This window comes from Cupriavidus campinensis, from assembly GCF_905397395.1.
Lineage (GTDB): Bacteria > Pseudomonadota > Gammaproteobacteria > Burkholderiales > Burkholderiaceae > Cupriavidus > Cupriavidus campinensis.
The window spans coordinates 1-57671 of the sequence record NZ_CAJPVH010000013.1 but is presented as its reverse complement, the minus strand read 5'-3'; the positions used below and the strand labels follow the sequence as shown (position 1 = coordinate 57671).

Genomic DNA, 57671 nt, shown 5'->3' with positions numbered 1-57671 from the left:
GGAGGACAAGTATCAGCAGGTGGTCTACGACCTGGATGTCCACGGGGGCACGCCCGTGGCCCAGGCGATTTCCACCTTTTCGTTGCAGAAGGGCTATACGGTCACGGTGTTCCACAACGATCCGGCCCGTTCCCAACTGGTCAATACGGAAACTGGGGTACGGACGGTGGTCGGCGAGACCGCGCGCTATCAGACCATGGCCCGTGGCCTGAAGGCTCTGCCGACATGAAAAACGCCCCGCCGGCTCAGGCCGGCGGGGCGTCTTCCTGCCCGCGCGGGTCAGTGGTGCTTGTCCTCGCCGATCATCGCCAGCGAGTTGTGCATCTTCACATTGTGCTTGTGCAGACGCATGACCAGCAGCATGGTGGCCGAGATGAACAGGCCCAGCGCCACGATCACGAAGCCGATTGGCACGTTCAGCTTGATCAGCAGCGCGTAGAGGCACAGCATCAGCAGAACTGAAACATTTTCGTTGAAGTTCTGCACGGCGATCGAGTGCCCGGCGGACAGCAGCACGTGCCCGCGATGCTGGAGCAGCGCATTCATCGGCACCACGAAGTAGCCCGACATGGCCCCGACGATCATCAGGAACACATAGGCGATGGCCATGTAGAGCGGCATGGGATAACCCAGCACGTTCAGCATCACGTCCGGCATGGCGTCCTTGGTGTAGAAGGCCATGATCATGACGGTGATGCCCATCGCCACGCCGAACGGCAGCACCGACAGCGAGCGGCGCAGCGGGATCCGGGCGGCGGCCATGATCGCGCCCACCGCCACACCCACCGCCACCACGGCCTGGAGCAGGGCGCCCTGGGACAGGTTCAGCCCCAGTGACTTCTCCGCCCACTTGAGCACGATGAACTGCAATGTGGCGCCTACGCCCCAGAACAGCGTGGTCACGGCGAGCGAGATCTGGCCCAGCTTGTCGCGCCACAGCGCAATGAAGCAGTCGCCGAACTCGGCAATCAGCTTCACCGGGTTCTTTTCCTGTTGCGGGTAGCGCGCGCCGGTTTCCGGGATGAACACGTTGAACACCGACGCCACGACGTAGAAGAACATGATCACCACCATGGCCGCCTCGGCCGGGGTGTTGATGCCGGTGTCCACGTAGGGGATGTCGAAGCGGAGCAGAATGTCCGAGATATGGACCGAGATCAGCGCGCCGCCCACCACGGTGCCGAGGATGATCGAACTCACCGTGAGCCCCTCGATCCAGCCGTTGGCCATCACCAGCTTCTCGGGCGGCAGCAGTTCGGTCAGGATGCCGTACTTGGCCGGCGAGTAGGCGGCGGCGCCGAAGCCCACCACGCCGTAGGCCAGCAGCGGGTGCAGGCCGAACATCATGATCGCGCAGCCAACTATCTTGATGGCATTGGTGATCAGCATGACCTTGCCCTTGGGCATGGAGTCCGCGAAGGCCCCCACAAAGGCCGCCAGCACCACATAGGACAGCACGAAGAACAGCTTCAGCAGCGGGGTCATCCACTGCGGGGAATGCAATTCGGTGAGAAGGGCGATGGCGGCGATGAGTAGCGCATTGTCGGCCAGCGACGAAAAGAACTGCGCGGCCATGATCGTGTAGAAACCCTTCTTCATACCTTCGACTTTGTCTCCATCGCGGACGCCCGGTGCGGCGGGCAGGGGCACGCCGACCGGCAACATCGCGGCTTGCAGGGAACCTGGCGCGACGGCCTTGTCAAAGTGGGGCGGTTGCGCAACTTTCGCGCGCCTTTCGGCTTGCCTGACCGTCATTGACATATTGCTTCTCTTTTAAAACATGGCCGGAGCGTCCGGCTTTATATCACGAAACCACGACATTTCAGCACTCCGGCGGACCCGCGTTTTGACAGGAACCCGCCCTGCGGATTCCCTGAACCGGGCGCCGGTTGTGTTCAAATATCGCCTGCGCGATGTTGCCCCGCATGTGCCGGCCACTCCGTATTCCAGCGCACTTTCGCGCCACGCGCGTGACGGTGCCGGCACAGTGTATGCAACATCAACGCCCGATTGCAGCGGGTTGCCGTCCGGGTCTTCCCTGATCCGGTGCATGCCGGGACGCAACCTGCACCCATAGCCAGACCATGCCAAGACCCATACACGCAGTCATCCACCAGCCCGCGCTGGCCAACAACCTCGACGTGGTGCGCCGCTACGCGCCCCAGTCCCGCATCTGGGCGGTGGTCAAGGCCAACGCCTACGGCCACGGCATCCGGCGCGCCTTTGCAGGCATGCGCGGCACTGACGGCTTCGGCCTGCTCGACCTCAACGAGGCCGTGCTGCTGCGCGACCTCGGCTGGCAGGGCCCGATCCTGTTGCTAGAGGGATTCTTCCAACCGCAGGATGTTCCCCTGCTGGAGCAATATCGCCTCACCACGGCCATTCATTGCGACGAGCAGTTGCGCATGCTCGAGGTGGCCCGGCCCCGGGGGCCGCTGGCGATTCAGCTCAAGCTCAATACCGGCATGAACCGCCTCGGCTTCCGGCCGGAGGCCTATCGCGCCGCCTGGGAGCGCGCGCGGGGGCTGTCCTGCGTGGGCAGTATCGTGCACATGACGCACTTCTCGGATGCCGACAGCGCGCGCGGCATCGCGCACCAGATCGAGGCTTTCGACACCGCCACGGCCAACCTGCCGGGCGAAGCCAGCCTGTCCAACTCGGCCGCTGTGCTCTGGCACCCGCAGGCGCACCGCGCCTGGGTGCGGCCGGGGGTGATCCTGTACGGCGCCTCGCCCACGGGCATAGCGGCGGATATCGCCGATACCGGCCTCCAGCCGGCCATGTCGCTGCACAGCGAGCTGATCGCCGTCCAGGACCTGCAGCCGGGCGATACGGTGGGCTATGGGTCGATGTTCACGGCAGACCGCCCGATGCGCATCGGCATCGTGGCCTGCGGCTATGCCGACGGCTACCCGCGCCACGCGGCGGGCTGGGGCGAGCGCCCCGCGCCGGTGCTGGTGGATGGCACGCGCACCACGCTGGTCGGCCGGGTGTCGATGGATATGGTCTGCGTGGACCTTACCCCCTGCCCGAAGGCCCGCGTCGGCTCGCCGGTCACGCTGTGGGGCCAGGGCCTGCCGATCGACGAGGTGGCGGCGGCCAGCGGCACGGTCGGCTACGAGTTGATGTGCGCGCTGGCGATGCGCGTGCCCTGCACGGTGGCCACGCTGACCACGGCCGACGCCACGGCCTGACCTTTCGCCTGACCCCAGCCTGACCCCAGCCCTGACCTTTTCCCGAACCAAGGACGCCGTTTGGCCAAGACCAAGACTGTCTATTCCTGCACCGAGTGCGGCGGTACCACGCCGCGCTGGGCCGGCCAGTGCCCGCAGTGCAACGCCTGGAACACGCTCGTGGAATCCGTGGCGGATTCCGGTTCCAGCGCCGCGCGGCGCTTCCAGCCGCTGGCCAACTCGGCCGTGGTGCGCAAGCTGTCCGAGATCGATGCGGCCGATGTGCCGCGCTTCACCACCGGCATCGACGAGTTCGACCGCGTGCTCGGCGGCGGGCTGGTCTCGGGCGGCGTGGTGCTGATCGGCGGCGACCCCGGCATCGGCAAGTCCACGCTGCTGCTCCAGACGCTGGCCAATCTGGCCGGCCAGCGGCGCGTGCTCTATGTGAGCGGCGAGGAATCCGGCGCCCAGATCGCGCTGCGTGCCCAGCGGCTGGGCGTGGATGCCCCAGCGCTGGGCCTGCTGCCGGAGATCCAGCTCGAGAAAATCCAGGCCACGCTCGAGGCGGAGCAGCCCGAAGTGGCCGTGATCGACTCGATCCAGACCCTGTATTCGGAGGCGCTGACCTCGGCGCCCGGCTCGGTGGCGCAGGTGCGCGAGTGCGCGGCGCAACTGACGCGCATCGCCAAAAGCACCGGCATCACCATCATCCTGGTCGGCCATGTGACCAAGGAAGGCAGCCTGGCCGGGCCGCGCGTGCTGGAACATATCGTCGATACGGTGCTGTACTTCGAAGGGGACACCCATTCGTCGCACCGGCTGATCCGCGCGTTCAAGAACCGCTTCGGCGCGGTCAATGAGCTGGGTGTTTTCGCGATGACCGAGCGCGGCTTGCGCGGCATCAGCAACCCGTCGGCGCTGTTCCTCTCGCAGCACGAGGAATCGGTGGCGGGTTCGTGCGTGCTGGTTACGCAGGAGGGCACCCGGCCGCTGCTGGTGGAGGTGCAGGCGCTGGTCGATACCGCCAACGTGCCCAATCCGCGCCGGCTGGCGGTGGGGCTGGAGCAGAACCGGCTGGCGATGCTGCTGGCAGTGCTGCACCGGCACGCGGGCATTGCGTGCTTCGATCAGGACGTGTTCCTGAACGCCGTGGGCGGGGTCAAGATCACCGAACCGGCCGCCGATCTGGCGGTATTGCTGTCGATCCATTCGTCGATGCGCAACAAGCCGCTGCCGCGCGGGCTGGTGGTGTTCGGCGAAGTGGGGCTGGCGGGCGAGATCCGCCCGAGCCCGCGCGGGCAGGAGCGGCTCAAGGAGGCCGCCAAGCTCGGCTTCACGATGGCGGTGATCCCCAAGGCCAACGCGCCGAAGCAGAAGATCGAGGGCATCGAGGTGATCGCCGTGGACCGCCTCGAACAAGCCATTGACCGCGTGCGGCACCTGGACTGACGGATAACGGGGGGAGCATGGCGGACGCAACGGACACGCTCGACGGCAGCGCCAGCCTGGCCAAGGCCAAGCGCTCCCAGGCCGCCTATCAGGCGCTGCGCGACGACATCTTCGCTTTCCGCCTGCTGCCGGGAGACCGCTTTACCGAGAACGACGTGGCGGAGCGGCTGGGCATTTCCCGCACGCCAGTGCGCGAGGCGCTGCACCGCCTGCAGGGCGATGGCCTCGTGCGCGGCTACTACCGCAATGGCTGGGAAGTGGTGCCGCTGGACCTGGCCCGTTTCGAGGCGCTCTACGAACTGCGTACCCTGCTGGAGACCCACGCGGTCACGCGGCTGTGCCGGCCCGAGGCTCCGCACCGGGCGGCCCTGGCGGCGCTGGTGCGGCAGCTTGGTGCGATCTGGCGCGTGCCGGTCGCCCGGCGCCTTGCCGATGGCAACGCCGTGGCGCAGCTGGACGAGGCCTTCCACCTTGCCATCGTCGAGGCGGCCGGCAACCCCGAGTCGGCGGCGGTCCATCAGCAGGTGACTGACCGCATCCGCATCATCCGCCGGCTCGACTTCGCCTTCGGCACGCGGATTTCGCTGACTTACGATGAACATTCGGCCATTCTCGACGCCCTGGAAGCCGCCGATGGCGGCCGCGCCGTGGCGCTGCTCTCCAACCATATCGAAGATGGCCGCGCCGAAGTGAGCCGGCTGACCACCGAGCGGCTCGAGCAAGCACGCACCAGCCTTGTGCGCCCCGCGCCCGCCCGGACCCCGAACGCACCCGTCCGGCGCAGGCGCTTCGGCTGATTCCCGCCTTTCCTATTCCGCTTTCCACGTGAGCATTTTCCCGCCAGCCCCGTGCTGACGCGGGCTTGAGACGTTTCTTATTAGGCGAGCGTGCCCGGGCGCACGTGGTGGCACGCCTATTGCGATCCTTCTGCGCAGGAAATTTATGTATACATAAATCGCAGGAGTCGCGGAGCGTGGCATTTCATCTCAATCCGATCCGGGGAAGCCGGGGCATGGCCGTGGCGCCGCACGCGCTGGCGTCGCAGAGCGCGCTGGCCGTGCTGCGCGAGGGCGGCAACGCCGTCGAGGCGATGGTCGCGGCCGCCGCCACCATCGCCGTGGTCTATCCCCATATGAATAGCATCGGCGGCGACAGCTTCTGGCTGGTCTCCCGGCCCGGCGAGGCGCCGCGCGCGCTCGACGCCTGCGGCGCGGCGGCGGGCGATGCCACCATCGCGCGCTATCGGGAGGCCGGCTTCCAGGCCATTCCCACGCGTGGCGGCATGGCGGCCAACACCGTGGCTGGCACGGTGTCCGGCTGGCAGGCGGCGCTGGCCTGGTCGCGCGACGCGCTGGGCGGGTGCCTGCCGCTCTCGCGGCTGCTGGCGGATGCCATCGACTATGCCCGCGTGGGCGTGCCGGTCACGCAGAGCCAGTCCGCCTGCGTGGCCGCCAAGGCCGCCGAGCTGGCCGATGTGCCGGGCTTCGCCGAGACTTTTCTGATCGACGGACGCGCCCCGGCGGCGGGCACGCGCTTCCGCCATCCGCGCCTGGCCGCCACGCTGGAGCAGCTGGCGCGGGCCGGGCTCGATGACTTCTATCAGGGCGACCTGGCCCGGATGCTGGCCCGCGAACTCGGCAACGCGGGCAGCCCGCTGACCCTGGCCGATCTGCGCGCGCACCGCGCCACGTGGAAGGCGCCGCTGGCGCTGGCCCATTCGCGCGGCACGGTCTACAACATGCCGCCGCCCACGCAGGGGCTGGTGTCGCTGCTGATCCTCGGCCAGCTGGACCGCCTGCTGGAGGCGGGCATGGACCCGCTCGGCCCGGACTTCGTCCATGCCTGCGTGGAGGCCACCAAGCAGGCGTTCCACGTGCGCGACCGCCATATCACCGATCCCGCCTATATGGAGATCGATCCGCAGGACCTGCTGGCGCCGCCGTGGCTCGACGCCGCCGCCGCGCGCATCCGCCCGGACGCGGTGCTGCCGTGGGGGCAGGGCATGGGGCCGGCGGACACGGTCTGGATGGGCGTGGTCGATGGCAGCGGCGTGGCCGTGAGCTTTATCCAGAGCATCTATCACGAGTTCGGCAGCGGCATCGTGCTGCCCGGCACCGGCGTGAACTGGCAGAACCGGGGATGCAGCTTTTCGCTCGATCCGGCCGCCCGCAACCCGCTGATGCCGGGGCGCAAGCCGTTCCACACGCTCAACCCGGCCATGGCGCGCCTGAACGATGGGCGCACGCTGGTCTACGGGAATATGGGCGGCGACGGCCAGCCGCAGTCGCAGAGTGCGGTGTTCTCGCGGATCGTCCATTTCGGCATGAACCCGCAGGCCGCCATCGACGCGCCGCGCTGGCTGCTCGGCCGCACCTGGGGCCAGACCAGCGACACCCTCAAGCTCGAATCGCGCTTCCCCGACGCCACGCAGCAGGCGCTGCACCGCCTGGGCCACGACGTGGAGGTGCTGGGGCCGTACGACGAAACCATGGGCCACGCCGGCGCCATCGTGCTGCAGGCCGATGGCCTCTACCAGGGCGGCAGCGATCCGCGCAGCGATGGCGGGGTGGCGGCCTGGTAGGGCCGGCATCGAATTTTCCTGAGTTCCAACCTGCGCGAGCCCGCCATGACGACGATGACGAAAGCGTGGCCGCGTGTCTTCCTCGAAGTTCCTGTCTCAAGGAGTGGTGCAAATGCGTACCGTTGCTGATAACGCGGCCCTCGGCGTGCCGCAGGCCATGCCGCTGGCGCGCACGCGCTGGCTGCAACTGTTGCTGGGTCTCGTCTGCATGATGGCGATTTCCAGTCCGCAGTATGTCTGGACCCTGTTTACCAAGCCGCTGGCGGCCAAGCTGGGGGTGCCGCTCTCGGAGTTGCAGGTCACGTTCTCGCTGCTGATTGTGCTGCAGACGTTCTTCTCGCCGTTCCAGGGCGCGATGATCGAGCGCTTCGGGCCGCGCCGGCTGATCGCGGCCGGCACGGTGCTGGCCGGGCTGTCGTGGGTGCTGGCCGCCTCGGCCCAGAGCGTGGGCATGCTGTACCTGACCTATGGCGTGGTCGGCGGCCTGGGCACGGGCATCGTCTATATCGGCGTGGTGGGGCAGATGGTGCGCTGGTTCCCGGACCGGCGCGGGTTTGCCGTCGGCATGGTCGCGGCCGGCTACGGCATGGGCGCCATCGTCACCACGTTCCCCATCGCGTCGGCGCTGGCAGGCAAGGGGCTGGAGACCACGCTGTGGCAGTTCGGCCTGATCTTCGCGGTGATCGGCTTCCTGGCCTCGCAGGGGCTGCGCGCCCCGGCGCCGGGCGAGCAGCTGCCGGTGCGCGCGTCGTACACGCCCTCCAACGTGGCGGATGTGCCGACCCGTCAGATGCTCAAGATGCCTTTGTTCTGGCTGCTGTTCCTGATGATGACGATGATGTCCACGTCGGGGCTGATGGTCACCTCGCAGATGGCCGCCTTCGCCAAGGACTTCGGGGTGTCCAACGCGGTGGTCTTCGGCATGGCCGCGCTGCCGCTGGCGCTGACCATCGACCGGCTCACCAACGGGCTGACGCGACCGATGTTCGGCTGGATTTCCGACCGCTGGGGTCGTGAAAATACGATGTGCTTCGCCTTCGCGCTGGAGGCCGTGGCGATGACGCTGTGGCTGCTCACGCGCGAGAACGCGGTGCTGTTCGTGCTGCTCTCGGGCGTGGTGTTCCTGGGCTGGGGCGAGATCTTCTCGCTGTTCCCGTCCACGCTGACCGATACCTTCGGTACCAAATTCGCCACCACCAACTACGGCTGGCTCTATATCTCGCAGGGAATCGGCTCGATCTTCGGCGGCCCGCTGGCGGCGCTGATGCACGAGCGCATGGGCAGCTGGATGCCGGTATTCGGCGTAGCCATCACGCTGGATATCATCACGGCGGCGCTCGCCATCGCGGTGCTCAAGCCGTGGCGCCGGCGGTATCTGGCGGGGGCTTCGGCAGCCTAGGCGGCGTGACTGCGGGCGCTGCGGCAATCCGCCGCGGCGGATTGACGTGGGATTGACGTGGGATTGACGGGGCACTGGCAACGGCGGACGGAAAATGGGTAATAATTCGGCTCGAAGCCTCTTCCGTCCCGGACCCCCCATGCAAGCCAATTCCCGTGCCTATTTCCTGCTGATCGCCGTGCTCTCGTTCGCGATGCTCGGCGCCGCGCTCTACTTCCAGTATGTGGAGGGCTACCAGCCGTGCCCGCTCTGCATCATGCAGCGCTTCGCCTTTGTCGGCATCGGCTTGTTCTCCCTGCTGGCGGCGCTGGCCCAGAACACGCGCACGCTGTGGCAGGGGCTGGGCATGCTGTCGGGCGTAGCCGGGATCGCGGTGGCGGGGTATCACGTCTCGCTGCTGCTGAACCCGAAGTCCTCGTGCGGCATCGATCCGCTGGAAAACTGGGTCAACCAACTGCCCACCGCGCGCCTGCTGCCCCAGGTGTTCTTCTCGGACGGCCTGTGCACCGCGCCGCTGCCCCCGCTGTTCGGCATCTCGATCCCCGGCTGGTCACTGATCTGGCTGGTGATCCTGACGCTGACGCTGGCGGTGGGGCTGATCCGGCGGGAGAAGAATTACCGGTGAGACGCCGGTGAGAGCAACGAAACACGCCACCCGGGAGGGTGGCGTTTTTATTGGCAGATCTCAGGCCAGGGGCCAGAACCATATTGTCTTGGCATCCCAGAAACAAGTTGAGCCACATGCCTGATAGGCGCCGGTAACGATATCGATGTGGCCGCCCCGACCGCTCATGTAATCCGGAATATTCCAGAACGCTATAACGCCTCGCCGGTTTCCTATTGAACGCAAGGCGTCATCGCGCGGGAAGATTTCTGGTGGCCCCAGGTATTGGCGTTCGGCAAGCATTCTTGCCAGTTTTGCCTGGCCAGGCTCAATGAGCTTCCCCTTGTACTTGCCTTTCTTGATGGCGATCCTGCCGTTAAGGGTGAATCCACATTTGATGAGTGCCAGACTTACGCGGATGGCGCAGGTATTGTTGTATTCGGGTTTGGGGATAAGGTCTTCCCAGCCGATTTCTGCGAAAAGCTGCTCCTTTATGACGGTCTTTCTGCTTTGATAGTGGGATTGCACGGCCATGAACGTTGGTTTCATCGCGCCTTCCCGCTAGAAGGGCAGGGGAATTTTCGCTGGAGCGCGCTAGTGACAAGCGGCGCAGCGTTGCCCCGCCGGTGCTCGGGGCGAACATCCCTGATTTCGCCAACAACGTAAGAGTCGATTTCGCCGCGCTGCACCTTGCCAGTGTTACACCACGCTTGTCCCTCCCCTGCATCGGCGGCGCCGGCGAGATAGCCGTCAAGATACGATTGATCGCGTAGCGTGAATAACTCAGTTCCGGTTTTGCCGTAGCGCTCCACCAACTGTTCGCCGGTCAGGCGTGGTGGAATCGGGCCGGCTGCCAAACAGGTGCTGGCAGACCAGGACAGTATGGCGAAGAGAGGGATCTTCCGCATGAGCTTCCTTTCGATGTTCCGAATCCAGGATGGAAACGGTCGTCGAAGGGTGTAGCGATGGGGAAGACCGGAGGCTGACAGGGATCAAGTGGGGAGCAATATCGCCAATTTCCGAGCCGTCACGCGATCTGTTCGATCTGCTCCTGCAGTTCCAGCCAGCGCTCCTCCAGCTGTTCCAGTTCGCTGGTGACTTCGCCCTGGCGCTTCAGCATTTCCATCAGCCTGGCCTTGTTGGCTTCGGCGTAGCTGGTCTCGTCGGCCATGAAGGCGTCGATGGCGGTCTTGTCGGTCTGGAGCGCGGCCATGCGCTTTTCGACTTTTTCCAGTTCCTTGGTCAGCGGCTTGCGCAGGACGGAGAGGCGCTGGCGCTCGTCGGCTTCGGCGCGGCGCTGGTCCTTGCGGTTGACGTTGGCGCCGGCGTCCGCCGCGGCTTCGGAGGCATGCACCGCCGTGGCGGCGTTGCGCTTGGCGGCGGCCTGCTGGAGCAGCCAGTCGCGGTAGTCGTCCAGGTCGCCGTCGAACGGGCGGATGGTGCCGTCCGCCACCAGCATGAACTGGTCGGAGGTGGCGCGCAGCAGGTGCCGGTCGTGGGAGACCAGGATCAGCGTGCCTTCGAACTGGGCCAGCGCCATGGTCAGGGCCTCGCGGGTGTCGAGGTCCAGGTGGTTGGTCGGCTCGTCCAGCAGCAGGAAGTTGGGCTTCTGCCAGACGATCAGCGACAGCGCCAGCCGGGCCTTTTCCCCGCCCGAGAAGGGTTCGATCGGCGCGGTGGCCATGTCGCCCCGGAAGTTGAAGCTGCCCAGGAAGTCGCGCAATTCCTGCTCGCGCACGTCCGGCGCCAGCCGCGCCAGATGCTGGAGCGGGGAATCATGGTCGCGCAGGGTTTCCAACTGGTGCTGGGCGAAATAGCCGATCACCAGCCCCTTGCCCAGCCGCAGCGTGCCGTTCATCGGCGCCTGCGTGCCGGCCAGCGTCTTGACCAGCGTGGACTTGCCCTGGCCGTTGGCGCCAAGCAGGCCGATGCGCTGGCCGTTCTGGATCGACATCGCCAGGTTGTGCAGGATGGTCACGGGCGGCTCGGCCTCGGCGTAGCCGCAATCCACCCCTTCGAGCACCATCATCGGGTTCGGCGCCGAATCGGGCTCGCGGAACTCGAAGGCGAAGCCGGCCGCCACGTGCACCGGCGCCAGCCGCTCCATCTTCTCGAGCGCCTTGACGCGGCTCTGCGCCTGGCGCGCCTTGGTGGCCTTGGCCTTGAAGCGGTTGATGAACGATTCCAGATGCGCGATTTCCTTCTGCTGGCGCGCGTAGGCCGACTGCTGCAGGGCCATCTGCTGGAGTCGCAGGGTCTCGAACTGCGTGTAATTGCCGCCGTAACGGCGCAACTGCTGGTTCTCGATATGGACGGTGACGTTGCAGATCGCGTCGAGGAACTCGCGATCGTGGGAAATCATCACCAGCGTGCCCGGGTAGCGCGCCAGCCAGTCTTCCAGCCAGACGATGGCGTCCAGATCCAGGTGGTTGGTCGGTTCGTCGAGCAGCAGCAGGTCGGACGGGCACATCAGCGCCTGGGCCAGGTTCAGGCGCATGCGCCAGCCGCCCGAGAACGACGCCACGGGCTGCGACACCTGTGGCAGCGTGAAGCCCAGCCCCAGCAGCAGGGCCTCGGCACGGGCCGGCGCGGTGTAGCCGTCGGCATCGGCGAAGGCGGCGTGGGCCTCGCCCTCGGCGCTCCCGTCGCCACTGGCCTGGGCGGCGGCGATGCGTGCTTCGATCTCGCGCAGCCGGGTGTCGCCATCGATCACATAGTCCACAGCCGAGCGGTCTACCGCCGGGGTTTCCTGCGCCACGTGCGCGATACGCCACTGCGCGGGCACGAAGACATCGCCGCCATCCGGGTGCAGCTCGCCCCGCAGCATGCCGAACAGCGTGGACTTGCCGCTGCCGTTGGCGCCGACAAGGCCGACGCGCTCGCCCGGGTTGAGCGTCACGCTGGTGTGGTCGAACAGCACCTTGGTGCCGCGCTGGAGGACTAGCTGGTCGATTCGGATCACGAGGACTGGGAGATAAGGCGAAGGACGCGCCCGGAGGCGGGCAGGCCGGCATTGTAGCGCGCCCGGTGGCCGGTCTCGCTGGCGCCGGCCGGCCCCGCGGCCCATGTCCGTATCCATGTATTCAGGGATTTCCCCTAATTCGTCACTTCCCAGTTCTCCTGGTACGGGGTTTGCGTGTAAATTTATTTACATAGACCGCCGCACCGGGAAAGTGCCTTTTCATCAAAGGACTTTCCGGGATGGTGCGCGCGGCGCCCTGAACCGGTTCTTTCCCCCAGACATGTCCGAAGGCCAGTCGATTTCCGAACGCATCGCCCGCAGCTTGCCCACGCTGACGCCCGCGCATCAGCGCATGGCGCAGTACGTGCTGGACAACCTGTTCCGCGCGGCGACCATGCGCATCGACGAATTCGCGACGGCTGTGAATGTGTCCGTGGCCACGGCCAACCGCTTTGCCCGGGCGCTCGGCTTCGAAGGTTATCCGCAGTTCCGCGCCGAACTCGTGCGCGGCTTCGAGGCCACGCTGGCCCCGGTGGAGCGCCTGCGCGACGAACTGGCCCGCCCGACGACGGTGGCCGAGGTCTTCGCCGCCGCGCTGGACGACGGCGCGCGCAACCTCGAAGCCACGCGCCGCGCGCTCGATGCCGAGGCCTGCGAGCGGGCCGTCGATGCCATCCTCGCCGCCGAGCGCGTGTATGTGATGGGCTTTGGCGCAAGCGGCTTCCTGGCCGGGCTGCTCCAGCACGGGCTGGAGATGCACTGCCGCATGGTGACGTCGGTGTCGACGGTGGGCGGCGCGTCGCACGCGGCGCGGCAACTGTTCAAGCTCCAGCCGCAAGACCTGGTCATCGCCATCGCCTTTCCCCGATATGTGACGGACAGCATGGTGCTGGCCAAGCGCGTGAAGGCCCATCGCGGCAGGCTGCTGGCGCTGACGGATGGCCCGACCTCGCCGCTGGCGCCGCTGGCCGATATCGCGCTGTATGCCAACGCCGGCAATCGTCTTTCCGCTAATTCCGACGCCACGGTGCTCGCGCTGATCGAGGCGCTGTGCGGTGCCGTGGCCTATCGTTCGGCGCGCTCCGTCAAGGCGGCCGCCGAGATGACCGAATTCCTGCTGCCCTGGCTCTATGACGCACCCGGTGCGGGCCAGCGCGAGCGGGGCGCCTCGAAATCTTCCGAATCTACTGAGTGAAAGCTGTCATGACCCAGGCTGTCATTGCCATCCACGGTGGCGCCGGCACGATTACCCGTGCCGCCATGGATGCCAACCGTGAACGCGAATACACCGCCGCGCTGGAGCAGGTGCTGCTGGCCGGCCAACGTGTGCTGGCCGAGGGCGGCAGCGCGCTCGACGCCGTGACCGAAGCGGTGCGCCTGCTCGAGGACTGCCCGCTGTTCAATGCCGGCAAGGGCGCCGTGCTGACCCACGCCGGGACGTTCGAGCTGGACGCCGCCGTGATGGACGGCGCCACGCGCAACGCCGGCGCCGTGGCCTGCGTGACGCGCGTGCGCAACCCGGTGCTGGCCGCGCGGGCCGTGCTGGAGCACAGCGAACACGTGCTGTTCGCCGCCGACGGTGCCGAGGCGTTTGCCGAGGCGCAGGGGCTCGAACTGGTCGCCCCGGACTATTACTTCACGCAGGCCCGCCACGACCAGTGGCAGCGCGCCCAGGCGAGCACCGGCATGGCCTTGCTCGACCATGATGCGGCCGCGCTGGCAGCGAAGGCGGCCCAGGCCGGTACGGACCCGATCGACCCGGACAAGAAATTCGGCACGGTGGGCGCGGTGGCCTGCGACGCCCAGGGCAACCTGGCTGCCGCCACCTCCACCGGCGGCGTGACCAACAAGCAGGTGGGCCGCGTGGGCGATACGCCCGTGTTCGGCGCCGGCTGCTATGCCGATGACGTGGCGGCCGTGTCCGCCACCGGCACTGGCGAGATGTTCATCCGCACCGTGGCCGCGCACGATGTGTCCGCGCAGATGCGCTACGCCGGGCTGTCGCTGGAAGAATCGGCGCGCCGCGTGGTGATGGAGAAGCTGGTCGCCATCGAGGGCCGGGGCGGCCTGATTGCCGTGGATCGGCAGGGCAACGTCACGCTCCCGTTCAACACCGAGGGCATGTACCGCGGCGTGGCGCGCGTGGGCGAGCCCGTCAGCGTGTTGATCTACGGTTGACCGTCGTCATGCCGCAGCATCGCAAAGTCGAAGACATTCGCAGCAATTCGTAGTCACTACACAGTAGATCGCAGCAATCGCAGCACACCGGACAAGTCGCATGGCCAACACCTCTACGCATCGAAACCTCGTACTTCCGCCTGAACGCGTCGTCGCGGTGGACAACCTTTCCGTCCGCTTCGCCACCTCGGAGCGGACCGTCGAGGCCGTGCGCAACCTCTCTTTCCACGTCGATCGCGGCGAGACGCTGGCCGTGGTGGGCGAGTCCGGCTCGGGCAAGTCGGTCACGTCGCTGGCGCTGATGCGGCTGGTGGAGCATGGCGGCGGCAAGATCGCCAACGGCAGCATGCTGCTGCGGCGGCGCGGCGGCGAGGTGCTCGACCTGGCCCGCGCGCCAGATGCCGCCCTGCGTTCCGTGCGCGGCGCAGACGTGGCGATGATCTTCCAGGAGCCGATGACCTCGCTGAACCCGGTATTCCCGGTGGGCGAGCAGATCGCCGAATCGATCCGGCTGCATCAGGGCAAGAACAAGGCTGCCGCGCGTGCCGAGGCGCTGCGCATGCTCGAACTCGTACGCATCCCTGAAGCGCGCCGCGTGCTGGACCGCTTCCCGCACCAGCTTTCCGGCGGCATGCGCCAGCGCGTGATGATCGCCATGGCGCTGTCGTGCAAGCCGGCGCTGCTGATTGCCGATGAGCCGACCACGGCGCTGGACGTGACCATCCAGGCCGAAATCCTGCAACTGATCCGCAACCTCCAGGCCGAGATGGACATGGGCGTGGTCTTCATCACCCATGACATGGGCGTGGTGGCCGAGGTGGCCGACCGCGTGCTGGTGATGTATCGGGGCGAGAAGGTCGAGGAGGGCACCTCCGACGAGGTTTTCCACGCGCCGGCCCACCCGTACACGCGCGCGCTGCTTTCCGCCGTGCCGAAGCTCGGGGCGATGACTGGCAAGGACCTGCCGGCCAAGTTCCCGCTGGTGCAGGTGAACGACGTGGCCGCGCCCGAGGCCGAGGTGCCGCAGGACACCGTCCATGCCGGCGCCGAGCCGATCCTGCGCGTGCGCGACCTGGTCACCCGCTTCGACGTGCCAGGCGGCCTGTTTGGCCGGGTCACGCGCCGGGTGCACGCGGTGGAGCAGGTCAGCTTCGACCTGTACCCTGGCGAGACGCTGGCGCTGGTGGGCGAATCGGGCTGCGGCAAGTCCACGACGGGCCGCTCGCTGCTGCGTCTGGTGGATGCCCAGAGCGGCACGATCGAGTTCGCTGGCCAGAACATCAGCCAGATGCAGGGCCCGGCGCTGCAGGCGCTGCGCCGCAATATCCAGTTCATCTTCCAGGACCCGTTCGCCTCGCTCGATCCGCGCGTGCCGGTGGGTTACTCGATCATGGAGCCGCTGCTGGTGCACAAGGTGGCCAGCGGCCGCGAAGCCGAAGCCCGCGTGGCCTGGCTGCTCGAAAAGGTGGGCCTGACGCCCGCCCACGCCTCGCGTTATCCGCACGAGTTCTCGGGCGGCCAACGCCAGCGCATCTGTATTGCACGGGCGCTGGCGCTGAACCCCAAGGTGGTGGTGGCCGATGAATCGGTGTCCGCCCTCGATGTGTCGATTCAGGCACAAATCGTCAACCTGATGCTCGACCTCCAGCGCGAGCTGGGCGTCGCCTTCCTGTTCATCTCCCACGACATGGCCGTGGTGGAGCGGGTGAGCCATCGCGTGGCCGTGATGTATCTGGGCCAGATCGTCGAGATCGGCCCGCGCCGCGCGATTTTCGAGAATCCGCAGCACCCCTATACGAAGAAGCTGATGTCGGCGGTGCCGATTGCCGATCCGGCGCGCCGTCATGTGAAGCGCGAGCCGCTTTCCGATGAAATCCCCAGCCCGATCCGTGCAGTGGGCGACGAGCCGGTGGTGCAGCCACTGGTGGCGGTGGCCGGCAGCGGCGCGCACGGGCACTACGTGGCCCGGCACCCGGTTGGCGGCGCGTATTGAGTCTTGATTATTGAGTCTTGAGTCTTGTCATCACGCAGTACCGATGATTTTTTCCAACAGGAGAAGAGAAATATGTCTACCCGTATGGTTTCGCCGCGCCTGATCGCCGGCGCCGTGGCGATGAGCGCGATTGGCGCGATGGGCATGCTGGGCGCGACCCCGGCGTTCGCGGCCAAGGACGCCGTGATGGCCGTGTACTCGACGTTCACCACGCTCGATCCGTACGATGCCAACGACACGCTGTCGCAGGCAGCCGTGAAGTCGTTCTACCAGGGCCTGTTCGGCTTCGACAAGGACCTGAAGCTGGTCAACGTGCTGGCTGACAGCTACGACGTGACCAAGGACGGTCTGGTCTACACGATCAAGCTCAAGAAGGGCATCAAGTTCCACGACGGCACCACCTTCGACGCCACCGCCGTCAAGGCCAACCTGGACCGCGTGACCGATCCGGCCAACAAGCTCAAGCGCTACACGCTGTTCAACCGCGTGGCCAAGACCGAGGTGGTGGACCCGGCCACGGTCAAGATCACGCTGAAGGAGCAGTTCTCGCCGTTCATCAACGTGCTGGCCCACCCGTCGGCCGTGATGATCAGCCCGACCGCGCTGAAGAAGTACGGCAAGGAAATCGCCTTCCACCCGGTTGGCACGGGCCCGTTCGAGTTCGTCGAATGGAAGCAGACCGACTACCTGAAGGGCAAGAAGTTTGCCGGCTACTGGAAGACGGGCTACCCGAAGATCGACACCATCACCTGGAAGCCGGTGGTGGACAACAACACCCGCTCGGCCGTGATGCAGACCGGCGAGGCGGACTTCGCGTTCAGCATTCCGTTCGAGCAGGCCGCCGTGCTGAAGGCCAGCCCGAAGGTGGACCTGATCGACGGTCCGTCGATCATCCAGCGCTACGTGTCGTTCAACACCCAGGTCAAGCCGTTCAACGACCCGAAGGTGCGCCAGGCCATCAACTACGCCATCAACAAGGACGCGCTGGCCAAGGTGGCCTTCGCCGGCTACGCCGTGCCGGCCCAGGGTGTGGTGCCGCCGGGCGTGGACTTCGCCGAGAAGCTGGGCCCGTGGCCGTATGACCCGGCCAAGGCCCGCGAGCTGCTGAAGGAAGCCGGCTACCCGAACGGCTTCGAGACCACGCTGTGGTCGGCCTACAACCACACCACCGCCCAGAAGGTGATCCAGTTCGTGCAGCAGCAGCTGCAACAGGTGGGCATCAAGGCGCAGGTGCAGGCCCTGGAAGCCGGCCAGCGCGTGGAGCGCGTGGAGTCGGTGCAGAAGCCCGAGGACGCCGGCGTGCGCCTGTACTACGTGGGCTGGTCGTCGTCGACGGGCGAGTCGGACTGGGCGCTGCGCCCGCTGCTGGCCTCGGAATCGATGCCGCCGAAGCTGCTGAACACGGCGTACTACAAGAACGACCAGGTCGATGCGGACATCGCCGGCGCGCTGCGCACGACGGACCGCGCCGAGAAGGCCAGGCTGTACAAGGACGCCCAGGAACGGATCTGGAAGGATGCCCCGTGGGCGTTCCTGATCACGGAGAAGGTGCTGTTCGCGCGTTCCAAGCGCCTGAGCGGCGCCTACGTGATGCCTGACGGCTCGTTCAACTTCGACGAGATCGACATCAAGCAGTAAGCGTTTTGCGCCCCTCTCCCGCTTGCGGGGGAGGGGCGCAAATATAAAGACGGCGCCACCAAGCGCCGCCGAAGTGGTAGCTGTAGTCGCGGTAAGCAGTCCTTACAGTCGTACGCAGTAAGCCGTGTTGGCCGCCCGCCCGAGATGCGGGGGCATGGGCGGGTGGCCCGCGGTCTCAATTCCTGGTAGCCAGATGCTGAATTACTTCCTCAAACGATTCCTGGGCGTGATCCCGACACTGCTGCTCGTGGCAGTGCTGGTGTTCCTGTTCGTCCACATGCTGCCCGGTGACCCGGCGCGGCTGGCCGCCGGCCCGGAGGCCGACATGGCCACCGTCGAGCTGGTGCGCAAGGACCTGGGGCTGGATCGCCCGATGCCCGAGCAGTTCGTGCGCTTCTTCACCAACGCGCTGCAGGGGGAATTCGGCACCTCGCTGCGCACCAAGCGCCCGGTCTCCGAGGAGATTGGCGAGCGCTTCCTGCCCACCCTGTACCTGACGCTCTCGTCGATGGTCTGGGCAGTCATCTTCGGCATGGCCATCGGCATCGGCTCGGCCGTATGGCGCAACAAATGGCCGGACCGGCTCGGCATGACGCTGGCGGTGTCGGGCATCTCGTTCCCGGCCTTCGCGCTCGGCATGCTGCTGATGGAGGTCTTCTCGGTGCAACTGGGCTGGCTGCCGTCGATTGGCGCCGATAGCTGGAAGCACTACATCCTGCCTTCCCTGACGCTGGGCGCCGCCGTGGCCGCCGTGATGGCGCGCTTCACGCGGGCCTCGTTCATCGAGGTGCTGCAGGAGGATTTCGTGCGTACCGCCCGCGCCAAGGGCGTGCGCGAGACCGTGGTGGTCATCAAGCACACGCTGCGCAACGCGATGATCCCGGTCGTGACGATGATGGGCCTGCAGTTCGGCTTCCTGCTGGGCGGCTCCATCCTGGTCGAGAAGGTGTTCAACTGGCCCGGCCTGGGCCGCCTGCTGGTGGACGCCGTGGAAATGCGCGACTACCCGGTCATCCAGGCCGAGGTGCTGCTGTTCTCGCTCGAATTCATCCTGATCAACCTGGTGGTGGACATGCTCTACACCGTGATCAATCCCACCATCCGCTACAAGTAAGAGGCCGGCATGACTGAGCTTTCCACGCCCGCCGCGGCAGCATCCCCGATTACCGCCCCGGAGGCCGTCCGCACGCCCTGGACCGAGTTCTGGCGCAAGTTCCGCAAGCAGCACCTGGCCCTGGTGGCCGGCGCCTTCGTGCTGATGCTGGTGGTGATTGCGGTGCTGGCGCCGTACATCGTCCCCTACGACCCCGAGAACTTCTTCGACTATGACGCGCTGAACGCCGGCCCGTCCGCCGCCCACTGGATGGGGGTGGACTCGCTGGGCCGCGACATCTTCAGCCGCATCCTCGCCGGCACGCGCATCTCGCTGGCGGCCGGCTTCTTCTCGGTCATCATCGGCGCCATCATCGGCACCGTGCTGGGCCTGCTGGCGGGCTACTACGAGGGCTGGTGGGACCGCATCGTGACCCGGCTGTCGGACGTGCTGTTTGCGTTCCCCGGCATCCTGCTGGCCATCGGCATTGTGGCCATCCTCGGCAACGGCATGACCAACGTGATCTTCGCCGTGGCCGTGTTCAGCGTGCCGGCGTTCGCGCGGCTGGTGCGCGGCAACACGCTGATGCTCAAGGGGCTGACCTATGTGGAGGCGGCCAGGAGTATCGGGGCGTCCGACTGGACCATCCTGATGCGGCACATCCTGCCGGGTACGGTGTCGTCCATCGTGGTGTATTTCTCGATGCGGATCGGCACGTCGATCATCACGGCCGCCGGGCTGTCCTTCCTGGGCCTCGGCGCCCAGCCGCCCACCCCGGAATGGGGCGCGATGCTCAACGAGGCGCGCGCCGACATGGTCACCGCGCCGCACGTGGCCATCTTCCCGAGCCTGGCCATCTTCCTGACCGTGCTGGCGTTCAACCTGCTCGGCGACGGGCTGCGCGACGCGCTCGATCCGAAGATCGACCGCCGGTGACACCCGCATGACCGCCAACGCGCCCCCCGTGGTCGGCAACCTGCCGGCCGGCTCCCGCAACGCGATCACCGATGTGCCGGGCGTGAGCGTCGGTCATCGCACGCTGGCGGATGGCGCCTGCCAGACCGGCGTGACGGTGATCCGCCCGCACGCCGGCAACGTCTACACCCACAAGGTGCCGGCGGCGGCCGTGGTGCTCAATGGCTTCGGCAAGAGCATCGGGCTGGTGCAGGTGGAGGAGCTGGGCGTACTGGAGACGCCCATCGCACTGACCAACACGTTCGGTGTGGGGACCGTGGCGCAGGCGCAGATCCGCGCGGCGATTGCGGAGAACCCCGAGATCGGGCGCGGCTGGCCCACGGTCAATCCGCTCGTTTTCGAATGCAATGACGGCTACCTGAACGATATCCAGGCGATGGCGGTGCAGGAAGCCGACTACGCCGAGGCGCTGGCGGCTGCCGGGGCCGAGGTGGCGCAGGGCGCCGTGGGCGCCGGGCGCGGGATGTCGTCCTTTGGCGTGAAGGGCGGCATCGGCACGGCGTCACGCATGGCCGGCGGTTACACCGTCGGCGCGCTGGTGCTATCGAACTTCGGCACGGCCGAGTCGCTGATCTATGCGGGCGAAGCCGTGGGCGGCAGGCTGGCGGAGCGTCTGGCCCAAGAGAAAGGCCCGGAGAAGGGCTCGATCATCATGGTCGTGGCCACCGATGCGCCGCTCGACGCCCGGCAGCTGCGGCGCCTGGCGCTGCGCGCCGGCACGGGCCTCGCGCGTACCGGGTCGGTCTTCGGCCATGGCTCCGGCGACATCGCGCTGGCCTTTTCCACAGCCTACACCGTGCCCCATCTGGCCGATATGCCGATGCCTGCCGTGCCGATGGTCCACGAAGCGCGGCTCGACCCGCTGTTCCGGGCCGCCGCCGACAGCGTGGAGCAGGCCATCGTCCATGCCCTCTGGCACGCCCAGCCGGTGACGGGCCGCGACGGCCACCATCGCGCGGCGTTGCGCGAGTTGCTGCCGGACCTCTCCGAGACCTGATATGAAGATCCTGATTTCCGCCGACATCGAAGGCGTGGCGGGCGTATTCCACGCCGAGCAGACGCGCGCCGGCAACGGCGAATACGAGCGCGCGCGCGCCTGGATGACGGCCGAGGCCAACGCGGCCGTGCAGGGCGCATTCGCGGGCGGCGCCACCGAAGTGCTGGTCAATGACTCGCACGGCGGCTTCCGCAACCTGCTGCCGGACCAGATCGACCCGCGCGCGCAACTGGTGCTCGGCAAGCCGCGCTACCTGAGCATGATGGCCGGCGTGGAGCACGACTGCGACGGCGTGTTCATGATCGGCTATCACAGCCGCGCGCAGGGCCGGGGCGTGCTGGCGCACACCATCAACAGCAGCGCCTTCGCGCGGGTCTGGTTCAACGGGCTGGAACTGGGCGAGGCAGGCATCTATGCCGCGCTGGCTGGCGAGTTCGACGTGCCCGTGCTGCTGGCCAGCGGTGACGATGTGTTCATCGCCGAAACCCAGCCGCTGATGCCCTGGGTGCGCTACGTGCAGACCAAGACGGCCGGCGGGCAGGGCAGCGGCACCACGCTGTCACCGGCGGCCGCGCGCGATGCCATCGCCCACGCGGCGGAGGCCGTGACGCGCAATGCCATCGCCCATCCCGAGGCCCGCTGCCTGGAACTGGCCGGCCCGGTCAACTGCCGGCTGCAAACCATGTCCTCCGCCTACGCCGACCTGTTCTGCCAGTGGCCGGCCTTCGAGCGCGTGGACGGCGTGACGCTGGCCTTCACGGCGCCCACCGTGCAGGCCGCCGTGCGCATGCTGAACTGCTGCTCGGCCATGGCCTTCATGCTGAAGTAGCGATAAATGGTGGCGGCGGGGCGCGCGGTGCGACAATAGCGCCCGTTCCCCGGATTTACCCCTCGTCACCATGAAGCAGGCCCCGCCCGGCGGCTGGATTCCCGTTCGCAAGGATTTTGTCGATCCCGCCGCCACACGCTGCCACGCGCGTGGCGCCAAGGGCGGCCGCCACCACGGCTTTCCCGAGGGCCACGCCTATATCCTGCGTGGGCCGGATGGCCACGAATACCCCTTCGGCGCCGACTGCGCCCGCGCCGCGCTAGCCGAGCCGGCATGGCTCGACCAGGTGCCCGACTACACCGAGCGCGACGCCGTGCCGCGCCTCCCCGATTTCACCGACGTGCCCCCGCCGCGCCGCAGCCGCAAGGCCACCGCCGCCGAGCTGGAACTGGCCCGCCGCAACGCCGCCACGCGCTACGTGGTGCTGCGCATGGAGAAGGTGGCCGCCGTGCCGCGCGTACAGCCAACGGTACGCTTCCCGGCGCTGGAAGACCTCTACCAGCAGATCGCACAGGGCGGGGCGCTCTCCAGCGCGCAGGTGACCCGCGTGCTGGCCATCGAACGCAGCGCCGCCACGCCAGCCAAGCTCCGCATGCTGAACCTGCTCGACGTCTACACCGCGCACGTGAAGCTGGAACGCCTGATCGCCGCCTCGAACAACCTCGACAACATCCGCTTCCTGCGCAGCCTCCACGACTGGCTGGCGCGCCACCTTGTGCTCTCCACGGCGCAACTCGACGCCGCCGGCATTGTCATGCATCCCCACGCGTTCCGGTCCGCCTGGCCGAACGCGGGTGGGGAGGGGGAGTTGTTCTAGGGCGCGCAGGCGTGGTCCTGCAAATCCCACGATTGAGGGGGGGACCTCCCTCGTCAGTGGGGGAGGCTTGGGGCGTCGGCTCGGACACCTTGCGACGGGCTGCAATACCCCGCATCGACAGTTAACGGCATGCTGCGCAGTATCTTTAACCTCATGTCCTGATGTAACTGGCTTGGGGTGTGGGATACCGGGTATACGCGCATCGCCGTGCGCAGCGCGGCCTGAATTTAATCTCGCTTATTTCTCCCTTAAAAATTCCGAAACTGCATCAAATTGCAACGTTGCAGCCCGCCCACGCAGCGGGCATTTTTGGCCGATCGGCTATTTGAGGCAGATCCTGCCTTTGTTATCTTCCGGCCCCGAAAGCCGCTGTGCTCGTCAAACGTGCGGCGCAGGATAAGAAAGAAGGGAGTAGGTCGTTGTATCGAGTACGGGGGGTTCTTGCCCGGCTGCCGCGTGGGGCCGCCGGATGGGTCACGGGGCTGAGCCAGTTCGCGCTGGCCGCGCATTGCCTGGCCGCCGGCGTTGTGCCGGACGGTGGCACTGCCACCACAGCCGTCACGGGCGCCGATGGCCGTATCACGGTTGGCGTGGCTGGCGCCGTGGGCGGCGTCTCCACGAATACCTATCGCGAATTCAACGTGCCGCGTGCCGGGGTCGATCTCGACAACTCGGCCGCGCGCGCACGCACCATCCTCAACCAGGTCACCGGCACCAATCCGTCCCTGCTGGAGGGCCAGCTCAGCGTGCTGGGCCCCCGCGCCAACGTGGTGATCGCCAATCCCAACGGCATCAGCGTCAACGGCATGGTGGTGCGGAACATGGGCAACCTGGCGCTGACCACGGGACAGGTCACGTTCAACGATTTCACGGTCAATGGGCAGTTGCAGCGCAACCTTGTGCTGAACACGCGTCAGGGCGCCATCGACATTGGCCCCGGCGGGCTGTCCGGCACGCTGCTGAACCTGGAGTTGATCGCCAAGCAGCTGCGTATCGCCGGCAAGGTGGAGAACCTGTATGCCGATGCGAACGCACGCGTCCGCGCGGTGGTGGGTGACAGCCATGCCGAGATCGACGCCAGCGTTTCCCCCACTGACAACCTCTCGCCCTGGATTGCCTACAGCGCACCGTCCGCCACGCCGGCCAATGGCATCGCGCTCGACATCACGGCTGCCGGCAGCCTGATGGCGGGCCGCATCGAACTGATGGTGACGGACCAGGGCGCTGGCGTACGGCACGCCGGTGCGGCTTACGCAACCGCCGGCGACTTCGTGGTGTCGGGCAGCGGCGACCTGCGGCTGGCATCGGGCCGCATCGAGGCCCATCGCGATGTGGTGGTGGCCAGCGGCGGCTTGCGGGGTACGGGAACCGTGGCGGCGGGGCGGCACGTGTCGGTGGCCTCGGATCGTGTGGAGTTGGCCAACGCTGCGATCCAGGCCGGCACCAAGGGCGCCGGGGACATCGTGATTGGCGCCAGCGGCCAGGTCCATACCGAACCGGTACGGCTGGCCGATACGACGCTCGATGCCAGCGGCGGCATCGGCCTTTTTGACGCGGGCACGGCCATGCAATTGACCGGCACGCGCGCCTCGGCAGGCGGGCACCTGATCGTCGGCGCCCATGACGTGGCACTCGATGGAACGGTGCTGACGTCCGTGGGCGGCGCCGCCAACATCGACGCCGCCGGGCGTTTTGCCCTGCGTGACAGCGACATCCTGGCCGCCACCGACATCAGGCTGCACGCCGGATCGATCGGACTCGAGTCGGCAGCAGGCCAGTCCACCGTCGTCGCCCGCAGCGGTGGCGTGCTCGTGCAGGCCGATGGCGACATGGTCAACCTGGGCGCGCTGGTGCAGGGCCAGACGCGCATTCAGGATACGGCGGCGTCCCTCGGCGCGGTCACGGTGCAAACCGGAGGCTCGCTCCGCAACGAATCGACGCCAGATTCCCTCGGCATCCTGTTCGGCGTCAACGACGACGTCGTGGTGCGCGCTGGCGGCGACGTCATCAACCGCCGTGCGCGGATGCTGTCCAACGCCCGGCTTGAAGTGACCGCTGCCGGCGACCTCGTCAACGAAATCACCAAGACCGATGGCGCCAGCGCCGAGCAGCCCGTCATCGGCGCATCCTCCGGGCGGCGCTGGCTGGTGCTGTCGAAGCGCAGCAATACCTTCGATATCGACTACGGGGCGGTAGAGCGCCCGAGCCAGGCCGCCTACCTGCTTTCCGAGACCGGCACCACGCTGAGTGGGCGCAATGTGATCAATACCGGGGGCAACATCTACGCCAACAACGGTTCGATCGTCGTCAAGGCGGCCGATACGTTCCGGACCGAAGGCGTCACCAGCGGCGCCGCGCACCTCTCGCGCACGTGCATGATCGTGTGCCGGACTTCGGCCTCCTCGACGACAACCGTCAGCGGCGGCCTGCTGTCCGCCGGCGGCGATATCGACATCACGGCGGGCCGCGTGGCCGAGAATATTGGCGGGCGCGTGCTAGCGGTGGGCAACCTCTCGGTCAACGCGCCGGTAACTTATGCCACGGGCGTTACCGGCTACACGGCGATCGCCCGGGACCGCGGTTTCAAGGTGTTCTTCGGCGACACCTGGGCGCGGCTGTATGCCATGGACGTGGGCGGGAGCTGGATGGCCACGGGCCGCACGCGCCTGAGCGGCGACGCCGTGATCGATGGCGGCAGCCTGGACGGCGAGGTGACGGTGGCCGGGACCACCACGGTGGTGCGGCCCAGGCAGCAGGACCCGGTCAGCATCGAAAGCCATGTGGGGTTGACGTCATGGGCATGGCGATGAGCACCCGGCACGTAGTGGCATGGGCGGCTGCCTGGACGGCCGGCACGGCAGCCTGGGCGCAGGCGCTGCCGCCGGGCCCCATCGTTCCGGAAGACCCCGCCCAGCGCCTGCTGCGGGAGCAGCGCCAGCGCGACCTGGAGCGCGAGGCCACGCAGCCGCCGGCCCGCATCGACAGTGGCGCCGTGGTGGCGCCCGACGCGCGCGTGGAAGACGTGGCGGAGACCTCCGCCACCTTCGACATTGCACGGATCGACGTGGTGGGCAACACGGTGCTGTCCGATGCCGAAGTCGCAGCCATTACGGCGCCATTCGTCGGCCGGGCACTTGGTACCAATCGGATCAACCTGCTGCTGCGCCGCTTTACCGAGGCGTTCGTGGCACGCGGTTTCATCACCACGCGCGCCTACCTTGGCGAGCAGAACCTCGCCAGCGGCGTGCTGGTGGTGACCGTCGTGACGGGGAAGGTGGAAGCCCTCCAGCTCAACGGCCGCACGCTCCGGCCCGGCAGCGCGCCGCTGTTCGATGCGGTGGGTGGCGGCTGGGTGACGGATGCCGGCACGGCCTGGCAGTTTCCGGGGCCGGGCGACACCCTGCGCCTGCCCGATCTGGAGCAGGGCGTAGACCAGCTCAACCGCCTGCGCCGCAATCGCGCGGAAATGCAGATCCTGCCGGGCCAGACCCCGGGCGGGTCGGTCGTGGCGCTGACGAATCCGCCCGGCGACCGCTTCCGCTTCAACGCCGGCGTGGACAACTATGGCAGCCGCAGCACGGGCATCGCCCGCACGCGGCTTGGCATGGATGCGGACAACGCGCTGGGGCTGCAGGAATCGTTCTCGGCCAGCTATGTCGGCACCACCGACACCAATGCCGCCGTGGCTTCGGCGGCGCTGCCATTCGGCTACAACACGTTCAGCTACACGGCATCGCTGTCGGAGTACCAGAACACCATCGGCGATACGGCGCTGCTCTACGGCCGCAGTATCGGCCATACCTTTGGCTGGAACCGCGTGATCACGCGCGGGCAGACCGGCCGGCAGGCGCTCGACTTGACCCTGACGTGGCGCAAGAGCGAGCGCGATATCAACAACCTGCAACTCGATCCGCAGCGGCTGACCGTGCTGCGCGCCGGCTGGAACGGCCTGTGGCGCTTTGCCGCCAATGGCATGCAGGGCTACGTGACCGCCGACGCTGGGTACTCGCGTGGCCTGACATCGCTGCACGCCACGCGCGATCCGTCCGATATCCGCCAAGACGAGGCGCACGCCCAGTTCAACAAGCTCGACGCCAGCTCCACGCTGCAATTGCCGCTCCCGCCGGTAGCCGGCGGCGCGGTGCTGGCGTGGCGCGCCCAGCTCACGGGCCAATGGACCAACGTCGCGCTGTTCGGCTCGGAGCAAATCTACGCCGGGGGCATGAGCACCGTGCGCGGCTTCCGGGAAGGCGTGATTGCCGGGGATCGCGGCGCCTATCTGCGCAACGAGCTGGCCTGGGCCAATGCGCCCGTCGTGGCCGGCATCCGCATCGAACCCTATCTCTTTCTCGACGGCGGCGAGGCCCAGTACGTGGCCACCCGCCAGTGGCAGGCCGTGGCTGGCGCCGGGGCAGGCGTCCGCCTGTCGGCCCAGTGGGCCGGCCAGACGCTGAGCGGCGAACTGCTGGCCGGCGCGCCACTGGCCCAACCCGCGAACCTCGGCCCCAAGCGGACCGTCTTGCTGGCCACGCTGAACTGGATCTACTAGGAACCCAAACCATGCAACCGATTCTCTCCCGCCTCGCTGCCGGCGTCGTTCTGGCGCTCGGCCTCCATGTTGGCCACGCCGCAACGGTCAATGGCGTGACGATCTCCGGCGCCGCCATCGTCGAGGCAGCAAAGGCGGCTGGCCTGCCAGACACGCCTCAGTCGCGCGAGGTGATCAAGCAGCAATTGATCGCGCGCGAGCTGTTCCGGCAGGAAGCCAGCAAGGACAAGGCGCTGGAAGGCCGCCCCGAGGTGCAGACGCAACTGCGGGAGGCCCGCAACCAGATCTTGACGCAGGCATGGTTGAAGGACCGGATCAAGCCTGAGCCGGTGACGGACGCGCAGGTACGCGGGCGGTACGACGCCATCGTGGCGTCGCTGGGCGCCATGGAGTACAAGGCGCGCGTGATCGAGCTTGCCGATGACGCGGCGGCCGACAAGGCGCTGGCCCGGATCAAGGCCGGCGAGGACTTCGCCAAGGTCGCCCAGGACATGAGCCTGGCGCCCACCCGCGCCAGCGGCGGGGCGCTGGACTGGGTCAGCTTCAAGGTGCCCGCGCAGGAAGGCCGTACGCAAAGCCTGCCGCTGCCGCTTGCCGAAGCCATTTCCACGCTCCCGGCGGGCGGGGTGAGCCCGAGCCCGGTCACCTGGAACGCCCGCCGCTACCTCGTCAAGGTGGACGCCTTGCGTCCGACGCAGGTGCCGTCGTATGACGCGGCGGCACCGGGCATCCGGCAGGCCCTGCAGGCGCAGGCGCTCGAACGCGCCACGGTGGCCCTGGTCACCAGCCTGCTGACCAAGGCAAAGATCACCCAGTGACCTGCCGCCATCGTCAGTAATCCCCGTCCTTGCCGCCCCCTGGAAGAACTCGTAGGAACGCCATGCAACGCGACCGCTCGGCCACGCCGTCCGTCCACGCCCTGAACATTCACGCCCCGACCGCCGCGACCTTCCCGACGGATACGCGGGAGCCAGCTTCGCTGGCCGAGCGGGGCCGGCGCAGCCTGCTTGCACGGGCGGTGGCGGCGACGGTGGCCGTCACGTTGTGGCTCGGGCCGGTGCAGATCACCCTGCAGCAAGCGCGGCAGGCGGCGGGCGCGCTGGCTGCGGGGGCGACGGACGTCGATGCGCTGGCCGTGCACGGCGGCGCCGTGCGGCAGGGGTTGTTGCGCTGGGCGGTGTCGAAGCTGCCGGTGTTGCTGCGCTTCGGGCCAGCAGAGGCGCTGGCCGCGCCGATTACCGATCCGAACGCGCCGGTACGCTTCACGCCGTCGATTTCGGTGACCACGGGGCCGGGGGCGCCCGATGGCGGTGTGCCGGTCGTCGGCATCACCACGCCGAACGCGCAGGGCATCTCGCTGAACCAGTATCGGACGTTCGTGGTCGATCCCATCGGCCTGATCCTGAACAACAGCGCAACCGGCGGCGGCGCTTTCCTGGGCGGGCAGGTCGCCGGCAATGCCAACCTGGCTGCGTCAGGGCCGGCGCGGCTGATCGTCAACCAGGTCACCAGCAGCGCGCCGGCGCAAATCAACGGCACCGTGGAGATCTTCGGCGCAGCGGCGGGCCTCGTGATTGCCGCGCCCGGAGGCGTCTACACCAATGGCGCGGGGTTCACCAACACCAGCCAGGTGACGCTGACCACCGGCACGCCGCAATGGCTGTCGGCCGCCGGCACCGCCACGAGCTTCGACACCGCCGCCACGGCGGGCTTCCTGGTGGAAGGCGGCAGGATCCAGATCGGCAATCCCACGCCGGGCAGCGCTGCCACGGGCATCGAGGGCACGGTCGGCAATATCAGCCTGATTGGCGAGTCGATTGGCATTGACGCCGCGCTGAACGCGGGCAAGCAAATCAACGTGGTGGCCGGCCGCCAGCTGGTGACGCCGCTGGGCGATGGCTTTGCCACTGCCGCAGCCGGGGCAAACAACGCCGCCGCCAATGCCAGCGCGAGCAACGGGCTGGCGATCGATGCCACGGCGTTCGGCGCGATGAACGCCGGCCAGATCCACATCATCAGCACGGCGGCGGGCGTGGGCGTGCGCGCCGATGGCAACCTGGCGGCATCGGCCGGCAATCTGACCATCGATTCGGCTGGCAACCTCAAGGTAGGCAGCACCTATGCCAAGCAGGCGGCGGCGCTCAATGCGGGCGGCGCGATGGTGGCGTCCGGCAATGGCCAGGCAGAGGCAGGCTACACAGCTCAGGCGGGTGGGGATGTCACGCTGGGCGGCACGCTGGAGTCGGGCCGGGCGCTGACCGTGACGGCTGGCGGCGCGATCAACGGAGCCGGCGGCGTGAAGGCCGCGGAGGCGGTGACGCTGGATGCCGCTGCCAGCGTGGACGTAGGCGGCGCCGTCAGTGGCGCCACCGTGCTCGTCAAGGCGGCAGGGCAGGATGGGCGCGGCGATATCCGGCTCGGCGGCGACGTGACGTCGCCGGGCGCGATCCGGTTGCAGGCGGCACGCGACACCCTGATCGACGGCAACGCGGTGTCGGCCGGAGACCTCGACCTGGCATCGCAACGCAACCTGACGATTCGCGGCGCGGCCGGCAGTACGGCGGGCAACGTCGCGCTGACGGGCGTCACCGGGAGCGTAACCACCAGCGGCAACGTGGTGTCGCCGGGCACGCTGACGGTGACGGCTGGCACAGACGCCGTGCTGGGCGGGCAGGTGCTGTCTACCGGTGCGCTGAACGTGACGGCGCAGAACGGCAGTATCAGCACGAGCGGGGAGATCGGCAGCAACGCGGGCCTGACGCTGACCGCTTCCCGTGATGTCACCGTGGGCGGCCGGGCACAAAGTGCCGGCGACACCCGCATCCGCGCGACGCAAGGCAATGTGGCGATCCAGGGTGCCCTGACCAGCGATGGCGCGGCGGACATCGGCGCCGGCGGGAGCGCCATGGTGGCGGGCAGCCTGTCCAGCGGTGGCAATACGACGCTGACGGCTGCGGGCGGATCAGCGACGGTCAGCGGCGCGCTGACCAGCCTCGGCAACGCCACGGTGAGCGGCGCGCAGGACGTGACCATGTCGGGCAGCACGCTTGTGGGCGGCAACCTCGGCGTGGCGGCGGGCGGCTCGGCGAATGTGAGCGATCTGACGTGGATTGGCGGTGACGCCACGCTGCGCGGCAATGACGTGACGATCGGCGCGGCGGCCACCGGCAACGGCAACGCGGTGAACGGCAAGCTGGACGCTGCCGCCACGCGCGCGCTGACCCTGTCCGGGAACAGTACAGGTACGAACGTCTCGTTGAGCGGGGCAACCATCGTCAACCAGGGTGTCACCGCTGCGGTACAGGCCCTGAGTGTGGGAGGCGGCACCGTCATCAATGCCGGCACGATGGCCGGCAACACGGCCGCGTTCAACGTCGGCAACCTGACGAACCGGGGCACCATCGGCGGCCAGACCGTGGACGCCACGGTGACGGGGGCGCTCGACAACGCGTACGGGCTGATTGCCGGTGCGCAGCGCCTCGACGTGACCGCCGGCACCCTGGCCGCGAACCAGGGCGGCACGCTGTTCGCGGGGGACCTGACCGGCCAGAGCCCGCTGACGGGCAATCTCGGCTTCACGGTATTGGGTGGCAACGGCAGCTTCAATAACGCGAGCGGCCAGATCCTGGCGGGCAACAACCTGACGGTCAACGCGCTGAACCAGGTCTTCGACCCATCGGCAACGAGCACCGGCAGCCTCAACGCCAACGGCACGCTGACGCTGGGCGCGCTGGCCATCAACAACACCGGCACCTGGACCGTGCCGGGCGGCAGCGTGGTGCTCAATGCCAGCCAGGGCATCACCAACAGCGGCACGATCCAGAAGGCTGGCGACCTGTCATTGGCAACTGGCGGTACGTTGACCAACACGGGGCAGATTGTCGGTGGCAGCAACGTTTCGCTGTCGGCTGGCAATTTGTCCAATACCGGCACGATGCATGCCAACGGCAACCTCGCGCTGGACGGCAACGTCACCAACCGTGGGGTGGCGGAGGCGCTGGGTGACATCTTCGTCACGGGTTCGAACTACGACAACACGGGCGCGAAGACCCAGGCCAATCGCGACGTGAAGATCGACATTGGCGGCACGGTGTCGAACACCGGTGGCGTGCTCGGCGCGAACCGCGACATGCATATCGCTGCCGGGGCGGTCGTCAATGACCGGACCGGGCCGGTGGATGCCGGCAGCACGACCGGCAAGGTGACGAACGACGCGCTGCTGGACGCGACGGTGATCGGCAGCTATCGGCCGTGGGTGGGTGGCGAGGGCAATTGCGAGGGCTGCTCCGATTCCGGGCCGAAGCCAGGTAATCCGCTGGATATCCGCATTGGAGATGTCACGCGCAATCCCGATGGCATGACGGTATCGCCTGTCATCGGCTATGTGCCGTTCTACAACGGTGGCGAGGGCGGCATCGTCTATTTGCCGATGTGGCACCTGGGACCGAACGAGCCCGGAACGGGTAACCCGGTCGTGGCGCTTCCGACGGTCGACCGCACCGTCATCAGCCAGACGGACGGCGTGGCCGGCCAGATCATCAGCCGGGGCAAGCTCGAGATTGCCGCCTCAACGCTTTCCAACAAGGGCGGTGCCATCTCCGCAGGCAGCGACCTGACGCTGAACGTGGGCCTACTCGACAACGGCCGCTCCGCCACGCTGGTGAACAGCGTGACCGACCGCGTGAACGCGGGCGAACTGAGCGCGTTCCTGGCGCAGTTGGTGCAGTTGGGCGCCAACGTCGACGGGACGATGCCGGACACGACGCAGATGATGTTCGGCACCCCGGCACCCGGATGCCAGGGCGACAGCTGTAGCGCGCCACCGCTGACCGCATCGCCGATGAACGTGGGGGTTGCGGCAGATAACTCGGCCGTCAGCGCGCCCACCCAGTCATCGACCATCTACCAGCTTGGCAAGGCTGGCCAGATCACCTCGGGGGGCAATCTCGCCCTGACTGGCACCGGTGACCTGACCAATGCCGGGGACATGGCGGCGGCGGGCAAGGTGACCATCACCACGCCCGGCACGTTCACCAACCAGGGTGTCCATGACATCCAGGTGAGCACCCGCCAGGGGTGCGTGCCCGGTGCCGATTGCCCGGACGACAGCGCGCCGACGGTCCAGTCCGTCACGTGGCAGCAGACGCCCAGCACGGTGGCGGCGGGCCAGACGCTGGCCATCAACGCGGCGAACGTGAGGAACCTGAGCGGCACGCTCGCCGCGCAGGGCAACGTGGACATCACGGCGGGCGGCACGGTCACGAACCAAGCCGGCGCCATCCAGTCGCTGTCGGGCGATGTCTCGATTACGGCGGCGTCGCTGGTTAACACCTCGCTCGACCCGGTGCAATTGCGCAAGAGCTACGGTGGCCAGAATCCGTCCTATGCGGGCGGCTGCAACCCCGGCGGCACCTATGGGAACAGCCAGTGCTCAGCGATGGAGGACGCGGCGGCAGGGCCGGCGGCGGTCATCAGTGGCGCGCGCGATGTCTTCATTCAGGGCGGCAGCGTCAACAACCACGGCGCGCTGATCAGCGGCGGCCGCAATGTCAGCGTGCAAGCCACGAGCGGCGTGGACAACACAGCCATCGCGCTCAATGCGGACTGGGTTGGTCGCTGGCAGGAAGACCGCAGCGGCGGCGACCGCTGGCACGATACCGGCGGCCGGGCCGCCATCGGCAACATTGCCTCGGGCATTCAGGCCGGCAATGCGCTGTCCGTGAATTCGGGCGGCCAGATCGTCAATACCGGCAACCTGATGGGCGCGGCGGTGGACATCACCGGTGCCGCGATGGTCAACGGCATCACCAGCCCGAACCAGCCGACGCCCCCGGCTGCCCCGCCAACACAGGTCATTTCACTCGGCCCGCCGCCGGTGCCGGCTGGCTCGCTGCCGGCCGCGACGCCCACGGCGGACCCGACCGAACCGTGGCAATTCACTCCGGTCATCGTGGCGACGCCTGCCGCGCCCACGGCGGGTGGGCCGGCCACCGTCGACTGGCACTTCAACGCCAAGCCGGACGGCACGCCGCTGACCGCGCCGACGAACACCGGCGGCCGTGCCCAATACGTCAACCCGAACCCGGCGACGGGCGTGCTGGCCGGCGTGACGCCGGATAGCCTGCTGGGCCAGTTGCCGCCGGAACTGCGGCCGGGCAACGTCACGTTCTATTACGACCCGTACACCGAATCGCAGAAGTTGAATCAGGCCGCCTTGCAGCAGACGGGCCAGGATAGCTTCATCAGCGGGCTGGCGTGGGACAGCCAGAACAATCTCTCGGTCGATGACCAGGAGAAGCTGGCGCTGTACAAAAACGCGGCGGACTACGCCAAGGAACACAGCATAGCGCTGGGCACGGCGCTGACCGACGAACAAGTCCACGCGCTGGACAAGCCGATGCTCTGGTACGTGGAGCAGGCCGTGCCGGACCCGCGCTGCACGGTGGCCAGCACGGCCTGCGGCAGCGTGAACGCGCTGGTGCCGCAGGTCTACCTGCCGGACGGCTACGTCCAGGCGCTGGCGACGCCCAACGGCGGCGCGATCAGAGGGCAAAACGTCAGCCTCGATTTCGACGGCCAACTGCGCAACAGCGGCCAGATCACGGCCGGTGATTTGCTGCAGGTGAAGGCGGGCAGCCTTGACCTGAGCCCGAACGTGGTGGACATCGGCACGAATGCGTACAAGGCGCAGGGCGGCTGGAATGTTGTGACGGGAACGGTGGTGCAGCCGGGCGGGTTCCTGTCGGCGATGCGCATGGACATCGACGCCGGCACGATCCACGCAGTGAACGACGCCTTCCGCATCACCCGTGCCGACGGCACCGTGGACGAGGAAGCCAGCGCGGCGCTGGTGGCGCAATTGAAGGAGAGCCTCGGGCTGAACTACACCGAGGACACGCTCCAGGACGACATCCACACCCGGTTTATCAAGGAAAAGAAGGGCTTCGGCATCATCGGCCAGATCGTGGCGATGGTGGCGGCGGTGGCGATCTCGATTGTCACGGCGGGGGCGGGGGCGGCGCTGATGGGCGTAGCCATGGCCCAGATGACGATCGCCCAGGCAATGATTGCCGTGGCCATCGATGCAGCCATCTCGGCCACGCTGTCGAGCATGGTGACCCAGGTCATCACAACCGGTTCGTTGAACATCGGCGCGGCGCTGAAGGCGGGCGTTGTGTCTGGCATGACAGCTGGGGCGACCCGAGGCATTACAGCGGGATTTAACCTCGGTGACACCGGTATTGGTAGCTTTGGCGACAATCTTGCCCAAGGTAATTGGGCGGCGATGCAGGATAGTGTCGTCAATTACATGGAGGCAACCGTCGTCCGCTCAGCGGTCAGTGCTGGCGTGAATACGATTGCTTATGGCGGGAGTTTTGGGCAGGCGTTTACGGGTGGGCTGGTAAGGGATGCGGCGGCGCTCGGGGCCAACGGCATTGGTGTGAATGCACCGGGCATTGGCATGCCGGGCTCGGATCCGTCGACGATCCTGACCAACGTATTGGGACATGCGCTGGTGGGTTGCGCTGCGCAAAGCCTGAGCGGTGGGGACTGTGCTGGTGGCGCGATTGGCGGGGCGGCTAGTGCTATTGCGGCGCCGTTGATTCGGGACGAGGTCTACGCGGGCAGCAATGTCGTCAACTACAGCGATGACAAGGTTCGGCAGGCTCTGACGGTTGGGCTTGCGACGCTGATTGGAGGAGCGACTGGCGCGCTATTGGGGGCCGATGTTACCTCCGCCGGGATGGCGGCGCAGAATGAGGCGCTGAACAATGCGACGAGCGGTTCAAAGAAGCCAACGGTTCCTGACGAAGTGCGCAAACTGCTTGAGCAGCAGCGGCGTGCGTTTGGTCAGGCAGGCACGGTCCCCAATTCGGGCAACGGAGTCGCGCCCCCGATGGTTGGGCCGAGCCCGTTGGTCCTTGGCGGTGCGAAGGGCGGTGCACCGAACTTCATCGTTTCGTCAGGAGGGACTGTCTACCCAGTTCCCAACGGCGCAACCGGTCCCACCCCAGTCTTGAACCCAGGGGGCAATCAAACCGGCGTAGCGTTCACGGGAGGGGCGGGCGGTGAAAATGGGAAAGTTTCAACGATACGGATTATGGATCCGACTCAACCGAGGGGGGCGAGTCCGGGCTATCCGGATGGATATGTAAAATATGAAAACTCGGCTCAGCCAAAGCCGCAAGGAGTTGATCCATATACTGGAAAAACTTTGCCGAATTCACAGTCGCATTTTCCAATAACCAAGTGAGGAAAGTATTATGCCGAGCGCGCTTTCGATTCTCGTCGGTAAAAAAATTGTTGAAATTGACATGACTCCACAGGACGGTGGAGTCATGTTTGAGGAGGGTATAACTTTAAATATATATAATAGTTATGAGGTAACTTTCAAGGATCCAGAGCGCTCGCCGTTAACTGGCTCGATCGTTGTGAGGGTTGAGGAAACTACGGAAGAAGCGATCATTGTCCTAGATAATGGTGTTTGCGTGAAGGTGGCGTTAACGAGCGATGCTTATTTCGGCCCTGAGGCAATGCAACTTCGCGTTCCAGGAAAATCAATTGTTATTTGGAGTTGACGCTCACTGCCTTAAGCTCAGTTTCCTTCTTCGTGCCATGCGCAAGTTCCAAAAAAAGACAGACTGGCGCGCTGTTGGGGCGTGACGTAACTTCCGCCGGGTTGGCTGCGCAGAACGAGGCCATCAATAACGCGACCAGTGCCGCGATGGTCCCGAAGCCGGCGCCCAGTGGGCCTGGCGGCACCGCCTTCCCGAACAACGGTCCGCGGAAGACCGACCCGCTGACGAATCCGCTAGAAGTAGAGAATGATGGTGTCCCATTGGGACGCCGAACAATGGGCCGCAGGGCGGGACGCTGACGGGTACGCCAGCAAGCGGGCCACAGGGACCAACGATTCTGAGTAATCCCGGGTGTATGCTGATGCCGGCGCTCTGCGCGGGTCTCACGCTTATCGCGCAGATTCAGAACGGCATTGGAATGCCGGTAGCCAATGTCACTATCGACAGTAAGATTACCGGCCAACTCGGCGCGCGAGGGTGGACGCAACAAGGCGTGAGAACCGTCATTAGTGATGGGCCGGTCGGTACTACATTCGACAACCGATCCGCATCTAAAACACCAGATGGTTTGCCGAGGAACGATCCTGCATCTGTATATGGATCAAAAAATGGTTACGTCGTAGTAAATAATCGGACAGGCGAGGTTGTTCAGGTAAGTGGAAAGAATGGCCCAGGTTGGATACCCGACAGCCGAATTCAGTGGAAATGACCGCAATGAAGATCGATCTCCAGCAGCGCTACACCTCATCGGAGGACTTCTTTTCCCTCGGCGGAAGTGTTGTGATGAAGCTGACTAAGGAAGCAGCGCTCAAAATTTGTGAAGGGGCGGTGGAGCAAGGGCTGGTCATTGCCCGGGTTGAAGGAGGTATTTGGCACGCGCCAGGATTCGAAGCGAGGCTAGATTGCGTTTGGGATGGAGTTGATCCTCCTGTTGATCGTCGGGAGGCCGAACGGAACAATTACGCTGCGGCTGCCTTTATTCGATCAGAGAGTGCCGAGCATGACGTCTTTGTGCTCACTGCGCCGTCGATGGCAGGGTGGTAGGCGGCAGTGTCGAACGAATCAGTCTTCGGTAGGATTCGGTGTTTTCCATCGATGTTTTGATCTTCATTCTTTATGCTTATGAAAGCTATTCGCTTTGTTTTCTCAATTGTGGCCGTTGTCGCCATGACAGCATGCGCCCCAATGATCTCCACATCGCCTGCGCACCTCGCGCTTGTGCAGCCGAGCACAGACAATAACCGCATCCAGTTCCAGTCCGAAGTCCCAGTCAAACTGGACACCGGCTACACCCGCACCCTACGCGAGAAATCCATTTGGACCCGCATCGGCCAAGTCCCCCAGGGCGACGTCTACCGCCCCTTCGGCACCATTTTCACCATCGAAGGCCGCCAGGTCCACGAAGCGTATCTGGTCGTCAAGGACCGTCAACTAGTCGGGTTTTATCTTCCCGGGGAAGATCAATATTCCCCGCTTTCCACCGCAGTACCCTTAACATTTGGAGAAGTTGAATGAAACGAGTCGTTCGCCTCGCGCTGACCGGTATGGCCTTGTCGTTCCTGATGGCCGGCTGCGCTTCTGGCGTGAAGCATTCGGAAATGGCGTCTTCCATCCCATCGCTCAAATCGGGCGAGGGTCGCGTGTATTTCCTGCGCTCGGCGTCGATGTTTGGAGCTGCGGTCCAGCCCGATCTCCGCCTGAATAACGAAGTGGTGGGTGAATCGAAGCCGGGCGGCTTCTTCTTTGTAGATCGTCCTGCTGGCAAATACGTCGCCTCGGCCGCCACTGAGACGGAGAAGACCCTCAGCTTTGTGCTCGATTCCGGGGAAACCAAGTATGTGCGCAGCTCGCCGTCGATGGGCCTGATGGTTGGTCGCGTCGTACTGGAGCTGGAAACGCAGGAAAAAGCCAAAGAGGATCTCGCCTCGCTGAGCTATACGGGCGATCAAGTCAAGACGGCTGCGAAGTAACTGAAGTCGTTGGGAGGGAGGCTCCGGCACCCTCCAAGCTGAGGCGTTGCGCCCTTAGCTGATTGGCTTATCAGGTCTACCTGCCGGACGGCTACGTCCAGGCGCTGGCGACGCCCAACGGCGGCACGATCAGCGGGCAGAACGTCAGCCTGGACATCGACGGGCAACTGCGTAACAGCGGCCAGATCACGGCCGGTGATTTGCTGCAGGTGAAGGCGGGCAGCCTGGACCTGAGCCCGAACGTGGTGGACATCGGCACGAATGCGTACAAGGCGCAGGGCGGCTGGAACGTGGTGACCGGCACGGTGGTGCAGCCGGGCGGCTTCCTGTCGGCGATGCGCATGGACATCGACGCCGGCACGATCCACGCGGTGAACGACGCCTTCCGCATCACCCGTGCCGACGGCACCGTGGACGAGGAAGCCAGCGCGGCGCTGGTGGCGCAACTGAAGGAGAGCCTCGGGCTGAACTACACCGAGGACACGCTCCAGGACGACATCCACACCCGCTTTATCAAGGAAAAGAAGGGCTTCGGCATCATCGGCCAGATCGTGGCGATGGTCGCGGCGGTGGCGATTTCGATTGTTACGGCGGGGGCGGGGGCGGTTGTTGTCACAGCGGCGTTTGGTGCGACGTTTGCCGGTTCCGTGATGGGCGTTGCGCTATCGGCGGCGATCTCCGGCTTGGTTGCCGGTACGTTGTCCAGCATGGTGACGCAGGTCATTACCACGGGCTCGCTCAACCTCGGCGCCGCGCTGAAAGCAGGCGCGGTATCCGGCCTAACGGCCGGCCTGACCCAAGGCGCGATGGGAGCTTTGGACCTCAGCTCTCCCGGGGTGACAAGCTTTGGCGACAACATCGCCAAGGGCGACTGGGCTGCGGTGCAGGCGAACCTGGGGAATTACGTCGAAGCAACGGTAGTCCGCTCTGCCATCAGCGCGGGCGTGAACACCGTGGCCTATGGCGGAAGCTTTGGGCAGGCGTTCGTGGGTGGGCTGGTAAGGGATGCGGCAGCAGTTGGGGCCAACGCCGTGGGAGTAAGCGCGCCGGGTATTGGCATGCCGGGCTCGGACCCCTCGACGATCCTGACCAATGTGTTGGGACATGCGCTGGTGGGCTGCGCCGCGCAGAGCCTTACAGGTGGTGATTGTGCAGGAGGCGCGATCGGCGGCGCGGCGAGTGCTATTGCGGCGCCGTTGATTCGGGACGAGGTCTACGCGGGCAGCAATGTCGTCAACTACAGCGATGACAAGGTTCGGCAGGCTCTGACGGTTGGGCTTGCGACGCTGATTGGAGGAGCAACTGGCGCGCTGTTGGGCGCCGATGTTACCTCCGCCGGGATGGCGGCGCAGAATGAGGCGCTGAACAATGCGACGAGCGGGAGCAAAAAGACTGGCACGCCGGACGAGATTCGGAAGTTCCTCGACAAGGAGCGGGCAGCATTTGGGCAGACGCGCTCCACTACTGGTAACGGTCTGGCCGATGCACCGGTGGTCTCGCCGAGTCCACTGGTACTCGGCGGGGCTCGCAGCCCGGTGCCGGTCTACAATGCCCAAGGCGCGGCAAGAGCGGCGGCGAATAGTGGAAACTGGTCGGATGGCTCGTTAAGCCAAACAATACAGAATATTGCGGGATCGAATGCGCAAGTCACATACACCACATCTGGAAAAACCGTCTATACGAATCCGTCTACCGGTGCGTCCGTGGTTTATGATAACGCCGGTAATTATTTCCGCGTTCAAAGTTCAACGGGACAATATTTAGATAAGAGCGGGAGCCAAATCCCCAACAACGTTCCATTGGTTGGAAATGGAAAGACGACGCAAACGGGTGTCCCTTCGGGGGTGAGAAATGGATTGACGCATTTCAAAAATGATGATGCGCGTAAATAACTGGAGACGATTTCGATGAAAATGCAAGAATCGACGTTTTCGGTCGCTGCAGGTGCGGGAAGTGAATCGGAGCCAAATGCTGATTCATTTCGGCTCTCCGGGTTGTCGTCAGAGTGGTTATTTTCCTCTGGTTTTTGGCAAGATCTCAATGTGGAAATAGGGACAATATTCGATCAATTTGAGGAAGATGAGGTCGATTCATCGGTTACAGAGAAGGTTGCGAATTATCTATGGAAAAGGATTGATATGTTGATTGTGAATCCAATTTATAAAATAGAATTCGTACGTGGTTGGACCTCCTCAAATGAGCCTCTGATCGAAGCTGTTGAGCGGGACAAACTAATTTTTGAATTAAAAGGGCTTCATACTTTCCTTGTGGCATCTTTAGTAAGGGCTCAACGGGTACTATTTTCCCTCTGATCAGCGATTATATTTGTCGCCGTACTGATGGCAGTATTGCGGTGTTTTTTATGCCAGAGTGATGAATCTTTCCCGCAGGGGGCGGAGGGGTCGAAAAGGGTCTTTCGGCCTAACGTTTCAGGGAACCCAAAGTGATGATGCAGACCCTCAGCTTTGTGCTCGTTTCTGGGGAAACGAAGTCGTACGCAGTTCGCCGTCGATGGGCCTGATGGTCGGTCGCGTCGTGCTGGAATTGGAAACGCCGGAAAAAGCAAAAGAGGATCTCGCCTCGCTGAGCTATACGGGCGATCAAGTCAAGACGGCTGCGAAGTAACTGAAGTCGTTGGGAGGGAGGCTCCGGCACCCTCCAAGCTGAGGCGTTGCGCCCTTAGCTGATTGGCTTATCAGGTCTACCTGCCGGACGGCTACGTCCAGGCGCTGGCGACGCCCAACGGCGGCGCGATCAGCGGGCAAAACGTCAGCCTCGATTTCGACGGCCAACTGCGCAACAGCGGCCAGATCACGGCCGGTGATTTGCTGCAGGTGAAGGCGGGCAGCCTTGACCTGAGCCCGAACGTGGTGGACATCGGCACGAATGCGTACAAGGCGCAGGGCGGCTGGAATGTTGTGACGGGAACGGTGGTGCAGCCGGGCGGGTTCCTGTCGGCGATGCGCATGGACATCGACGCCGGCATGATCCACGCGGTGAACGACGCCTTCCGCATCACCCGCGCCGACGGCACCGTGGACGAGGAAGCCAGCGCGGCACTGGTGGCGCAACTGAAGGAGAGCCTCGGGCTGAACTACACCGAGGACACGCTCCAGGACGACATCCACACCCGGTTTATCAAGGAAAAGAAGGGCTTCGGCATCATCGGCCAGATCGTGGCGATGGTCGCGGCGGTGGCGATTTCGATTGTTACGGCGGGTGCGGGGGCGGCGCTGATGGGTGTGGCCATGGCCCAGATGACGGTCGCGCAGGCGATGATTGCCGTGGCCATCGATGCGGCTATCTCCGCCACGTTGTCGAGCATGGTGAGCCAGGTGATCACAACAGGCTCGCTGAATATCGGCGCGGCGCTGAAGGCGGGCGCCGTCTCTGGGTTGACGGCCGGGCTCACGCAAGGCGCACTGGGCGCGCTCAACCTCAGCGCCCCGGGGGTAAGCAGCTTTGGTGACAACATCGCCAAGGGCAACTGGGCAGCGGTGCAGGCGAACGCCGGCAGCTATATCCAGGCCAGCATCGTGCGCTCCGCGATCAGCGCCGGCGTAAATACGGCCGTCTATGGCGGGAGCTTTGGACAGGCGTTCGCCGGTGGGCTGGTGCGGGATGCGGCGGCAGTTGGGGCCAACGCGGTAGGGGTAAGTGCGCCGGGCATCGGCATGCCGGGCTCGGACCCGTCGACTATCCTCACCAATGTGCTGGGACATGCACTGGTGGGCTGCGCGGCACAGAGCCTGAGCGGTGGGGACTGTGCTGGTGGCGCGATTGGCGGGGCGGCGAGTGCTATTGCGGCGCCGTTGATTCGCGATGAAGTATATGCCGGCAGCGATGCCGTCAGATACAGCGATGATGCCGTTCGGCAGGCACTTACAGTTGGTCTTGCGACGTTGATTGGTGGTGCAGCCGGCGCGCTACTGGGTGCTGACGTGACCTCAGCCGGCTTGGCGGCGCAGAACGAGGCGATCAACAACGCCACCGCCATGATGGTGCCGAGACCTGCGCCAACTGGGCCGGGCGGAACGTACACCCCGAACAACGGCCCGCAGAAGTCCGACCCGTTGGCGAATCCGCTGGAAGCGGAGAATGATGGTGGGCCCATTGGGACGCCAAACAATGGGCCGCAGGGCGGGACGCTGACGGGGACGCCCGCAAGCGGTCCACAAGGGCTGACAATTTTGGCAAATCCGGGGTGTGGCTCGGCTGCAGGCTTGGGTTGTGTCGGACTTTCGGTTATTGCTTCCGTCAAGGACGGTGTTGACAAGCTTTCCAACGCGCTCGGCATGAGTACACCCGCCGGTGCCGACAGCGCCGCGAATACGGCCAATAGCGAGAGGCTGGCGAATCAGCTGACCGCTGAGCAAATAGCAAATGGTCACGCGTTTGACAAGCATGTGCTAATTCAGAATGAGTTCGGAGGTTCTATTACATCGAAACAGCAGTTTGCTGAAAAAATTGAGACTATACTCAACAACCCATCGGCGACCAAGCAATTGAGTAATGAGCGCGCAGCATACTGGGATGACGCGACCGGCGTGGTGATAATTGTTAATCCGAAGGCTTCGGATCGTGGAACTGCATTTAAGCCGACGAATGGTAAGATTTATTTCGATAATCTAAGGTGAGACATGAAAATCAATGAAGTCGAGGGTAAGATTGCTCAAATCGAGCTTGATTGTGAGGAGTTGCTTACGCTCAACGCAGCACTCAACGAGATTTGTAACGGAATAGATGTCCATGAATTCGAAACTAGAATAGGAACCTCTCGTGCGGTTGCGGAGAAATTGATGGCAGAGATTCAAATGGTGCTAGACCAGATTCCGAAAAGCTAACTCCAAAATCCAACCGCAAGGCAACTCGCAATAACTGCGAGGACATCGTTCCGAAGTGTTGATAAGAACGCCATCACAGGCCCCGGGATAGGATGGTCGCCCGCATCTATGAAAGAAAATCGGTGGTTTTTTGCATCAACGAGCCGGTCATCGAACTATTTTTTGTATTCACAAATAGTTTTCAAGAGCCAGTGCATGTGCATTAACGGGACGCCCCGAAATTTTTAATGAAACGAGTCGTTCGCCTCGCGCTGGCCGGTATGGCCCTGTCGTTCCTGATGGCCGGTTGCGCTTCGGGCGTGAAGCATTCGGAAATGGCGTCTTCCATCCCGTCGCTAAAAAATTGGGCGAGGGGCGTGTTTTTTTCCTGCGCTCGGCGTCGATGTTCGGTGCTGCCATCCAGCCCGATATTCGCCTGAATAACGAAGTGGTGTGAGAATCGAAGCCCCGGCGGCTTCTTCTTTGTGGATCGTCCGGCTGGGAAGTACGTCGCCGCGGCTGCCACCGAGACGGAGAAGACCCTCAGCTTTGTGCTCGATTCCGGGGAAACCAAGTACGTGCGCAGCTCGCCGTCGATGGGCTTGATGGTGGGTCGCGTGGTACTGGAACTGAAGACGCCGGAAAAAGCAAAGGAAGATCTCGCTTCGCTGAGCTATACGGGCGACCAGGTCAAGACGGCTGCGAAGTAATAGGAAGTGTTGGGAGGGAGGCTCCGGCACCCTCCAAGCTGAGGCGTTGCGCCCTTAGCTGATTGGCTTATCAGGTCTACCTGCCGGACGGCTACGCCCAGGCGCTGGCGACGCCCAACGGCGGCACGATCAGCGGGCAGAACGTCAGCCTGGACATCGACGGGCAACTGCGTAACAGCGGCCAGATCACGGCCGGGGACCTGCTGCAGGTGAAGGCGGGCAGCCTGGACCTGAGCCCGAACGTGGTGGACATCGGCACGAATGCGTACAAGGCGCAGGGCGGCTGGAATGTGGTGACGGGCACGGTGGTGCAGCCGGGCGGGTTCCTGTCGGCGATGCGCATGGACATCGACGCCGGCACGATCCACGCAGTGAACGACGCCTTCCGCATCACCCGTGCCGACGGCACCGTGGACGAGGAAGCCAGCGCGGCGCTGGTGGCGCAACTGAAGGAGAGCCTCGGGCTGAACTACACCGAGGACACGCTCCAGGACGACATCCACACCCGGTTTATCAAGGAAAAGAAGGGCTTCGGCATCATCGGCCAGATCGTGGCGATGGTGGCTGCGGTGGCGATCTCGATTGTTACGGCGGGGGCGGGGGCGGCGCTGATGGGTGTGGCCATGGCCCAGATGACGATCGCCCAGGCAATGATTGCCGTGGCCATCGATGCAGCCATCTCGGCCACGCTGTCGAGCATGGTGACCCAGGTCATCACAACCGGTTCGTTGAACATCGGCGCGGCGCTGAAGGCGGGCGTTGTGTCTGGCATGACAGCTGGGGCGACCCGAGGCATTACAGCGGGATTTAACCTCGGTGACACCGGTATTGGTAGCTTTGGCGACAATCTTGCCCAAGGTAATTGGGCGGCGATGCAGGATAGTGTCGTCAATTACATGGAGGCAACCGTCGTCCGGTCAGCGGTCAGTGCTGGCGTGAATACGATTGCTTATGGCGGGAGTTTTGGGCAGGCGTTTACGGGTGGGCTGGTAAGGGATGCGGCGGCGCTCGGGGCCAACGGCATTGGTGTGAATGCACCGGGCATTGGCATGCCGGGCTCGGATCCGTCGACGATCCTGACCAACGTATTGGGACATGCGCTGGTGGGTTGCGCTGCGCAAAGCCTGACGGGTGGTGATTGTGCAGGAGGCGCGATCGGCGGCGCGGCGAGTGCTATTGCGGCGCCGTTGATTCGGGATGTTGTCTATGCCGATAGCCCAGTACTCAACTACAGTGACGACAAAATTCGGCTGGCGGTTACCGTCGGTCTGGCAACGCTTGTAGGGGGGGCTGCGGGCGCGCTTCTGGGTGCTGACGTCAATTCGGCAGGGTTGGCGGCACAGAATGAAGCGATCAATAACGCTACGAGTCGATATCAGAACGTTAAGGATCCTCGTTTTCAGGCCAATGTAAAGGCGTTGGGCGAGTGTGTCGATCCGGTGTCCTGCCGCTCCAACGCCGCCTTCCTGGAGGCGCAAGTCGGAGTGCTGAGCGATGCAAAGATCGCAGGCATGTGCGGTGGCAATGCAGATTGTGTATCTGCCAGGCAGGAGGAGCGAAGCCTATATCAGCAAGCATACGGGCAGGCGATCTCACACCAAAATCCCGACGTGGCAGCACGCGATTATCTGGGCCGGGTGAGCGAGACGCAAGGAAGTGGCTATACGGCTACTCAGCTTGATGCGGCATTTCAGCGCTACAAATTGGGCGTAAGCGATTCGGCCAACCCTGTAGATGTCTTTGTGACGAAGGCAATCATCGGGAATGTTGCGTTGTTCGGAGCAATTAAGGGGGTGACCGGGATTGATTCAGATGGAGGAGGGAGTTCCAGAGGGCCCACCAGTGCGAATGGTGCGGGGCTACTGAAGAATGCTGAGAATGCTGTCATTGACTCGCGTAAGATCGTCAGTTATGCGCTAGATTCAACCCATCCGGTTGGCGGTAACAAGGCGATTGTTTTTGAGTCTGCACTGGGTTTCAATCAATCAAACGCAGATGGCCTCCTAGCGCAACTCCAGCAAGGAGTAACAAAGTACCCGGCCACACTTGGGAAGGTGGATCAGTTTGGGCAACGGTTCACCGTGGACATTCCTGTGACCGGTCCAAACGGCAAAACGGTGCCGGTTCGTACGGGCTGGATCTATGATCCAGGTTCATCTGTTCCACGGTTGACAACTGCGTATGTCAAGTAATTACCATGGTTAATGCAAATCTCTTGGATGTAGTCCTATTGACTGAAGACATTCCCGAAGAAGGGCTGCGCGCTGGCATGAAGGGGACAGTGGTTGAAGTCCACCAAAACCCGTACCTAGCCTATGAAGTGGAATTTTGTGACGAAATGGGGAGGACCTCGGCTCTCGTGGCCTTGTTACCAAATCAGATAAGAGTTGTCTGGAGACAAAGCTGACATACCGCGTTCAGGGGAGGCATGATCAGGCCTGACCGCGCTCGGCACGGATGACCCACGAATCTGGATGACTTCAATGCACAGAAAAGATACCTTCTGCAGAAGGTGCGGCTACAAGAATTTTGTCTCGAAATTAATTGAGACTATTCGAAAGCGAAAGAATCTGTGATGAGATTTCATCATCTTGCGCTAGCGTTATCGGTTGCCCTCAGTGCATGCGCCCCCCAAGTAGGTGCGCAGTTCGCCGTCGATGGGCCTGATGGTTGGTCGCGTCGTGCTGGAACTGGAAACGCCGGAAAAAGCAAAAGAGGATCTCTCGTCGCTGAGCTATACGGGCGATCAGGTCAAGACGGCCTCGAAGTAACAGAAGTCGTTGGGAGGATGCTGGCTTCGGCATCCTCCACGGTAAGCCTTGGCACACCCCCAAAAAATGGCGTTAAATAAACAAATCTCCACTCCCTCCAGGCCCCGCCATGCCTGCCAGCGCCAGCCCCATCGCCCGCTGCTTTGCCCAGCGCTACGCGGAAGCCAGACAGAAATTCCTCACCGCAGCGCGCCAGGCCGGCGCCACGCTGACTGAATTCCCCCATCCCACCGAAACCGGTAGCGAAGGCGAGGTACTCGCCATCGATGTTGCGTGGATCGGCGCCGTCGATGCTTCGCGCGTATTAATGATCACTTCTGGCACGCACGGCGCCGAAGGGTTTTGTGGATCTGGTGCGCAGGTGGCATTGCTGGGCGATACCGCGCTCCACGCGGAGTGCCGTCAGGCCGGCTTCGCGCTGTTGTTGGTCCATGCGGTGAATCCGTACGGGTTTTCGCACCTGCGGCGGGTGAATGAGGATAACGTCGATCTGAATCGCAATTTCATGGATTTCGATCAACCCCTGCCGACGAACGCGCCGTATGCGGAGGTGGCGCCGTTGTTGCTGCCAGCGCACTGGCCGGCGTCGGATGCGGATCAGGCCGCGCTGATGAAGATTGCGGCCGAGCGCGGCATGGGGTGGTATCAGGCAGCGGTCAGTGCCGGGCAGTATCACGATCCGGGCGGGCTCTTTTTCGGCGGGCAGAAGCCGACCTGGAGCAACTACACGCTGCGGCGCATTCTGGCGCGCTTTGGCACGGACCGGCAGGCGCTGCGTTGGATCGACATCCACACCGGTCTTGGCCCGTGGGGCTATGGCGAGCCGATCTACATGGGGCCGGACGAGCCCGCGCAAATCGCCAAGGCCCGCGAGATCTGGGGGCCGTGTGTGACGTCGATCTACGACGGCTCGTCGACGTCGGCCAACCTCACGGGGTTGGCGTGGCAGGCGGTGCCGCAGACGCTGGGCACCATCGACTATGCGGGCATCGCGCTCGAATTCGGCACGCTGCCGCTGGCGGAGGTCCTCGATGCGCTGCGGGGCGACCACTGGCTCCACCGCCACCCGGAGGCCGACGAAAACCAGCGCGCGCTGATCAAGCATGCGGTCTGGCGGGCGTTTTATGGGGATGCCGATGACTGGCGCGACGGCGTGGTCGCGCAGGTGCTGGAGGCGGTGCGGAAGGGCGTGGGGATCGCCTAGCGGTGCATCGGCAAGCTACGCCTGCGCGCCGCTCTGTTCCACGAGCCAATTCCGGAACGAGCGTGCCGCCGCCGGCTCCACGCGGTCGCGCGGCCAGACCGCGTAGTAGCCGCCGCCCAGCGAGGCGCTTGCATCGCAGGCCCGCACCAGCACGCCAGAATCCAGGCAGTTGTCGATCATGTGCCGCCAGCCGAGCACGATGCCCTGGCCCTCGATGGCCATCTGCACGAGCACCGGATAGGCGTTGACCACCAGTTCATGTTCGATGCGCGGATCGCGCAGGCCATTGCGTGTGAGCCACGTGGGCCACGACATCCACTGCCGCTGGGCGTCTTCGAGCACCAGCAGTGTCTCCTTCGGCAGGTCGGCCACGGCCAGCTTGCGGCCGCGCAGGTAGCCGGGCGCGCACACGGGAAAGACCTCCTCGTCGTAGAGCCGCCGCGCGGCCAGGCCGCTCGGGGCACCTTCGCGCAGGTAATAGAGGCCGATATCGAAGTCCGTGCCCGCCAGCGAGGCCAGGCTGTCGTTGACGATGAGTCGCACGCGGTAGTCGGGATGCTGCGCGCGGAACGCGGCGAGCCGGGGCGCCAGCCACAGCACCGCCACGCCGGACGAGCAGGCCACCGACAGCTCGACGTGCCCCTTGCGCTTCATCACGTCTTCCGTGGCCTCGGCGCAGGCCACCAGCAGGCGCTGCACCTGCTCTGCGTACTGCTGGCCGGCAACGGTCAGCCGCAGCGCGCGCGGTTCGCGCACGAACAGCTTCTTGCCGAGAAAGCGCTCGAGTTGCGCCACCTGCCGGCTGATGGCGCTTTGGGTGAGATGGAGTTCAGTGGCCGCGCGCGTGAAGCTGCCGTGGCGCATGGTCGATTCGAAGGCGACCAGGCAGGGCAGGGGCGGCAGGGGTGTGATGCGCATGGGGGAACGAAAACATGGCGGCAGGAGCCGCCATGATAAGTCCCACGCCGGGCGGCGACACGTTTTACCGTTCGCCACCCGAGTCTTGCACTAGCGAGGTGCCTGATGCACCCGGCCGGCCTGCATGACGAGCCCGATGCGGGCATCGGGGCCGGCCAGCACGCCGATGTCGGTGAGCGGGTCGCCATCGACGGCAATCAGGTCGGCCAGCGCGCCGGCGCGTACCGTGCCGAGTTCCCCGTCGCGCTCGAGGATGGCAGCGGCGATGGAGGTAGCCGAGCGAATCGCCTCGAGGTTGCCGAGCAGTTCCGCGCGGATGCGGAATTCCTCGGACTGGTACTGGTGCATTTCCCCGAGCAGGTCAGAGCCGAAGCCCATCTGCACGCCGGCTTCGGCGTAGATGGCCAGCGAATCGCGTCCGGCCTGGCGCACGGTCTCGATCTTGGCGACCGAGTCGGCGGGCAGGCCGAGGCGTGCGCCGTCGCGCGCCAGTGCGTCGTAGGTGATCAGGGTGGGTACGACAAAGGCGCCGTGATCGCGCATCACGCGGGCGGCGGCGGCATCGACAAGGTTGCCGTGCTCGATGGTCCGCACGCCGCAGCGCACGGCGCGGGTGATGGCGCGGCCCGTGTAGGCGTGAGCCATCACGTAGGTCTGGGCGGCCTCGGCCTCGGCCACGATGGCGCGGATCTCGTCCTCGCTGTACTGCGTGTTGCCGATGGGGTCGGTCGGCGACGCCACGCCGCCCGATGCCATGATCTTGATCTGCGTGGCACCCTTCTGGATTTCCTCGCGCACGGCCAGGCGCACGGCATCGACACCATCCGCCACGCGGGCGATGGCCCCGGCACGGAACGCGCACGAGCAGGGCTCGAGCGTGTCCGAGCGCGGCCGGAAGTCGCCATGGCCGCCAGTCTGCGAGAGCGCCTTGCCGGACGGGAAGATGCGCGGCCCCGGAATCAGCCCGGTCGCCACGGCCTGCGAGAGGCCCCAGTCCGCCCCGCCGGCATCGCGCACGGTGGTGAAGCCGCGCTCCAGCATGCCCCGCATGATCGGCATGGCGCGGAAGGCCACCAGCACGTTGGGCTGCACCGCGTTCACGCCCAGGTTGGCCAGCGAGGCCAGCACATGCACGTGGCAGTCGATCAGGCCCGGCATCACGGTCTTGCCGGTCACGTCGATCAAAGTGGCCTGCGGCGCGTGGATGGGCGTGGCCGAGACCTCGACGATCCGTTCACCGTCGATCAGGACATCATGGCGCGGCAGCGTCGTGCCGCGTGCGGGGTCGAGGACGTTGCCGCCCTGGAGCAGGATTTGAGTCATGAGGCTGTAGCGGAAAGACTTCCGTTCAATGCTTGCGAAGATAGGCGGGCTCGCGAACCAGACGCGTGCCGACGAAGCTGATGGCGGCGGCAATCATCACGTAGAAGGCCGGTGCCATGGTGCTGCCCGTGGTGGCGATCAGCCACGTGATGAAGAACGAGGCGAAGCCGCCGAAGATCGTCACGGCCATGTTGTAGGCCACCGAAAGTCCCGTGGACAGCACCTTGGCCGGGAACAGTTCCGCGAAGGCGGCCAGGATCGGGCCGGTATAGGTGGCAATCAGCACACCAAACACCACCTGGAACACCAGCAGCGAGGCCAGCCCCGGGGCATGGTTGATGTAGGCGAACATCGGCCAGGCCAGCACGAAGATCAGCGCGGCGGCGCCGGAGAGCAGCCCACGGCGGCCGATGCGGTCCGCCAGCAGGCCGACGATGGGCGCGAACACCATGATCGCCATGCCCCCGGCCATGCCGGCGACAAAGCCGGTGGATTGCGGCACCTTGAGCACCTTCACGGCGTAGGTCGGCATGTAGAACAGCAGCACGTAGGTGCAGACCGTCCACAGGATCACCATCGAGAAGCTGGCGGCGGTCTGGCGCGGGTAGTCGCGCAGCACCTCGGTCAGCGGCGAGTCGGTCTTGTCGGTGGTCTCGCGGAAGGTGGGCGTTTCCTCCAGGTGATGGCGGATGTAGTAGCCCACGGGGCCGATCACCATGCCCAGCAGGAACGGCAGGCGCCAGCCCCAGCTATTGAGCGCCTCGGTGCTCAGGGAGGCCGTGACGAAAGTGCCTACGGCGGCGCCGAGCAGCACGGCCACGCCGATACTGGCCTGGATCCAGCTCGAGTAATAGGCACGCTGGTTTTCCGGCGCGTATTCGGTCAGGAAGGCGGTGGCGCCGCCCATCTCGCCGCCGGCGGAGAAGCCCTGCATGAGCCGGGCCACCACGATCAGCAGCGGCGCAAACAGGCCGATCTGGTCATAGGTGGGGGCGATGCCGATCAGCGTGGTGCCCAGCGCCATCAGCAGGATGGTCAGCGAGAGCGCGGCCTTGCGGCCCACGCGGTCGGCGTAGACGCCGAGGATGATGCCGCCCACGGGGCGCATGAAGAAGCCCACCCCGAACGTGGCCACGGCCAGCAGCAGTGACGACAGGTCGTCACCGGTGGGGAAGAACAGCCTGGCGATGATCACGGCGAAGAAGCTGTACACCGTGAAATCGAACCATTCGAGCCCGTTGCCGATCACCGTGGCGATGATGGCGCGGCGTCGCTGGCTGGCGGCGACGCGGGGTTGGTCGGCCGCATAGGCGGGGGCGCTGGCTTGCATGTCTCTCTCTCCCTTTCTGGCAGTTGAGGCCGATGTTAGGGGCGCCACGATGACGCGAGAAACGAAATCTGCGCATGCGGCCATGACGTCAGCGCATGCATGGGCTGTGCCAGCCCCCTGCCAGCCGCTACCGATACGACAGCACCAGCCCCTGTATCAGCTGCGTCCAGCCTTCCAGCATCACGAACAGCAGCAGCTTGAACGGCACCGAGATGGTGGTCGGGGCGATCATCGACATGCCCAGCGCCAGCAGGATGGCGGCGACGATCAGGTCCACTACGACGAACACAAGATAGACCACGAAGCCGATCTGGAACGCGCGCGTGAGTTCGGAGAGCGTGAAGCTCGGGATCAGCACCATCATGTCGTCCGGCTTGAGGTCCTCGGCGCGACCCTCGGGCCAGATCCGCTTGGCCGATTGGACGAAGAAGGTGCGGTTGCGTTCCTCGGTGTGCTTCACCAGGAACGCCTTCAGCGGCCCGCTTACGGCGTCGTAGACCACCACCACGTCCCCCACGTTGAACGCGGCGTTGGACTCGGCGCGGCGCTTCATGGCGTCGAACGCGTCGGAGCCGATCGGCGCCATGATGTAGGCGGTCAGGATGATGGCGATGCCGTTCAGCACCATGTTGGGCGGCACCTGTTGCAGCCCCAGCGCGGCGCGCAGCAACCCGAACACGATCACGAGCTTGGTGTAGCTGGTCACCATCAGTGCCACGAACGGCGCCACGCCAAAGGCGAGGATGACGGTGAGGATCAGTACCGGATTGTAGAGGCCGTTGTTCATGCGTCGCCTGCCGCGAAGGTCGCCACGCGCACGCCGAGCCGGTTGCCCACGGCGATCAGGGTGCCGGTGCCGATGCGGTTGCCGTTCACCACGATGCGTACCTCGCTCTGCTTGAGTGGCTGGGGCAGCTCGAACACGTAGCCCGGCTTCACGGCGCGCAGTTCGGCCAGTGGCACCGCCACGTCGCCCACCTCGAAGCGCAGTTCCACTTCCAGGCCGTCCAGATGCGAAAGCGTCGCCTGCGCCGCATCGGGATGCGGGATGTCGGCCGGCGTGCCGGGCTCGCCAGCAGCGCGCTGTCCTTCGGGATGTGTGTCTTCCATATGGGCTCCATGGAGGAAGGTGATGTCGTCCAGTGCCGTCACGCGGCGGCCTTCGGCCACGGCGGTCCACGCCATGCCGCGCTGGCCCGTGGCGCAGCGCACCACCAGTGCGCCCGCCTGTGACTGCCAGCGCTCGATGCTGACGATGTCGCCCGGCTCGATGCCGCGCATGTCGCCCACCGTGATCGTGGTGGTGCCGATGCGCACGGCAAGCGGAGCCGGCAGGGCCGCCAGCCACGGTGCGGACCGCGCGGGCGGCGCGGCTGGCAATGCCGCCAGCCGTTCGGGCGATTCGAACTGAAGCACCGCGCGCAGCGGTGCGGCGCCGGGCCGCGTCAGTTCCACGCCGAGCGCGGCGAGGTTCGACGGCCACGCGGCAGGCGCCGGATGCCACGCCAGTGGGTCCGGTTGCACCGCCGCGACGGCAGCGGCCACATCGGCACAGGCGTCCGCCATGATCGCGTGGCGCAGCAGCACGGGTAGCGCCTCGGCGGCGCCCGGCACGCCCAGCAGGGTGCGCTCGCTCGCCACGTCCAGGCAGATGCGCCCGTGGCGCGTGCCGAGCGTGAAGGCATAGCCCTGCGCCCACCGCGCGGCGATGGCGCCGTCCGGCGGCACAAAGCGGGCGCGCCAGTCGTGGCCGGCCAGCCGCAGCGGCACGGGCGCGGCGCGGCAGGTCAGCCAGTTCATCAGGCGCGCGGTGTCGGCCTCCACATGAGGCAGGTCTGGCGCGGTATCCAGCGTGGCCACGTTCGATGGCATGTCGCGGTGCGGTCGGTCCCGGTTGATGGATGGAGGGTGTCCCTCGATTCGGGCCAACAATACGCAGCCGGGTGCAGCCGCGTCCACTACGAGCCCTTGTAGGCCCCCAACTGTGCGCATGCGCCATTGCCTAGGCAGCCCCGCCGTGGCGCGGTTGGGCGCGAAATGGCGCGGCGTGTGCGCCATGCGCTACGAATCCTCGGTACTGGTCGCGCCCGGAGGTGGCCCATACACTGCGGCAACTGTCGAAACTCCGCTCAACCTGGCTGATTCATGGCGAAATTCCCGGCAAAACTTCCGGCATTCCCACGTGGTGGTCCGGGGCCCGCTTCACCGGGGCTCCAGCAGATGGCCGCCGTGGCGTCGCGCCAGTCGGACCTCGCGCTGACGCTGCTGCTGTTCGCCGTGATCGCGCTGTTCGTGCTGCCGCTGCCCACGTTCCTGCTCGACTTCCTGCTCACGATCAACCTGGGCATGAGCCTGACGCTGCTGATCGTGGCCACCTATATTCCGTCCGCGCTGTCGCTGTCCACGTTCCCGTCGCTGCTGCTGTTCACCACGCTGTTCCGGCTGTCGCTCAATATCGCCTCGACCAAGCTGATCCTGCTGCACGCCAATGCAGGCCACATCATCGACACCTTCGGCAAGCTCATCGTCGGCAACAATGTGGTGGTGGGCGGCGTGGTGTTCCTGATCATCGCCATCGTGCAGTTCATCGTCATCGCCAAGGGCTCGGAGCGCGTGGCGGAAGTGGGGGCGCGGTTCGCGCTGGACGCCATGCCGGGCAAGCAGATGAGCATCGACGCCGACGTGCGTGCCGGCACCATCTCGGCCGCCCAGGCGCAGGACCGCCGCCGTGGGCTGGAGCAGGAATGCCAGCTGCATGGCGCGATGGATGGCGCGATGAAGTTCGTCAAGGGCGACGCCATCGCCGGCGTGGTGATCGCGCTGGTCAACATCCTGGCCGGCGTCTGCATCGGCACGCTGATGCACGACATGAGCATCGGCGACGCACTGCAGCGCTACGCCATCCTGACCATCGGCGACGGCATGGTGTCGCAGATCCCGTCGCTGCTGGTCTCCATTGCGGCCGGCGTGGTCATCACGCGGGTCTCCTCGGACGAGGACCGCACCCGCTCGCTGAACCTTGGCAACGTGATTGGCCGGCAACTGCTGGGCCAGCCGAAGGCGCTGGTGGTGTCGGGGCTGGCCATCGCCGTGTTCCTGGTGGTGCCGGGCTTCCCGAAATGGACCTTCGCGATCATGGCCATTGTGGTGGCTGGCGGCGGCTACCTGCTGATGCGCCGCGCCGCGCGCAGCACCGGCACGGTCACGTGGATCGAGATGGGCGATGCGGAGGTGGGCGCGGACGCCAATGCCGCTGCCGTGGCCCCGGCGCTGGCGCTGGAGCTGGACGACGCCCTGCGCGGCCGCATCGACCTGCGCCAGTTCGAGCAGCGCATGACCACCACCAAGGGCGAGGTGGAGGCGGACCTCGGCATGGTGTTCCCCCGTCTGCGGATCGCGCATCGCCCGCTGGCCGAGCGCGACGCCTACGCCATCCGCGTGCAGGACGTGGTGGCGTCGGCCGGCGTGCTGCGCCCCGGCAAGCGGCTGCTGGAGCCCGGCGCGCGGGCCCGTATCGACCAGGGCGAGGCCGAAGTCGGCGTGCCCTTCGGCCCGTTCCCCGAGGTGGTATGGATTCCCGCGCCCGCCGGCGACACGCCGCCGCCTGAGGGCGTACGCACGCTGTCCTGTGAGGAAGTGCTGGCCGTGCACGTCGGCGCCATGATCAAGCAGCATGCGGCGCCGCTGCTCGGCATCCAGGACGTGCAGGCGATGATCCACGTGGTGCAGGCCGATGCGCCGGACCTGGTCATGGAACTGGCCCGGGTGGTGCCGTTGCAGCGCATCACCGACGTGCTGCGCCGCCTGCTGCAGGAAGGCGTGCCCATCCGCAACCTGCGCACGATCTTCGAAAGCCTGGTGACCTGGGCGCCGAAAGAGACCGACGCCATCGCGCTGACCGAACTGGTGCGCGTGGACCTGGGCCGGCTGATCACCAGCCGCCACGTGGGCCCGGCACGGTCGATCGATGCCGTGCTGTTCGAACCGGCGCTTGAAGCGCGCGTGCAGGGCGCCATTGAGCGCGCGGCGCGCGGCAACCTGTTGCTGCTGAGCCACGACGTGACGCGCGACATCCGCGAGCAACTGCGCGTGCTGCTCGAGAAAGCCGGCGCCGCACGTGTGGTGGTGGTGGTCGGCACGGATGTGCGGCGCTATATCAAACGGCTGATCGAGCCCGTGGCGCCACGTATCGCCGTGCTGTCGTACCAGGAGGTCGACGAAGACGTGACGCTGGTGCCGGTGGGCTGGATCCAGAACCCGGCGAGCGAATAAGAGCCGCCCGCCATGACTGCCGACACCATCCTCGACATCACCCGCCAGGCGCTGCTGGTGGTGCTGTGGGTCACGCTGCCCGTGGTGCTGATCGGCACCGTGGTGGCGCTGGTGGTAGCCGTGCTGCAGGCCGTCACCCAGATCCAGGACCAGAGCATCGGCACCTCCACGCGGCTGATTGCCGTGCTGGTGTCGCTGGTGCTGCTGGGCGGCTGGCTGGGCGGCGAGGTGCTGCGCTTTGCGCAGCGCGCGCTGCAAACGATGCTGACGTTTCTCTGAAGTGCCGCTCCGCAACCTTCCACAAGAACCGAAAGAGACCGAGCCGACATGACGCCGCACCCTGGGGAGCACCGAAACAAGATCCAGCGCACCTGCATGGCGCTGCTGCTGGGCCTGTGCCTGCTGGCCACGGCGGGGAGGGCGGGCGCGGCTGACCTGCGCTGGTCCGGCAAGCCGTTCGCGGCCACCGCCAGCGACAAGCGGCTGCCGGACTTCCTGCGCGAGCTGGCCGCCTCGCAGGGGACCACGGCCGTGATCGACCCAAAGGTGGAGGGCACCATCAGCGGCAAGTTCACCGAATCCGCCCAGCACGTGCTGCGCAGTGTCTGTGCGATGTTCGGGCTGACGTACTACTACGACGGCTCGCTGCTCTATATCGACGTGGCCAGCGAGGCGCGCAACGAGGTGATTCCGATTGCGCGCGGCGCGGGCACGCGGCTGCGCGAGTCGCTCGTACGGATGCAGGTGCCCGATGCGCGCTACCCGATCACGATCAACGACGCCGAAGGCACGCTGATGGTCTCCGGGCCCAAGCGCTATGTGGAGACGGTGCGCGCCGCCGTGCGCGCCGTGGACGACCGTTCCATCGCCGACGACCGCGCCGAGGTGCAGCTGTTCCCGCTCAAGTATTCCTGGGCGTCTGACTTCCGCATCAACCGCTCGGGCAAGGAGATGACCGTGCCCGGCGTGGTCAGCGTGCTGCGCAATCTCTATGGGCGCAATCGCGGCTCGCTGGCGAATTCGAACCCCAGCCTGGGCACCAGCCGTGGTGCCACGCGCATGGCCAAGCTGCGCACCGGCGACAGCGGCGGCATGAGCATCCCCTCCGCCGATCCGGGCCAGGTGCTGGACAGCATGGGCGGCAACGGCATGATTGCCGCCGATGTGCAGGGCAACACCTGGGGCAGCGGCCAGCTACCGCAGTTCCAGGCCGATACCCGGCTCAACGCCGTGCTCGTGCGCGACACGCCCGACCACATGGCCCAGTACCGCCGCTTGATCGAATCGCTGGATGTGAAGCCGCGGCTGGTCGAGATCGAGGTGACGATCATGGATATCAGCCAGGAAGACCTGGACAGCCTTGGCGTGGACTGGCGCCTGCACACGCGGCACGTGGATCTGCAGATCGGCGGCGGCAATAACAACTCGCCGCTGACCTTCGGCAACCTGACCTCGGAGGCTGGCACGACGGCGGCGTCAGCGGCTTCCGGCCTCCAGTTCACGGGCGCCATCGGCAACGACGTCACGCGCTTCCTGCTCACGCGCGTCAAGGCGCTGGCGGACCGGGGCCAGGCGAACTTCGTCGCGCGGCCCAAGGTGCTGACGCTGGACAACACCGAAGCCGCGCTGGAGAACCTGCAGGAGTTCTACGTACGGGTGGATGGCTTCCAGGATGCCGGCCTGTTCAACGTGACTGCCGGCACGGCGGTGCGCGTGACGCCGCTGGTCGTCGATGAAAGCCAGAGCCGCGCGGTGATGCTGACCATCGACATTGCCGACGGCAACCTGTCCGGCGAAACCGTGGACCGGATTCCGGTGGTGCGGCGCCGCTCGATCACCACACAGGCGATGGTGGAGGAGGGCAAGAGCCTGCTGATCGCCGGGTATACCACCGAGGAGCGCATCAATGCCTCGTCCGGGGTGCCGCTGCTGCAGGACGTGCCGATCATCGGCAACCTGTTCAAGTACCAGGAGAAGCGCCAGAACAATATGGAGCGCTTCTACCTGCTCACGCCGCGCCTCGTGGTACCGGGGATGAGCTAAATGGCCGACATCATGCATGAGGGCAACTCGGGCTGGTCGCTCCGGTTCCTCGGGGGCGATGTCTACGGCCGGCTGGTCACGCTGCGGCGCGGCGAGAACGTGCTGGGCGCCGCCGGCGAGGTGGACATCAGCGTGCCCGGCGCCGATGTACAGCCGCGCCATCTGGTGCTCAACGTGGGCGACGTGGCGGTCTCGGCCGAGCGTGTGGGCGACGCCGCCGTGGAGATCAACGGGCGTCCCACCACGCAGCGCGTGTTTGCGCTGGCCGGCGGGGACATCCTGACCATCGGCTCGCTCGATGTGGAACTGCTGCGCGCGCAGCCGGCGGCGACGGAAGCCACTGACACCCTGTTCGCGTGGGCCGAGTCTGGCCGCCGCGCCGAGCGGCAGGCGGACGGGCAGGGCGAGGGCGAAGCGGCCCGCCGCCATGGGCGTGCCCTGATGGCGGCGCTGGGCCTGGCGGCGACGGTGCTGCTGGTGGGCGCTGGCTG

General features: G+C 65.7%; 45 protein-coding genes and 3 pseudogenes (1 of these 48 running past the window's edge). 39 read left to right on the top strand and 9 right to left on the bottom strand.

Going from position 1 to position 57671, the window contains the following annotated elements; all coding sequences use genetic code 11:
• Nucleotides 1-229: the end of a putative mucin/carbohydrate-binding domain-containing protein gene (locus KHO18_RS10480; RefSeq protein ID WP_211943140.1), read on the top strand. It extends 2723 nt beyond the left edge of the window; the window shows 229 of its 2952 coding nt (coding positions 2724-2952); the start codon falls outside the window, past its left edge; it ends in the stop codon at nucleotides 227-229.
• Between the two features lie 50 nt (nucleotides 230-279).
• On the opposite strand, the gene lplT is transcribed toward KHO18_RS10480, so the two are convergent.
• On the bottom strand, nucleotides 280-1599 hold the full coding sequence (gene lplT, locus KHO18_RS10475) for a lysophospholipid transporter LplT (RefSeq protein ID WP_144200596.1): 1320 nt from the start codon (nucleotides 1597-1599) through the stop codon (nucleotides 280-282).
• A gap of 485 nt (nucleotides 1600-2084) precedes the next feature.
• Between lplT and alr the strand changes: the two genes are divergently transcribed.
• The 6 genes from alr to KHO18_RS10445 all read left to right on the top strand — a co-directional run bounded on the left by alr (nucleotide 2085) and on the right by KHO18_RS10445 (nucleotide 9227).
• Nucleotides 2085-3194 (top strand): alanine racemase, encoded by a 1110-nt coding sequence (alr, locus tag KHO18_RS10470; RefSeq protein ID WP_144200594.1) that lies wholly within the window; start codon nucleotides 2085-2087, stop codon nucleotides 3192-3194.
• A 60-nt stretch (nucleotides 3195-3254) separates the two neighbouring features.
• The gene (gene radA, locus KHO18_RS10465) at nucleotides 3255-4622 is read left to right on the top strand and encodes a DNA repair protein RadA (RefSeq protein WP_144200592.1); all 1368 of its coding nucleotides are present in this window, start codon (nucleotides 3255-3257) and stop codon (nucleotides 4620-4622) included.
• A gap of 17 nt (nucleotides 4623-4639) precedes the next feature.
• Nucleotides 4640-5419 carry a GntR family transcriptional regulator gene (locus KHO18_RS10460; RefSeq protein ID WP_144200590.1) on the top strand — a complete coding sequence of 260 codons (780 nt, stop codon included), beginning with the start codon at nucleotides 4640-4642 and terminating at the stop codon, nucleotides 5417-5419.
• Nucleotides 5420-5634: 215 nt separating this feature from the next.
• Nucleotides 5635-7203: a gamma-glutamyltransferase family protein gene (locus KHO18_RS10455; protein ID WP_144200899.1), complete on the top strand. Its 1569-nt coding sequence runs from the start codon at nucleotides 5635-5637 to the stop codon at nucleotides 7201-7203.
• Nucleotides 7204-7315: 112 nt separating this feature from the next.
• Nucleotides 7316-8602, top strand: coding sequence for an oxalate/formate MFS antiporter (oxlT, locus tag KHO18_RS10450; RefSeq protein WP_377731794.1), 1287 nt, complete (start codon nucleotides 7316-7318; stop codon nucleotides 8600-8602).
• A 139-nt stretch (nucleotides 8603-8741) separates the two neighbouring features.
• On the top strand, nucleotides 8742-9227 hold the full coding sequence (locus KHO18_RS10445; RefSeq protein ID WP_149135809.1) for a disulfide bond formation protein B: 486 nt from the start codon (nucleotides 8742-8744) through the stop codon (nucleotides 9225-9227).
• A 60-nt stretch (nucleotides 9228-9287) separates the two neighbouring features.
• Here the strand turns inward: KHO18_RS10445 and KHO18_RS10440 are convergent, their stop codons facing one another.
• From KHO18_RS10440 to KHO18_RS10430, 3 genes are all read right to left on the bottom strand, one after another.
• The gene (locus KHO18_RS10440) at nucleotides 9288-9755 is read right to left on the bottom strand and encodes a T6SS effector amidase Tae4 family protein (protein ID WP_144203502.1); all 468 of its coding nucleotides are present in this window, start codon (nucleotides 9753-9755) and stop codon (nucleotides 9288-9290) included.
• Nucleotides 9752-10114, bottom strand: a complete 363-nt coding sequence (locus tag KHO18_RS10435) for a Rap1a/Tai family immunity protein (RefSeq protein WP_144203500.1) — start codon at nucleotides 10112-10114, stop codon at nucleotides 9752-9754. The genes KHO18_RS10440 and KHO18_RS10435 overlap by 4 nt, the downstream gene beginning before the upstream one ends.
• A 119-nt stretch (nucleotides 10115-10233) precedes the next feature.
• Nucleotides 10234-12168: an ATP-binding cassette domain-containing protein gene (locus tag KHO18_RS10430; protein WP_211943139.1), complete on the bottom strand. Its 1935-nt coding sequence runs from the start codon at nucleotides 12166-12168 to the stop codon at nucleotides 10234-10236.
• Between the two features lie 280 nt (nucleotides 12169-12448).
• On the opposite strand from KHO18_RS10430, the gene KHO18_RS10425 reads away from it, so the two are divergent.
• From KHO18_RS10425 to KHO18_RS10300, 28 genes and pseudogenes are all read left to right on the top strand, one after another.
• Nucleotides 12449-13363, top strand: a complete 915-nt coding sequence (locus tag KHO18_RS10425) for a MurR/RpiR family transcriptional regulator (RefSeq protein ID WP_144203496.1) — start codon at nucleotides 12449-12451, stop codon at nucleotides 13361-13363.
• Between the two features lie 8 nt (nucleotides 13364-13371).
• Entirely contained in the window at nucleotides 13372-14346 is a 975-nt protein-coding gene (locus KHO18_RS10420; protein WP_144203494.1) for an isoaspartyl peptidase/L-asparaginase family protein, read from the top strand.
• A 100-nt stretch (nucleotides 14347-14446) separates the two neighbouring features.
• Entirely contained in the window at nucleotides 14447-16339 is a 1893-nt protein-coding gene (locus KHO18_RS10415) for a dipeptide ABC transporter ATP-binding protein (protein WP_144203492.1), read from the top strand.
• Nucleotides 16340-16411: 72 nt separating this feature from the next.
• Nucleotides 16412-17977 carry a glutathione ABC transporter substrate-binding protein GsiB gene (gsiB, locus tag KHO18_RS10410; protein WP_144203490.1) on the top strand — a complete coding sequence of 522 codons (1566 nt, stop codon included), beginning with the start codon at nucleotides 16412-16414 and terminating at the stop codon, nucleotides 17975-17977.
• A 193-nt stretch (nucleotides 17978-18170) separates the two neighbouring features.
• A complete protein-coding gene (gene gsiC, locus KHO18_RS10405; RefSeq protein ID WP_092289330.1) occupies nucleotides 18171-19091 on the top strand; it encodes a glutathione ABC transporter permease GsiC in 921 nt (306 codons plus the stop codon).
• Nucleotides 19092-19100: 9 nt separating this feature from the next.
• On the top strand, nucleotides 19101-20006 hold the full coding sequence (gsiD, locus tag KHO18_RS10400; RefSeq protein WP_211943138.1) for a glutathione ABC transporter permease GsiD: 906 nt from the start codon (nucleotides 19101-19103) through the stop codon (nucleotides 20004-20006).
• A 7-nt stretch (nucleotides 20007-20013) separates the two neighbouring features.
• On the top strand, nucleotides 20014-21042 hold the full coding sequence (locus KHO18_RS10395; protein WP_144203486.1) for a DmpA family aminopeptidase: 1029 nt from the start codon (nucleotides 20014-20016) through the stop codon (nucleotides 21040-21042).
• Between the two features lies 1 nt (nucleotide 21043).
• Nucleotides 21044-21871: a M55 family metallopeptidase gene (locus KHO18_RS10390; RefSeq protein ID WP_144203483.1), complete on the top strand. Its 828-nt coding sequence runs from the start codon at nucleotides 21044-21046 to the stop codon at nucleotides 21869-21871.
• A 70-nt stretch (nucleotides 21872-21941) separates the two neighbouring features.
• Nucleotides 21942-22688 (top strand): hypothetical protein, encoded by a 747-nt coding sequence (locus KHO18_RS10385; RefSeq protein WP_144203481.1) that lies wholly within the window; start codon nucleotides 21942-21944, stop codon nucleotides 22686-22688.
• A 419-nt stretch (nucleotides 22689-23107) separates the two neighbouring features.
• Nucleotides 23108-25498 (top strand): filamentous hemagglutinin N-terminal domain-containing protein, encoded by a 2391-nt coding sequence (locus KHO18_RS10380; protein ID WP_244844693.1) that lies wholly within the window; start codon nucleotides 23108-23110, stop codon nucleotides 25496-25498.
• A complete protein-coding gene (locus KHO18_RS10375; protein ID WP_377731795.1) occupies nucleotides 25483-27237 on the top strand; it encodes a ShlB/FhaC/HecB family hemolysin secretion/activation protein in 1755 nt (584 codons plus the stop codon). The genes KHO18_RS10380 and KHO18_RS10375 overlap by 16 nt, the downstream gene beginning before the upstream one ends.
• A gap of 11 nt (nucleotides 27238-27248) precedes the next feature.
• Nucleotides 27249-28055 carry a peptidyl-prolyl cis-trans isomerase gene (locus tag KHO18_RS10370; RefSeq protein WP_211943137.1) on the top strand — a complete coding sequence of 269 codons (807 nt, stop codon included), beginning with the start codon at nucleotides 27249-27251 and terminating at the stop codon, nucleotides 28053-28055.
• Nucleotides 28056-28117: 62 nt separating this feature from the next.
• Nucleotides 28118-35491, top strand: coding sequence for a two-partner secretion domain-containing protein (locus tag KHO18_RS10365; RefSeq protein ID WP_211943136.1), 7374 nt, complete (start codon nucleotides 28118-28120; stop codon nucleotides 35489-35491).
• 10 nt (nucleotides 35492-35501) lie between these two features.
• Nucleotides 35502-35816 carry a hypothetical protein gene (locus tag KHO18_RS10360; RefSeq protein WP_143093919.1) on the top strand — a complete coding sequence of 105 codons (315 nt, stop codon included), beginning with the start codon at nucleotides 35502-35504 and terminating at the stop codon, nucleotides 35814-35816.
• A 355-nt stretch (nucleotides 35817-36171) separates the two neighbouring features.
• Nucleotides 36172-36525: a colicin E5-related ribonuclease gene (locus KHO18_RS10355; RefSeq protein ID WP_211943135.1), complete on the top strand. Its 354-nt coding sequence runs from the start codon at nucleotides 36172-36174 to the stop codon at nucleotides 36523-36525.
• A 5-nt stretch (nucleotides 36526-36530) separates the two neighbouring features.
• Nucleotides 36531-36860 carry a colicin immunity protein gene (locus KHO18_RS10350; protein WP_092297487.1) on the top strand — a complete coding sequence of 110 codons (330 nt, stop codon included), beginning with the start codon at nucleotides 36531-36533 and terminating at the stop codon, nucleotides 36858-36860.
• 141 nt (nucleotides 36861-37001) lie between these two features.
• Nucleotides 37002-37331 carry a hypothetical protein gene (locus KHO18_RS10345; protein WP_244844691.1) on the top strand — a complete coding sequence of 110 codons (330 nt, stop codon included), beginning with the start codon at nucleotides 37002-37004 and terminating at the stop codon, nucleotides 37329-37331.
• A complete protein-coding gene (locus tag KHO18_RS10340; RefSeq protein ID WP_211943133.1) occupies nucleotides 37328-37786 on the top strand; it encodes a DUF2846 domain-containing protein in 459 nt (152 codons plus the stop codon). Before KHO18_RS10345 ends, KHO18_RS10340 begins: the two co-directional genes overlap by 4 nt.
• A gap of 62 nt (nucleotides 37787-37848) precedes the next feature.
• Nucleotides 37849-39678: a DUF637 domain-containing protein gene (locus KHO18_RS10335; protein ID WP_211943132.1), complete on the top strand. Its 1830-nt coding sequence runs from the start codon at nucleotides 37849-37851 to the stop codon at nucleotides 39676-39678.
• A 15-nt stretch (nucleotides 39679-39693) separates the two neighbouring features.
• On the top strand, nucleotides 39694-40098 hold the full coding sequence (locus tag KHO18_RS10330; protein WP_144203476.1) for a hypothetical protein: 405 nt from the start codon (nucleotides 39694-39696) through the stop codon (nucleotides 40096-40098).
• A 140-nt stretch (nucleotides 40099-40238) separates the two neighbouring features.
• A pseudogene (locus KHO18_RS28800) lies at nucleotides 40239-40411 on the top strand (DUF2846 domain-containing protein); the annotation flags it as partial.
• Nucleotides 40412-40473: 62 nt separating this feature from the next.
• Nucleotides 40474-42423, top strand: coding sequence for a DUF637 domain-containing protein (locus tag KHO18_RS10325; RefSeq protein ID WP_144203474.1), 1950 nt, complete (start codon nucleotides 40474-40476; stop codon nucleotides 42421-42423).
• Between the two features lie 3 nt (nucleotides 42424-42426).
• Nucleotides 42427-42630, top strand: a complete 204-nt coding sequence (locus KHO18_RS10320) for a hypothetical protein (RefSeq protein ID WP_144203472.1) — start codon at nucleotides 42427-42429, stop codon at nucleotides 42628-42630.
• 227 nt (nucleotides 42631-42857) lie between these two features.
• Nucleotides 42858-43319 (top strand): annotated as a pseudogene (locus KHO18_RS10315) (DUF2846 domain-containing protein).
• Nucleotides 43320-43381: 62 nt separating this feature from the next.
• On the top strand, nucleotides 43382-45511 hold the full coding sequence (locus KHO18_RS10310; RefSeq protein WP_211943131.1) for a DUF6883 domain-containing protein: 2130 nt from the start codon (nucleotides 43382-43384) through the stop codon (nucleotides 45509-45511).
• 5 nt (nucleotides 45512-45516) lie between these two features.
• A complete protein-coding gene (locus KHO18_RS28735; protein ID WP_144194986.1) occupies nucleotides 45517-45726 on the top strand; it encodes a DUF4926 domain-containing protein in 210 nt (69 codons plus the stop codon).
• A 232-nt stretch (nucleotides 45727-45958) separates the two neighbouring features.
• A pseudogene (locus KHO18_RS28795) lies at nucleotides 45959-46090 on the top strand (DUF2846 domain-containing protein); the annotation flags it as partial.
• 109 nt (nucleotides 46091-46199) lie between these two features.
• Complete coding sequence (locus KHO18_RS10300; protein WP_144194988.1) at nucleotides 46200-47294, top strand: M14 family metallopeptidase; 1095 nt, start codon at nucleotides 46200-46202, stop codon at nucleotides 47292-47294.
• 15 nt (nucleotides 47295-47309) lie between these two features.
• On the opposite strand, the gene KHO18_RS10295 is transcribed toward KHO18_RS10300, so the two are convergent.
• The 5 genes from KHO18_RS10295 to sctQ form a co-directional block, all read right to left on the bottom strand.
• Nucleotides 47310-48212, bottom strand: coding sequence for a LysR substrate-binding domain-containing protein (locus KHO18_RS10295; RefSeq protein ID WP_144194990.1), 903 nt, complete (start codon nucleotides 48210-48212; stop codon nucleotides 47310-47312).
• Nucleotides 48213-48302: 90 nt separating this feature from the next.
• The gene (locus KHO18_RS10290; RefSeq protein ID WP_144194992.1) at nucleotides 48303-49535 is read right to left on the bottom strand and encodes a metal-dependent hydrolase family protein; all 1233 of its coding nucleotides are present in this window, start codon (nucleotides 49533-49535) and stop codon (nucleotides 48303-48305) included.
• A gap of 25 nt (nucleotides 49536-49560) precedes the next feature.
• A complete protein-coding gene (locus KHO18_RS10285; protein ID WP_211943129.1) occupies nucleotides 49561-50865 on the bottom strand; it encodes an MFS transporter in 1305 nt (434 codons plus the stop codon).
• 127 nt (nucleotides 50866-50992) lie between these two features.
• Entirely contained in the window at nucleotides 50993-51652 is a 660-nt protein-coding gene (sctR, locus tag KHO18_RS10280; RefSeq protein ID WP_144194996.1) for a type III secretion system export apparatus subunit SctR, read from the bottom strand.
• Entirely contained in the window at nucleotides 51649-52737 is a 1089-nt protein-coding gene (gene sctQ / locus KHO18_RS10275) for a type III secretion system cytoplasmic ring protein SctQ (RefSeq protein ID WP_211943128.1), read from the bottom strand. The genes sctR and sctQ overlap by 4 nt, the downstream gene beginning before the upstream one ends.
• Nucleotides 52738-53085: 348 nt before the next feature.
• On the opposite strand from sctQ, the gene sctV reads away from it, so the two are divergent.
• The 4 genes from sctV to KHO18_RS10255 form a co-directional block, all read left to right on the top strand.
• Nucleotides 53086-55137, top strand: coding sequence for a type III secretion system export apparatus subunit SctV (gene sctV, locus KHO18_RS10270; RefSeq protein WP_244844689.1), 2052 nt, complete (start codon nucleotides 53086-53088; stop codon nucleotides 55135-55137).
• Nucleotides 55138-55149: 12 nt separating this feature from the next.
• Nucleotides 55150-55416 (top strand): type III secretion system export apparatus subunit SctS, encoded by a 267-nt coding sequence (gene sctS, locus KHO18_RS10265; protein WP_144195002.1) that lies wholly within the window; start codon nucleotides 55150-55152, stop codon nucleotides 55414-55416.
• A 48-nt stretch (nucleotides 55417-55464) separates the two neighbouring features.
• Nucleotides 55465-57180 carry a type III secretion system outer membrane ring subunit SctC gene (gene sctC, locus KHO18_RS10260; RefSeq protein WP_144195004.1) on the top strand — a complete coding sequence of 572 codons (1716 nt, stop codon included), beginning with the start codon at nucleotides 55465-55467 and terminating at the stop codon, nucleotides 57178-57180.
• On the top strand, nucleotides 57181-57671 hold a 491-nt coding region (locus KHO18_RS10255; protein WP_280527756.1), incomplete at its 3' end, for an FHA domain-containing protein.

Bases quoted from the DNA above. Each gene is read 5' to 3' on its own strand.
- lplT (WP_144200596.1), bottom strand. From the start codon at position 1,599: ATGAAGAAGGGTTTCTACACGATCATGGCCGCGCAGTTCTTTTCGTCG.
- alr (WP_144200594.1), top strand. From the start codon at position 2,085: ATGCCAAGACCCATACACGCAGTCATCCACCAGCCCGCGCTGGCCAAC.
- KHO18_RS10460 (WP_144200590.1), top strand. From the start codon at position 4,640: ATGGCGGACGCAACGGACACGCTCGACGGCAGCGCCAGCCTGGCCAAG.
- KHO18_RS10455 (WP_144200899.1), top strand. From the start codon at position 5,635: ATGGCCGTGGCGCCGCACGCGCTGGCGTCGCAGAGCGCGCTGGCCGTG.
- oxlT (WP_377731794.1), top strand. From the start codon at position 7,316: ATGCGTACCGTTGCTGATAACGCGGCCCTCGGCGTGCCGCAGGCCATG.
- KHO18_RS10445 (WP_149135809.1), top strand. From the start codon at position 8,742: ATGCAAGCCAATTCCCGTGCCTATTTCCTGCTGATCGCCGTGCTCTCG.
- KHO18_RS10440 (WP_144203502.1), bottom strand. From the start codon at position 9,755: ATGAAACCAACGTTCATGGCCGTGCAATCCCACTATCAAAGCAGAAAG.
- KHO18_RS10435 (WP_144203500.1), bottom strand. From the start codon at position 10,114: ATGCGGAAGATCCCTCTCTTCGCCATACTGTCCTGGTCTGCCAGCACC.
- KHO18_RS10425 (WP_144203496.1), top strand. From the start codon at position 12,449: ATGTCCGAAGGCCAGTCGATTTCCGAACGCATCGCCCGCAGCTTGCCC.
- KHO18_RS10420 (WP_144203494.1), top strand. From the start codon at position 13,372: ATGACCCAGGCTGTCATTGCCATCCACGGTGGCGCCGGCACGATTACC.
- KHO18_RS10415 (WP_144203492.1), top strand. From the start codon at position 14,447: ATGGCCAACACCTCTACGCATCGAAACCTCGTACTTCCGCCTGAACGC.
- gsiB (WP_144203490.1), top strand. From the start codon at position 16,412: ATGTCTACCCGTATGGTTTCGCCGCGCCTGATCGCCGGCGCCGTGGCG.
- gsiC (WP_092289330.1), top strand. From the start codon at position 18,171: ATGCTGAATTACTTCCTCAAACGATTCCTGGGCGTGATCCCGACACTG.
- gsiD (WP_211943138.1), top strand. From the start codon at position 19,101: ATGACTGAGCTTTCCACGCCCGCCGCGGCAGCATCCCCGATTACCGCC.
- KHO18_RS10395 (WP_144203486.1), top strand. From the start codon at position 20,014: ATGACCGCCAACGCGCCCCCCGTGGTCGGCAACCTGCCGGCCGGCTCC.
- KHO18_RS10390 (WP_144203483.1), top strand. From the start codon at position 21,044: ATGAAGATCCTGATTTCCGCCGACATCGAAGGCGTGGCGGGCGTATTC.
- KHO18_RS10385 (WP_144203481.1), top strand. From the start codon at position 21,942: ATGAAGCAGGCCCCGCCCGGCGGCTGGATTCCCGTTCGCAAGGATTTT.
- KHO18_RS10375 (WP_377731795.1), top strand. From the start codon at position 25,483: ATGGGCATGGCGATGAGCACCCGGCACGTAGTGGCATGGGCGGCTGCC.
- KHO18_RS10370 (WP_211943137.1), top strand. From the start codon at position 27,249: ATGCAACCGATTCTCTCCCGCCTCGCTGCCGGCGTCGTTCTGGCGCTC.
- KHO18_RS10365 (WP_211943136.1), top strand. From the start codon at position 28,118: ATGCAACGCGACCGCTCGGCCACGCCGTCCGTCCACGCCCTGAACATT.
- KHO18_RS10360 (WP_143093919.1), top strand. From the start codon at position 35,502: ATGCCGAGCGCGCTTTCGATTCTCGTCGGTAAAAAAATTGTTGAAATT.
- KHO18_RS10355 (WP_211943135.1), top strand. From the start codon at position 36,172: ATGCTGATGCCGGCGCTCTGCGCGGGTCTCACGCTTATCGCGCAGATT.
- KHO18_RS10350 (WP_092297487.1), top strand. From the start codon at position 36,531: ATGAAGATCGATCTCCAGCAGCGCTACACCTCATCGGAGGACTTCTTT.
- KHO18_RS10345 (WP_244844691.1), top strand. From the start codon at position 37,002: ATGATCTCCACATCGCCTGCGCACCTCGCGCTTGTGCAGCCGAGCACA.
- KHO18_RS10340 (WP_211943133.1), top strand. From the start codon at position 37,328: ATGAAACGAGTCGTTCGCCTCGCGCTGACCGGTATGGCCTTGTCGTTC.
- KHO18_RS10330 (WP_144203476.1), top strand. From the start codon at position 39,694: ATGAAAATGCAAGAATCGACGTTTTCGGTCGCTGCAGGTGCGGGAAGT.
- KHO18_RS10320 (WP_144203472.1), top strand. From the start codon at position 42,427: ATGAAAATCAATGAAGTCGAGGGTAAGATTGCTCAAATCGAGCTTGAT.
- KHO18_RS28735 (WP_144194986.1), top strand. From the start codon at position 45,517: ATGGTTAATGCAAATCTCTTGGATGTAGTCCTATTGACTGAAGACATT.
- KHO18_RS10300 (WP_144194988.1), top strand. From the start codon at position 46,200: ATGCCTGCCAGCGCCAGCCCCATCGCCCGCTGCTTTGCCCAGCGCTAC.
- KHO18_RS10295 (WP_144194990.1), bottom strand. From the start codon at position 48,212: ATGCGCATCACACCCCTGCCGCCCCTGCCCTGCCTGGTCGCCTTCGAA.
- KHO18_RS10290 (WP_144194992.1), bottom strand. From the start codon at position 49,535: ATGACTCAAATCCTGCTCCAGGGCGGCAACGTCCTCGACCCCGCACGC.
- KHO18_RS10285 (WP_211943129.1), bottom strand. From the start codon at position 50,865: ATGCAAGCCAGCGCCCCCGCCTATGCGGCCGACCAACCCCGCGTCGCC.
- sctR (WP_144194996.1), bottom strand. From the start codon at position 51,652: ATGAACAACGGCCTCTACAATCCGGTACTGATCCTCACCGTCATCCTC.
- sctQ (WP_211943128.1), bottom strand. From the start codon at position 52,737: ATGCCATCGAACGTGGCCACGCTGGATACCGCGCCAGACCTGCCTCAT.
- sctV (WP_244844689.1), top strand. From the start codon at position 53,086: ATGGCCGCCGTGGCGTCGCGCCAGTCGGACCTCGCGCTGACGCTGCTG.
- sctS (WP_144195002.1), top strand. From the start codon at position 55,150: ATGACTGCCGACACCATCCTCGACATCACCCGCCAGGCGCTGCTGGTG.
- sctC (WP_144195004.1), top strand. From the start codon at position 55,465: ATGACGCCGCACCCTGGGGAGCACCGAAACAAGATCCAGCGCACCTGC.